The following is a 56,687-nucleotide window of genomic DNA, read 5'->3' on the forward strand; positions in this document are numbered from 1 at the left end:
CGCCCTTCTACTCCAAGCCGATGCTGTCCAACGCGCTGGCCGACGGCAAGACTGCCGCCTCGCTGGTGATGAAGAGCGCCGACCGGATGGCCGAAGAACTCGGAGCCCGCATCCTCGCCCACACGCCGGTCGCCGGCTTCGACGCGGCGAGCCGCCGGGTCACCTTCGCCGGTGGTGAACAACTGGTCTACCGGGACCTCGTGCTGGCCCTCGGCGCCGACCCGATCCGCCTGCCCCTCGCCGGTGAAGGCGCCGCCGACGTGCTGTCGGTCAACGACCTCGACGACTTCGCCCGCTTCAGCGCCCGCCTCGACGGCGTGCAGCGCATCGCCATCCTCGGCGGCGGCCTGATCGGCTGCGAGTTCGCCAACGACCTGCTGGCCCGCGGCATCGTGCCGACGGTGCTCGACCCCGCCCCGTGGCCCCTCGGCCGCCTGCTGCCGGAGGCCGCGGGGCACTGGTTCCAGCAACGCCTCGAGGCCGCCGGTGTCCGCTTCCGCATGGGCACCGCGGCACGCAGCGTCACCCGCCAGGCGGACGGCTATCGCCTCGAGCTCGATGACGGCAGCCAGCTCGACGTGGACCTCGTGCTGTCGGCGGTCGGCCTGCGTCCGCGCACCGGCATCGCCACCGCGGCGGGGCTCGCCACCCAGCGCGGCATCGTCGTCGACCGCCGCCTGGCCGCCAGCGCACCGAACGTTTACGCGATCGGCGACTGTGCCGAGGTGGACGGCCTCAGCCTGCCCTTCGTGATGCCGATCATGCAGCAGGTCCGCGCGCTGGCCCAGACCCTCACCGGCACCCCGACCGACGTGCGCTACCCGGCCATGCCGGTGCTGGTGAAGACCCCGGCGGTACCGACGGTGGTCGCCCCGCCCCCCACCGGCAGCGACGGCACGTGGCAGGTAGATGGCGACGCGGATGGCCTGACGGCCCGCTTCGTCGCGCCGGACGGCAGCCTGCGCGGCTTCGCGGTACTCGGCAGCGCAACCACCGGCAAGCAGGCACTCACCGCCCAGCTGCCTCCCACACTGGGCTGACTGGCGCCGCCCTGCAGCCTCCAGGGAGTTGACCACGTCATGTCGATCGACTAAATTCAGTCGATTGATTAACTTAGCGCGTCGGAAGCACCCACATGGCTTCCGGCGCGTGTGCACCATGACCGCCACCTCCGCCCACCAGCCGACCCGCGCCGACGGCATCCTGGCCCGCCGCCGCCTGCTGGAAGCCGCGCTGCCGCTGTTCGCCGCCAAGGGCTACCAGCAGACCTCGACCCGCGAGATCGCCGACGCCGCCGGCGCCAACCTGGCCGCCATCAACTACTACTTCGGCGACAAGGCCGGCCTCTACCGGGCCGTGTTCAGCGAATCCCTGTGCGCCGATCAATCTGCATCGCCCCTCGACAACGCTGCTGGCCAGCCGTTGGAAGCCATCCTCACCGGCTTCTTTCACGACTTCCTGGCTCCACTGAAGAACGGCGCACCGGTGGACCTGGTGATGCGCCTGCATTTCCGCGAACTCCTCGACCCCAGCGGCGTCCTCGGGCAGGAGCACGACGCGGAGCTCGCCGCCGTGTACACCGCTCTCGTCGAGCTACTGACCCGGCACCTCGGTCTCGCCGGCATCGACGCCGACATCCAGCGCCTGGCCCACTCCATCATCGGCCTGGCCCTGCCCTACTACGTCGCGCGTGACCTGATCGACCGGGTCAGTGCCGAACTGCTGGCCGATGCCGCCACTGTCGACGTCCTCGCCGACCGGCTCGCCAACTACGCCCTGACGATGATCGATAGCGAACAGCAGCGCCGCCAGACCGGGAGCACCACATGAACCTCCCCCAACGCAGCGTCGCAGCCCTGCTGACCGTGCTCGGCCTGTCCGCCTGCGGCGTGCTGCCGCGTGTCGGTCCCGATTACCATGCACCTGCCATCCCGACCCCCGCCGGCTGGCAGGCCCCGCAGCCCCACAACGGCCAGATCGCCGAACTCACCGACTGGTGGCGGCGCCTCGACGACCCGCTGCTGCCCGAGCTGATCGACGCCGCCGAACGGGAAAGCGCCAGCCTCGCCCAGGCCCGCGCGCGCATCGCCCAGGCCCGCGCCTCGGCGGTGGCGGCCGATGTCGCCGGTCTGCCCACCGTCGATGGCAGCCTCGCCGCCAAACGCGCCGCCTTCACCTTCGGCGCCCCGACCACTTTTCAGACAACACGCCAAGCTTCCGTGATGGCCAACTGGGAGATCGACCTGTTCGGCGGCCTGGCCCGCGACCAGCAAGGCGCCAAAGCACGCCTCGCCGCCAGCGCCGCCCGCTGGCACGCCGCCCGCGTGTCAGTGGCCGCAGAAACCGCCGACGCCTACCTGCAGCTGCGCTATCAAGAACGCCGCCTGGCCCAGGCCGAGGCTGACGCCACCTCCCGCACCGCCACCTTTGAGCTCACCCGCAAGCTTGGCAACGCCGGTTTCAACGCGCCCGCCGACGTGGCTCTCACCAACGCCAGCGCCGCCGACGGCGCCGCCACAGTGGCCGACCTGCGTGCCACCCGTGACCGCCAGATAAAGGCCCTGGTGGCCCTCACCGGGCTCGATGAGGCCGATTTGCGCCGCCGCCTCGCCAGCGCCAGCGGACGCTTCCCGACGCCGGCCGCCTTCGCGATCGACGCGCTGCCGGCCCGCCTGCTCACCCAGCGCCCAGACGTGGCCGCCGCCGAACGGGATCTCGCCGCCGCCAGCGCGGCCATCGGCAGCGCTGCCGCCGAGCGCTATCCGCGCCTGACCCTGGCCGGCGTCTTCACACCGCTGCGCCTCAACACCAACGGCCAGCACATGTCTGCCACCACCTGGTCGATCAGCCCCACGCTGGCCATGCCGCTGTTCGACGGCGGCCGCGTTGCCGCCAACGTGGAGGCCGCCCGCGCCGATTATGCTGCCGCCGAAGCGGCCTACCGCCAGACCGCGCGCACAGCGGTCAGCGAAGTCGAACAAGCCCTCGTGCGCCTCGATGCTGCCGCCACCCGCGAGGCCGACGTGCGCCGCGCCGCCGCCAGCTACCGCCAGGCCTACGGCGCCACCGAGGCCCGCCAGCGGGCGGGTTTCGCCAGCCTGCTGGAACTCGAAGACGCCCGCCGCACCCTCCTCGCCGCCGACGCCACGGTGGCCGGTTGGGAGCAGGAGCGCGCCTCGGCGTGGATCGCCCTGTACCGGGCCATCGGCGGCGGCTGGACCGCCACCGACACGGCCGCCCCCCAAGCCCCTCAAGCTCCCTCCCCGGACGACGCCCGATGATGTCCCTCCGCGCTCCCCTGATCGCCACCCTGCTGGCCGGCCTGCTGACCGCCTGCTCCTCGGACGCCCCACCGCCCGAAACCGCCAAGCCCACCGCCGGACCGGCCAAACCGGCTCTCGCGGTGACCACCGTCACTCCCGAAGGCCGCGAGCTGCCCCGCGGCCTGGTCGCCAACGGCAGCGTTGCCGCCTGGCAGGAAGCCTCCATCGGCGCCGAATCCGGCGGCCTGCGCCTCGCCGACGTGAAGGTCAATGTGGGCAGCCCGGTCAAGCGCGGCGAACTGCTCGCCGAGTTCGCCGCCGACGTGCCTCTTGCCGAACAGGCCCAGGCCCGCGCCAGCCTCGCCGAAGCCGAGGCCGCGCTGCAAGAGGCCCGTGCCAACGCGGCCCGGGCCCGTTCGGTGGAAGCCAGCGGCGGCCTCAGCCCCCAGCAGATCCAGCAATACCTGACCGCTGAGGCAACCGCCGACGCGCGCCGTCAGGCCGCCCGCGCCAGCCTTGCCAGCGCCGACCTGCGCGTGCGCCACACCCGCGTGGTGGCCAGCGACGACGGCGTGATCTCCTTCCGTGCCGCCGGCGCCACCGTCGGCGCGGTGGTGCCCCAGGGCCAGGAACTGTTCCGCCTGATCCGCCAGCAGCGCCTCGAATGGCGGGCCGAAGTGCCGGCCGCTGAACTGGCCCGCGTCCGTGTCGGCCAGCCGGTACAACTCACCGCCCCCGGCGGCGAGCGGGTCACCGGCACGGTGCGCACGCCGGCCCCCACGGTCGATGTGCAGAGCCGCAACGCGCTGGTCTATGTGGATCTGCCGGCCGCCGCCGGCAAGGGCGCCACGGCTCCCTTCAAGGCCGGCATGTTCGCCCGCGGCGAGTTCGCGCTGGCAGCCAGCCGCGGCCTGACCCTGCCGCGCCAGGCGATAGCCTTGCGCGACGGCTTCAACTACGTGTTCCGCATCGGCGACGGCAACCGCGTCGTGCAGACCAAGGTCGAGGTCGGCCGCCGCGACGGCGAGCGCGTCGAGATCCTCTCCGGCCTGCCCTCCGACGCACGGGTGGTGGCCAGCGGCGCCGGCTTCCTCGACGACGGCGACCTGGTCCAGGTAACGGCACCGACGCCCCAGGCCCCGAGCAAGTGAGCGGCACGCCATGAACTTTTCCGCCCTGTCGATCCGCAACCCGGTCCCGGCGATCCTGCTCTTCATCCTGCTCAGCCTGGCCGGCCTGCTGGCCTTCAAGAGCACCGGCGTGCAGGACTTTCCGGACATCGAGCTGCCGGTGGTCACCGTCAAGGCCAGCCTGCCCGGCGCCGCCCCCGGCACGCTGGAGACCGAGGTCGCCCGCAAGCTCGAGAACAGCATCGCGACCCTCGCCCAGATCAAGCGCATGCACACCACCATCCTCGACGGCGAGGTCACGGTGGCCATCGAATTCGAACTGGAGAAGAACGCCAACGAGGCAGAGACCGAGGTGCGCGCCGCAGTCAGCCGCGTGCGCGCCGACCTACCCGCCGACGTGCGCGACCCGGTGGTGGCCAAGATCGTCACCGCCGGCCGGCCCCTCGGCGCATGGACCATCCGTGCCGACACTCACGACGAGGAATCCCTCAGCTGGCTAGTGGACGACACGGTCACCCGCCGCCTGCTGGCGGTCAAGGGCGTAGGCGCAGTGAAGCGCCTCGGCGGCGTCACCCGGGAGGTACGCATCGAACTCGACGCCGAACGGATGGCCGCCCTCGGCGTCAGCGCCGCCGACGTGTCCCGCCAACTACGCCGCGCCCAGCAGGAAGCCCCCGGCGGCCGCGGCGACGTGGGCGGCGGCGAGCAGGCCGTGCGCACCATCGCCACCGTCGCCAGCGCCCGCGACCTGGGCGCCATCGACATCCCGCTGTCCGAAGGGCGCAGCGTGCGCCTCGAGCGCATCGCCAAGATCACCGACACCATCGCCGAGCGCCGTTCCGTAGCCCTCTTCGACGGCCAGCCGGTGGTCGGCTTCGAGGTCTCGCGCACCAAGGGTGCCAGCGAGATCACCGTCGCCGCCGGCGTCGCCAAGGCCATCGCCGAACTGGAAGCCGCCCATCCCGGCGTGCATTTCGCCCACGCCTACAACAACGTCGCCCCGGTGCAGGAGAACTTCGACGGCTCCATGCAGCTCCTCTACGAAGGTGCGCTGCTGGCGGTGCTGGTGGTGTGGTGGTTCCTGCGCGACTGGCGCGCAACCCTGGTTGCCGCGCTGGCCCTGCCCCTGTCGGTGATCCCGACCTTCCTCGGCATGGCCTGGTTCGGCTTCACCCTCAACACCGTCACGCTGCTGTCGCTGGCGCTGGTGGTCGGCATCCTGGTGGACGACGCGATCGTCGAGATCGAGAACATCGCCCGCCACCTGCGCATGGGCAAGACGCCGCTGCAGGCCGCCATGGAGGCCGCCGACGAGATCGGCATGGCGGTCATCGCCACCACCTTCGCACTGGTCGCTGTGTTCCTGCCCACCGCCTTCATGGCCGGCATCGCCGGCAAGTTCTTCAAGCAGTTCGGATGGACCGCGGTGCTGGCGATCCTCGCCTCCCTGGTCGTGGCGCGCCTGCTGACGCCGATGATGGCGGCCTACTTCCTGAAGCCCGTCGCCCACGGCGAGGTACCCGAGCGCCGCCTGATGCGCAGCTACATGACGGCCATGCAGTGGTGCCTGCACCACCGCTTCCTGACCCTGCTCGGCGCGATCGCCTTCCTGGTCGGCTCGGTGATGCTGATCCCCTTACTGCCGACCGGCTTCGTGCCGCCCGCCGACCGCGCCCAGACGCTAGTCAACGTGGAGCTCCCACCCGGCAGCACGCTGAAGGAAACCTGGAGCGCCGCCGAACAGGCCCGCGCAGCCATCGCCGTGATGCCCGACGTGAAGGCCGTGCTCAGCTCGGTGGGCGGCGGGGCGGCCGGCGACGGCTTCAACCCCGGCGCCGCCGCCGAGGTACGCCGCGCGGTGCTCACCGTGACCCTCAGCCACCGCACCCAGCGCCACCGCAACCAGCAGGCTGTCGAAGTGGAGATGCGCCAGCGCCTCGCCGTGCTGCCCGGCATGCGAATCACCGTCGGGCCTGCCGACTCGGGCGTCAAGATGCTGCTGGTGCTGAAGAGCGACGATCCGGCCACGCTGGCCGTCGCCGCCCAGGCCGCCACCCGCGACCTGCGTACCCTGCAGGGCATCGGCAACATCACCTCCAGCGCCAGCCTGGTACGCCCGGAAGTGGTGATCCGCCCCGACTTCGCCCGCGCCGCCGACCTGGGCGTCACCGCCGAGGCCATCGCCGACACGATCCGCATTGCCACCGCCGGCGACTACGACGTCGGCCTCGCCAAGCTCAACCTGGAACGCCGTCAGGTGCCGATCCGGGTGCGCCTGCCGGACGCCGAGCGGGCCGACCTGGCCGCCATCGGCCGCCTTCAGGTGCCCGGCAACAGCGGACCGGTGTTCCTCGCCAACGTGGCGGACATCGCGATGGACAGCGGCCCGGCCCAGGTAAACCGCCTCGACCGCAGCCGCAATGTGACCCTCGAAGTGGAACTCGGCCAACGCGAACTCGGCTCGGTGTACAAAGAAGCCCTGGCCCTGCCCGGCCTGGCCAAGCTGCCGCCCGGCGTGACGCTGGCCGACTCCGGCGACACCGAGGTCATGCAGGAACTGTTCGGCAGCTTCGGGCTGGCGATGGGCATTGGCGTGCTGTGCATCTACATGGTGCTGGTGCTGCTGTTCGGCGGCTTCACGCAGCCGGTGACCATCCTGGCGGCCTTGCCGCTGGCCATCGGAGGCGCCTTCGTGGCACTGCTGGTCACCCACAACAGCTTCTCGATGCCGTCCCTGATCGGCCTCCTGATGTTGATGGGCATCGTCACCAAGAACTCCATCCTGCTCGTCGAATACGCCATCGAGGCCCGCCACGGCCGCGGCGGTACGCCACTCAGCCGCCACGACGCGCTGGTGGATGCCTGCCGCAAGCGCGCCCGCCCGATCGTCATGACCTCGCTGGCGATGGGCGCCGGCATGCTGCCGATCGCCCTCGGCCTCGGCGCCGACCCGAGCTTCCGCGCGCCGATGGCCACCGCGGTGATCGGTGGCCTGATCAGCTCGACGCTGCTGAGCCTGCTGGTAGTGCCCGCTGTGTATACCTACGTGGACGACCTGGAAGCCTGGCTGGCCCGCGTCCTGCGCCGCTCCGCGCCAAGCGCGCAGCCAGAATGAATTGCCACGGACTTCGATTGGGATTAGCCTAGACTCGGAAAGACAAGTGGCGACAGCAAGACCTCCAAGCCGCATACCAATCCTCGATAACGCCATTCATTGGGAGAAAACCATGAGCGACGCACAAGTGACCAAAGACAAACTCGTCACCGATTTCAAGGCCGTGGTGGCCGACACCGAAGAACTGCTCAAGCTGACCGCCGGCCAGGCCGGCGACAAGGTCGCTGACGTGCGTGCCCGCCTTGGCGACCGCCTCACCAGCGCCAAGTACAAGCTGCAGGACCTGGAAGCCGCCGTCGTGCAGAAGACCAAGGCCGCTGCCCGCGCCACCGACGACTACGTGCATGACAATCCCTGGAAGGCCGTCGGTGTCGCGGCCGGTGTCGGCTTCCTGCTGGGCCTGCTGGTCAATCGCCGCTAAACCCGGCTGCGCATGAGCGATTCCGCGCCCTCGCGCCTCGGCGAGTCCCTCAAAGGGCTCGCAGACTCGGGTCTGGCCACAGTCCAGACCCGTCTCGAACTCTTCGCTGTCGAGCTGAAGGAAGAGAAGCTGCGCGCCGGCAGCTTCCTTTTCGACACCGTGCTCGCCGCGCTCTTCATCGGCTTCGGTTTCGTCTTCCTGCTGGCCTTCCTCACCGTGCTGCTGTGGGACAGCCATCGCCTGCTGGCCCTCGGCCTCGCCACCACCGGACTGTTCGCCGCCGGCGTGCTGGACCGCCACCCGGGCCGCCGCGCGGCTGCGGGCAGGCTCGCGCCTGTTTGCATCCAGCCTGGCCGAACTGGCCCAGGACCGGGAAGCCCTGCGGCCGAAAGAATGAATCCCGAACTCGTCGAACTCGCGCTGCGCAAGCAGCGCCTGCAGATCCGCTGCAGCGAACAGCGCGACACACTGATCCACCACGCCCGGGCCTTCACCCCGGTGCTGCACGGCGTCGACCGCATCGGCGACGGCCTGCGCTGGGCCCGCCACAACGCCCCGCTGCTGAGCGGCATCGCGGTGTTCACGCTGGTCGTCCGGCCCCGTGCAGCAATCCGCTGGGCCCGCCGCGGCTGGCTCGGCTGGCAGCTGCTGCGTCGCGTCCGCAACCTGATTCCCTGACCTCCATCGCGATTGCCATGACCACCACCGTCGACCTCGAGGAAATCCGCCGGGCCCGCGAAGAAGCCGACTGCCTGTGCACGCCGGCCGAAGTGGACGCCGCCCTCAACCAGCTCGCCGCCGACATCACCGTCCGCCTGCAGGACAAGAATCCGCTGGTGTACGTGGTGATGAACGGCGGCCTGATCCTGGCAGGCCGCCTCCTGCCGCGCCTGCCCTTCCCGCTGGAACTGGCCTACCTGCACGCCACCCGCTACGGCCACGCGTTGCAGGGCACGCTGCTCGACTGGCGCGTCCGCCCCACCCAGGACCTGCGCGACCGCACAGTGCTGGTGCTCGACGACATCCTCGACGAAGGCCACACGCTGGCCGCCATCATCGACTACCTGAAGCAGGAAGGTGCCCGTGAGGTGCATTCGGCGGTACTGGTGCACAAGGTCCACGACCGCAAGGCCTATCCCGGCATGCGCGCCGACTTCACCGGCCTCGACGTGGCCGACCGCTTCCTGTTCGGCGGCGGCATGGACTACAAGGGCTACTGGCGCAACGCGCCGGGCATCTACGCACTGAAGGGGCACTGAGCGCCCGCAGGGCCGGGCTACGCCCAGCCCGCCCCCTGCAGCGGAGGACGAGGAAACCTTGGGCGGCCCGACGTTTCCCCTAAAGCCCTAACCTCAGCCGCCCTTCACCAGCACCGCCATCGCGCGGCGCCAGCCGTCGGCAGCCTCCGGGCCGGCTTCGGCGAAGACCTTCTCCAGCATCTCCATCTGCGTTCCCGACAATTGCGCCTCCAGCGCCGCCCCTTCGGCAGTCAGCTGCAGGCGCTTCACGCGCCGGTCGTTGTCGGCCGCCGCAGTCCCCACCAGGCCATCGTCCACCAGCTGGCGCAGCGGCGCATGCAGCGCCTGCTTGCTGACGCCCAGCGTGGTCAGCAGCGCATTCACAGCGATCCCCGGATTACGGCCCACGAAATACAGGATGCGGTGATGCACGCGGCCTAGGCCACGCTGGGCCAGGATGTCGTCCGGCGGCGCGGTGAAGGCCCGGTAGGCGAAGTAGAACAGTTCGATGGCCTCGCGGAGTTCGGCCTGGCGATTTAGGTCAATCATGTTGACATTATTCCGGAAGAGGCTCAGGATTTATAGGTCAATATTGTTGACTTAATTTTTTCTGGAGACTTTCATGCCGACCACCCTCCCCCCGCGCCTGCCAACATCCCTTTCCGCCCGTGTGCACGATCTGCACCCGTCGCCGATCCGGGAGATCCTGGCCGTCGTAGGACGCCCCGGCATGATCTCCTTCGCCGGCGGGCTGCCGGCCGCCGAAACCTTTCCCGAACTCTCCCTCGCCGCCCCTACCGACGCGCTGCAATACGGCCCGACCGAAGGCGATCCCCAACTGCGCACACGCATCGCCGAAGAACTCAGCCGCCGCGGCCTCGACTGCGGACCGGAACGCATCCTCGTGCTGTCCGGCTCCCAGCAGGGCATCGATCTGGTCGGCAAGCTGTTCGTCGATGCGGGCACACCGGTGGCCGTCGAATCGCCAACCTATCTCGCCGCGCTGCAGGTGTTCCGCTTTTTCGGGGCACGCTTCGTCCCCTTCGCGGCGGCCGAGGTCAGCGCCGCCGCCCTCCGTGACAGCAAGCCGGCGCTGGCCTACGCCATCCCGACCTTCCAGAACCCTACCGGGCATTGCTACAGCGCAGCCGAACGGCAGGCGCTGGCGACGGCCTGCGGCGAAGCCGGCGTGCCGCTGTTCGAGGACGATCCCTACCGCGACCTGGTCTACGACACCTGCGAACGGCGCCCGGTGTGTGCTGCGCTGACCGACAGCCCATGGATCTACCAGGGCTCCTTCTCGAAGAGCCTGGCACCGGGCCTGCGCCTGGGCTTCCTCGCGGCCTCCGCGGATCTGTTCCCCTACCTGGTGCGCCTCAAGCAGGCCGCCGACCTGCACAGCAACCGCCTCAGCCAGTGGCTGGTGCTGCAGCAGCTGGAATCCCCGGCGCGGGCCGAACGCCTTGCCGGGCTGGCCGACTTCTACCGCCACAAGCGCGACCTGTTCGCGGCGGCGCTGGAACGCCATTTCAGCGCCCTGGCGAGTTGGAGCGTGCCCAAGGGCGGACTGTTCTTCTGGCTGCAACTGAAACGCCGCATCGACACCCGCAGGCTGTTGCCGCTGGCCATCGAAGAAGGCGTCGCCTTCATGCCTGGCGAAGCCTTCTACCCGGACACTCCGGAGGCCACCGGCACGCTGCGTCTCAACTTCAGCCACGCCAGTGAGGATGAGATCGACCGCGGACTGGCCCGGCTGGCGGCGCTGATCGCCCACCAGCTGGCCTGACGAAGCACTCAGGCGCCGAATAGCGCGGCGACGGCTGCGGGATTGGACGGGAAGTAGAAATGCACGTAGGAGGCGGTTACTCGGCCCAGCCGGTAGATCGCCTCGCCGTCCTTGCCACCACGCAGGCTGCTCGCGCGGGTCAGGGGCTGCAGCGATGTCTCGCTCTTCGAGTAATGGAAGGTATGGCCGGTGAGCCGCCCTTCCGGCAGTTCTGCCACCTGCGTGCCAAGGGCCGCCAGCCGTGCCTGCATGCGCGTGTGGCCAGGCAGCACGGCGGAACCGGGGAAGCTCGCGCCGGCCTTGTCGGTGATGGTCTCGAACAGGCTCATCATGCCGCCGCATTCGGCCAGCAGCGGCTTGCCGGCCGCCACGTGGGCGTGCAGGTCGGCCTGCCAGCGCGCGTTGGCGGCCAGCGCCCCGGCGTGCAGTTCGGGGTAGCCGCCGGGCAGCCACAGCGCGTCACAGGCCGGCAGCGCATCGCCGGCCAGCGGCGAGAAGAAGCTGACCTCGGCGCCGAGCTCGGCCAAGGTATCCAGATTCGCCGGGTAGATGAAACCGAAGGCCGCGTCGCGGGCCACGGCGATGCGCCGGCCATGCAGGCGAGCATCCACCGACGGACGCGCGACGGCCGGAAAGCTCACCGGCGGCGGCAGGTCCGCCGCGCCGGTACGCGCCAGGTGGTCGGCGAGACGATCGAGGCGAGCGTCCAGGTCGGCGATCTCGGCCGCCTGCAGCAGGCCCAGGTGGCGTTCCGGCAGCGCTGCGTCGGCATCCCGCGGCAGCGCGCCGTACCAGGCAATGCCAGGCCCCAGGCTATCCTGCAGCAGCTTGGCGTGGCCTTCGCTGCCCACATGGTTGGCCAGCACGCCGGAGAACGGCAGGTCCGGCTGCCAGGTGGCGAGGCCATGCACCAGTGCGCCGAAGGTCTGCGCCATGGCCTTGGCGTCGATCACCGCCATCACCGGAATACCGAAGCGGCGCGCGATGTCGGCACCGGACGGCGCGCCGTCGAAGAGGCCCATGACCCCCTCGACGAGGATCAGGTCGGCCTCCTGCGCAGCCGCGTGCAGGCGCCAGGCAGCGTCTTCGGCGCCGCACATGCCCAGGTCCAGGTTGTACACCGGCGCCTCGCTGGCCACGGCGTGGATCTGCGGATCGAGGAAGTCCGGGCCGCACTTGAAGACCCGCACCTTGCGCCCCTGGCGGGTATGCAGGCGGGCCAACGCGGCAGTAACGGTGGTCTTGCCCTGCCCGGAGGCCTGGGCCGCGACGAACAGGGCCGGACAGGCGGCTACGCTCATTCCTTCGCCTCCGGATGGAACCAGGCCAGGCGCGACTGCAGGCTGACCACGTCGCCGACGATGGTCAGCGCCGGCGGCGTGATGCCGGCCGCCTTCACGGCCTCGGCCAGATTGGCCAGGTCGGAGGTCACCACCCGCTGGGCCTTGGTCGTGCCGCGCCGTACCACCGCCGCCGGCGTCGTCGCCGGCAAGCCGTGGGCGACCAGTTGGGCGCAGATCGTCGCCAGCTGGGTGATGCCCATGTAGAACACCAGGGTCTGCTTGCGCCGCGCCAGCATGTCCCAGTCCAGGTCCACCGAGCCGTCCTTCAGGTGGCCGGTGACGAAGATGCAGGACTGAGCAAAATCCCGGTGGGTCAGCGGAATCCCTGCATAGGCGCCGATACCGGCCGCCGCGGTGATGCCGGGAATCACCTCGAAGGGCACGCCGGCCTTCACCAACTCTTCCACTTCCTCTCCGCCGCGCCCGAAGATGAACGGATCACCGCCTTTCAGACGCACGACGCGCTTGCCTTCCTGGGCCAGGCGCACTAGCAACGCATTGATGCCTTCCTGCGGCAGCGAATGGTTCGAGGCTTTCTTGCCGACGTAGATGCGTTCGATGGCCGCCGGCACGCAGTCGAGCACCTCCTTGCTGACGAGGTTGTCATAGACCAGCACGTCCGCCTCGAGCAGCAGGCGGAAGGCACGCAGCGTCAGCAGCTCCGGATCGCCAGGGCCGGCGCCGACCAGATAGACCCAGCCCGGCTTGGCCGGAGAACGTTCGCGGGGAAGAGAGTCGGCAGGCACGTCAGCGCTCCACGGTGGAAAGTCTCAGGATACGGCCGGCTTTCGCCACAAGGCCAGGCGCACCGGTGCGCTGGGCGTGAAACGCAGGCGTCCGGCCACCGTCTCGCCGCTGGACAGGCTCAGCTCCTGCCAAGCCTCAGCAGGCACCTGGGTGGCGAAAGCCAACAGCTCGCCACGGGCCTGATCGTCCTCGGCGCTGGCCACCAGACGTCCGCCCGGCGCCAGACGGGCCCACGCGGCCGCCAGCCAATCGCTGAGTCCCGCACCACCCCGAATGAACACTGCCTCCGGCGCCGGCCATTCGCGGCACCGCAGTGGCGACGCGCTGCCAATCGCCGACAGGTTGTCACCCACCCCTGCCAACGGAATGCTCATCCCCAGCAGGCTCGGCTCCATCCCGACCGCGCGTACCCGCGCCGTCGGCACCGCCCGCGCCCATTCGAGAGCCAGGCTGGCCTCGCCGTCGGCGATTGCCCAGCCGGTCTCCCATGCCGCCGGCTGCAGCCAGGCCAGTGCCAGCGCGCGCACGGCCAGCGGCAGCGCAGCAGGCGCCCCTTCACCGAGGGCCGCATCGGACAGCCCCGGCAGCTCGGCAAACAACCCGCTCGACGGACCCGTGGCGACGATCAACACTGCCCGCGGATCGAAGGCCTCACGCAGCTCGACCAATTCGGATGCCAGCCAGGCCCGCGCCTGAAGCGCGCCCGCGAAGAATTCGCAGACCCATACCCGCGCGCCGGCAAAGCCGCTGTCGAGCAGCAGACGAGCCACCGCCACCGGCGCCGCGGCATCAGCCAGCGGCAGGGCCAGCAGACGATGGGCGCGCAGTTGACCGCGCAACGTCGCCAGCGGCGCCCGGCGCAGGTCTACCACCGACACGATCTCGGCCGACAGCCCCAGCGCGGCACAGGCCGCCTGCACGCGCCCGACACCGGGCAGCACGCGCACATGGGCCGGGCCAAGTTCGGCCAGCAGTTCGGCGGCCGGGCCGTCGCCGGCACCGTCGCCGGTCACCACCAGCACGCTGCCGGCATGGCCGACGGACCGCACATCGATGTGGGCCGATTCAGCGGCACAAAGTTGCTGCGGCACATTCAGTTCAAGGCCGGCCAAACGGTCCAGCGCATCGGCGGTCCCCAGCACAACCCGCGCATTGCGCAACGTAGTCAGCGCTTCGGTCGACAGCACCGGCGGCACATCCAGGCCCAGGCTGACGACGGTCAGCGGAGCCGGTTCAACAGCAACGGGTTCGGGTTCGACTGCGGCCTCACTGTCGACGGACGACAGCGCCTCGAGCGCTTCAACGTCCACGGGCATGGCGGCAGGCGCTTCACCCGCCACCTCGACGAGTACATCCGCCACCTCGGCAGCCGGTTCATCGGACTCGCCTTCCAGCAGCGTTTCGCCAGCCTGCTCCCGACGTTCGCCCTGGCCATTCCGCTCTCCACGACCACGCCGACGCTTGCGCTTGCGCCGCGGACCGGCAGGTGCATCGGCCGCTTCACCGTCGGCAACCGGCTGCAGGTCGTCGGATTCGTCGACAGCACCTTCGACCGCATCAGCCGTTTCGGCGGCGGCGTCCTGTACCGGCTCCTGTACCGGCACGGGCGCGGCCTCGGCCAGCTGCGGCTGTTCCTGCGGCGTCACGGCTTCGACGGGAGCGGGGATGGCAGGCACCTCCACGACGGGCACCTCAACAACCGGCTCCGGCTCAACGACTGACACAGGCACGTCGGCAACGGCTTCCACCGCCGCGAAGAGATCCGCCGTCGCCTCCACGACGACGACGGCCTCGGCCTTCGGCTTGCGTGGCGCACGCTTGGCGCGGGGCTTGGCCGCCTTCTTGGCGACGGGCGCGTCGGCTTCAGCCTCCGCCACGACGGGGGCCGCCTCAGCGGCGGGAACGGCTTCGGCCACGACTTCAGCTTTCTTGCGCGAGGTCCGGGCGGGAGCCTTGCGGCGGGCCGGCTTGGCAGGCGCCTCCGCGTCCGCCGGCACGGCCGGCGGCTCGAAATTCTGTTCTTCGCTCATGTTCTGGCGGCCGCGTTCACGCACGACCGGAAAAACGGGGGACGCAGGATAGCACGAAGCCATTTACGCCCGCGGACGGGGACTGCAAGCGTTGCAGATTGAACTAAAGTTCAGCCGCAGCAATGCCGTTTCAGCGCCGGACATCGCGGCATTCCGATGTCTGAACAACACACTAGCGGAGACATAATGAAAACCAAACTCGTCCTTGCCCTGGCCCTCGCGGCCTTGATCAGCAACACCCCGGCGCTGGCCGACGACCACGGCGGCCCGGTCGCACCAAAGCCCTACACCACCGGCGCGACCCTCACCAAGGCCGTCCAGGCCAGCATCACGCCGGACAAGGCACTGGAGATACTGAAGGCCGGCAACGCCCGCTTCGCAGCCGACAAGCCCCTCAAGCGCAATCTCAAGGCGCGGGTCCAGGCCACGGCGCTCGGCCAGTTCCCGTTCGCCAGCGTGGTCGGCTGTATCGACTCCCGCGCCGCGCCGGAGGTGGTCTTCGACCAGAGCGTCGGCGACATCTTCGCCGCCCGCGTGGCCGGCAACACGGTCAATGAAGACATCCTGGGCAGCCTCGAATACGCCTCCAAGGTGGCGGGCTCCCGCCTGGTGGTCGTCCTTGGCCATACCGGCTGCGGCGCCATCAAGGGCGCCTGTGACGACGTGCAGATGGGCAACCTGACCAGCCTGCTCGCCAAGTTCAAGCCGGCCGTCGCCATCGCCTCCACCCCCGGCGAACACAACTCCCACAACCACGCCTTCGTGGACGAAGTGACCGAGCTCAACGTGAAGCAGGTCGTCCAGCGCATCCGCGAACAGAGCCCGATCCTCAAGGGCCTGGAAGACGAGGGCAAGATCAAGATCGTCGGTGCCCTGTACGACACCAGCAACGGCAAGGTGACCTGGTACTGAGCCAGTAGCGGCCCAGCCACGGGAATCCATCGCGGATCTCCGGCACCATGTGACGAGGCCCGCTTGCGCGGGCCTCGTCGTTTCAGCGGAGCGAAAGGCGCTTACAGCAGCACGCGCTCGATGCCGCCGCTGTTGGCCTTCGCCACATAGTCGGCCATCCAGTTCTCGCCGAGGATGTGCTTGGCCATCTCGACAACGATGTAGTCGGCATCCACACCACCAGCATCGTTGGCGTAGCGCGACAGGCCCTGCAGGCAGCTCGGGCAGGAGGTGAGGATCTTCACCTGGGCGGTGGCATCGGCGCCGCGCAGCTTCTCGGCGCCCTTCTCGATCTCCTCCTGCTTGCGGAAGCGCACCTGCGTCGAGATGTCCGGGCGGGACACCGCCAGCGTGCCGGATTCACCGCAGCAGCGGTCGGACAGGTTGACCCGCGTACCCATCAGCTCGTTGGCCACCTTGATGCCGGAATGAACCTTCATCGGGGTATGGCAGGGCTCGTGGTACATGTAGCGGGTACCGGTGATGCCATCGAGCTTGAGGCCCTTCTCCATCAGGTACTCGTGGATGTCGAGCAGCCGGCAGCCCGGGAAGATCTTCTCGAACTGGTACTTCTGCAGCTGGTCCATGCAGGTGCCGCAGGACACGATCACCGTCTTGATGTCGAGGTAGTTGAGCGTGTTGGCGACCCGGTGGAACAGCACCCGGTTGTCGGTGGTGATCTGCTGGCCCTTGTCGTCCTCACCGGCGGAGGTCTGCGGATAGCCGCAGCACAAGTAGCCCGGCGGCAGCACGGTAGTGGCGCCGACCTGGTAGAGCATGGCCTGGGTGGCCAGGCCGACCTGACTGAACAGGCGCTCGGAACCGCAGCCCGGGAAGTAGAACACCGCGTCCGACTCGTCACGCTTGACCTGCGGGTTGCGGATCACCGGGACGATGGCATCGTCCTCGATGTCCAGCAGCGCGCGGGACGTGCGCTTGGGCAGGCCGCCCGGCATCGGCTTGTTGATGAAGTGGATCACCTGGGCCTTGATGCTCGGCTTGCCGAGGGTAGCCGGCGGATGCTGGACCTGGTCCTGGATCAGGCCGAGGGACTTGCCGACCGCATGGCCGAGGCGCTGGGCCTTGTAGCCGAGGCCGATCATGCCGGCGCGGATGGTCTTGATCGTCGCCGGATCGGTGGCGGTCAGGAAGGCCATCGCCGCGGCCTTGCCGGGGTTGAAGGACTTCTTGCCCTGCTCGCGCAGCAGGTTGCGCATCTTGATCGACACGTCGCCGAAGTCGATGTCCACCGGACAGGGCTTCTCGCACTTGTGACACACCGTGCAGTGATCAGCCACGTCCTCGAACTCGGCCCAGTGGGCCAGGGACACACCGCGGCGGGTCTGTTCCTCGTACAGGAAGGCCTCGATCAGCAGCGAGGTGCTGAGGATCTTGTTGCGCGGGCTGTACAGCAGGTTGGCGCGCGGCACGTGGGTCGAGCACACCGGCTTGCACTTGCCGCAGCGCAGGCAGTCCTTGATGTCATGGGAGATCTCGCCGATGGCGGTCTGCTCCATGATCAGGGACTCGTGGCCCATCAGGTTGAAGCTGGGCGTGTAGGCGTTGTCGAGGTTGCCGCCGCGCATCAGCTTGCCGCGGTTGAAGCGGCCTTCCGGGTCCACCTTCTGCTTGTAATCCCAGAAGTTGGCCATCTCGGCGTCGGTCAGGTAGTCGAGCTTGGTGATGCCGATGCCGTGCTCGCCGGAGATCACGCCATCCAGCGAACGGGCCAGCTCCATGATGCGGTCGACGGCCTTGTTGGCGGTCTGCAGCATCTCGTAGTTGTCGGAGTTCACCGGGATGTTGGTGTGCACGTTGCCGTCGCCGGCGTGCATGTGCAGGGCCACGAAGACGCGGCCGCGCAGCACCTGTTTGTGCAGCTTCTTGATGCCCTCGCGCACCGGGCCGAACAGCTGGCCGTCGAAGATCTTGTCGAGGCGCGGCTTGAGCTCGTTCTTCCAGCTGGTGCGGACGGAATAGTCCTGCAGGCGGTGGAACAACTTCGGGTTGGCGGCACGGTTGCTCAGCTCGCCGGCGACAATGCCGTAGGACACGAAACTCGGCTCGGCCAGTTCCAGCGGGGTGTCGAGGTTATCGAGCAGCCACTCCCAGCGCAGGCGCACCGCCTCCACGTAGTTGATGGCGGCCTCGCGACGGTCGCCGATCAGCTCGTCGCGGGAAATCGTCGCATCGCCGGTGTCCAGCGGCAGCTCGCCCTGCAGGTATTCCTTCAGCGCGTCGCACAGGGCCAGCTTGTTCTGCGTGGACAGCTCGATGTTGATGCGCTCGATGCCATCGCAGTAATCGCCCATCCGCGGCAGCGGGATCACCACGTCCTCGTTCACCTTGAAGGCGTTGGTGTGGCGGGAGATCGCCGCGGTGCGCGAACGGTCGAGCCAGAACTTCTTGCGCTGCTCGGGGCTGACCGCGATGAAGCCTTCGGCGCCGCGGGTGTTGGTCATGCGGATCACTTCGGAGGCGGCGGTCATCACCGCCGCTTCATCGTGGCCGACGATGTCGCCGATCAGCACCATCTTGGGCCGCCCGTGGCGCTTGGCCTTGGTGGTGTAGCCCACCGCCTTCACATAGCGCTCGTCCAGGTGCTCCAGGCCGGCCAGCAGCACGCCGGCGGCGTTGCCGGCGCCGCCCGGCTTGAAGTAGTCGGTGATCTCGACGATCGCCGGCACCGCCTCGCGGACCTGGCCGAAAAACTCCAGGCACACCGTGCGGGTCACCGGCGGCATCTTGTGCAACACCCAGCGGGACGCCACAATCAGGCCGTCGGTGCCTTCCTTCTGCACGCCTGGCACGCCACCGAGGAACTTGTCGGTGACGTCCTTGCCGAGGCCGTCCTTGCGGCAGGCCGCGCCCGGCATCGTCAGGATCTCTTCAGAGATCGGCTTGTAGCTCTTGGCGTCGAAGCGCTTCAGGCGGAACTGGACGGTTTCCTGTTCGTGGATCTTGCCGAAGTTGTGGTTGAGGCGTTCCACCTCCAGCCAGTTGCCGTCCGGCGTGACCATCTTCCACCAGGCCAGGTTGTCCAACGCAGTGCCCCACAGCACGGCCTTCTTGCCGCCGGCGTTCATCGCGATGTTACCGCCGATGCACGACGCGCTGGCCGAGGTCGGGTCCACCGCAAAGACGCGGCCGGCCAGGGATGCAGCTTCCGACACCCGGTCGGTAACGACGCCAGCGCCGGTGCGGATGGTGGCGTAAGGCTCGGTGTGGCCGGGCAGCACCACCTCCTCGACCGGCCCCAGGGAAATCAGCTTTTCGGTGTTGATGACCACCGACCTGGCGTCCAGCGGCACGGCGCCGCCGGTGTAGCCGGTGCCGCCCCCGCGCGGGATGATGGTCAGGCCGAGCTCGATGCAGCTCTTCACCAGCGGCGCCATTTCCTCTTCGGTGTCCGGGTAGAGGACCACGAAGGGGTACTCGACGCGCCAGTCGGTGGCGTCGGTCACGTGGGACACGCGGGCGTGGCCGTCGAAGCAGATATTGTCCTTGCGGGTGTGGCGGACGAGCTCGTGGCGCACCTTCCTGCGCAGCTCGGCGGTGTCGTCGAACAGCTTGGCAAAACGATCCACCGCGGCGTTGGCGGCCTGCACCAGGCTCGCCACCTTGGCGCTGCGCTCCGGATCCTCGTCGCTGGACTCCTCGCGACGCTTCTCCACCTCGTGCAGGCGGTGGCGCAACGCGCCGATCAGCGCACCGAGGCGGTCCCGGTTGTCGAGCAGATCGTCCTGCAGATAGGGATTGCGCTGGACGACCCACACATCTCCGAGCACCTCGTACAGCATCCGCGCAGAGCGGCCGGTGACACGCTCGGTGCGCAGGTCATCCAGCGTCCGCCAGGCCTCGGGGCCAAGCAGGCGAATGACAATCTCGCGATCCGAGAACGACGTGTAGTTGTAGGGAATTTCGCGCAGGCGTTGGGTCATGGAACACACCGGAACCGACAGGGGAACTGCCAATTGTATCCAATGGGAAGCGACGCCGGGGCGTCAAATCAATACCTTAACGCCTGTGGGGCCATTACTTGGCGGCCTGCCGGCCACAACCGCCCCCCTGAAAAACAACGAGGCCGGCACCCAACTACCGGCCTCGATCGTCACTTTCGCAGCTGCGGATGTCAGGTTGCGCACCGGCCGCGGTACCGAGTCCTCACCAGCAGCACCAGGCCAACTCCCAGCAGCGCCACCGTACCCGGCTCCGGGATACCCAGCGCCGACAGCGCCAGCACGCCGGCACGAACCTGGACGATCTGCGTCGGGTGGATCCCGTCGGCGAACACCGAGTCGCTGCACGCAGGCGCGTTCTGTGCAAAACACGGATAGAGCGCATTGCTGAGGCCGAAACGCTGGCCACCGGAATTGGTATCGGCGACGACATCCTCGAGCATGCTGAACAGGTTGACCTCGGCGACATTAACCGCGAAGATCTTGCGCAGATTGTCGAGCGCCGTATCGAGCAGCGCATCGTAGTACTTACTCACCTCCGTCGCTGCACTGCCCTTACCGCCGAGGTTCATCTCGGGCGTCAGACCGAGATCCGTGACGTTGGCGATCAGGAAATTGCGCGCGCCGGTGCTGATGAAATATCCCAGCGACTTGGTCAGGTTGCTGAGCACCGTGTCGGCCACCGACTGGCGGAAGGCCACGTCGGCCACCGTACTGCCACTGTTGGTACGCACCGCGTCGAGCAGGTCATTGGAGCCGATCCCGATCACATAGAGGGCGTTCGGATCCGCCGCCCCGCCCGTCGTCGGCGCCCACTGCCCGAAAACCTGCGACAACAGACCAGTACCGGGCCCCGCATGGCCGTCGGCGCCGGACAGGGCGCCACCCCATGCATAGTTGTTGCCGCCTTGCCGCCAGGCCGTGGAATCGGCAGGCAGTCCCAGCCCCGCCGCAACCCTCTCGGTCCATACCGGTCCGTCGGAGAAGCGGCCCTGATAGTAGGGCGGCGGCGGGTAGGCTCCATTGGTCGCCGAATAGACGTTACCCGTATCGGACAGGCTGTCGCCGAAGAAATAGACGCTGGAATAGCTCGCTTCGGCGGCGAAAGCCGCCGTCGTCAGGCACAGGGCGGCAAGGCCGCGGGACAGTCGCTTGGACCAGGACATGGGGTTCCCCTCATTGGTTCGAGTTCTTGGTGGAAAACCGGTGTCGCTGGAGCTTGGCGGGGACATCGACCGAAGAACCACCACCAGCCTTTCCACGCCGCGAAACCGGGCGACGCGATGCCAAGCAAATAAAATACCAAGCGTGAGAAAATCCCTTTACATCAAACGTTCACATCCCCTTCAACAATCATTCTCAATTAATTCCTTAGGCATATGTAAGATTTCCCGACACCATTCAACCGGCGGCGCTTGGCTCAGCAGGCCGCCTGCACCGCCACCTCAATCCGCCAACCCGGCTTGGCCAGGCGCACCACCTGCACGCAGGCGCGGACCGGTGCGGTACCTGCCGGCAGCCAGGCGTCCCACACTGCGTTCACCGCGTCGTAATCCGCCATGTCCACCAGGTACAGGGTCGCCATCAGCAGACGGTCCTTGCCGCTACCCGCCTGGGCGAGCAGATTTTCGAGGCTGGCCAGCATCGCCGCGGTCTGCGCCGTGATGTCGGCGTGTTCGTCCGGCGGTACCTCGACGCAATGGACGGCGCCGTTGTGGATCGTGTAGTCGGAATAGCGCGGCGTGGTGCCGGCACGTTGGATCGGGGTCATGGAAAGCTCCGCAGGGCCAAAGGATGCAATGTTGCAGCGCGGCGCCTCCGGCTGCTACCCTTTGTTGCTTCCCCAGCCGAAGCAAAGGTCTTGTGTCATGAGCGCGCAGCATCCGGACTACCTCCAGAAGATCCTTACCGCCCAGGTCTACGACGTCGCGATCGAGACGCCCCTCGACCCGGCGCCCAACCTGTCGGCGCGAATTCACAACAGGATCTTCCTGAAGCGCGAGGACATGCAGCCGGTGTTCAGCTTCAAGCTGCGCGGTGCCTACAACAAGATGGCCAGCCTCAGCCCGGCGGCCCTCAAGCGCGGCGTGATCTGCGCCTCCGCCGGCAACCACGCCCAGGGTGTCGCCCTGTCGGCCAAGAAGCTCGGCGCGCGGGCGGTCATCGTGATGCCGACCACCACGCCGGCGATCAAGATCGACGCGGTCAAGCGCCACGGCGGCGAAGTGGTGCTGGCCGGCGAGAGCTATTCCGACGCCTACGGCCACGCCAAGGAACTCGAAAAAGCCGAGAAGCTGACCTTCGTCCACCCCTACGACGACGTGGAAGTGATCGCCGGTCAGGGCACCATCGGCATGGAGATCCTGCGCCAGCACCCCAAGCCCATCCAGGCGATCTTCTGCGCGGTCGGCGGCGGCGGCCTGCTCGCCGGCGTCGCCGCCTACGTCAAGCGGGTACGCCCCGAAATCAAGGTGATCGGCGTCGAAACGGTGGACTCCGACGCCATGGCGCGCTCCCTCGCCGGCACCGAGCGCGTTGTGCTCGACAGCGTCGGCCTCTTCGCTGACGGTACCGCCGTCAAGCAGGTCGGCGTAGAAACGTTACGCGTGTGCCGGGAGTATGTGGACGAGATCGTTCTGGTGGATAACGACGCCATCTGCGCCGCCATCAAGGACGTCTTCGAAGACACCCGTTCGATTCTGGAACCCTCCGGCGCATTGGCCCTGGCCGGCGCCAAGGAATACGCCAAGCGCCACGCCCTGAAGGACAAGACCCTGGTCGCGGTGGCCTCCGGCGCCAACATGAACTTCGACCGCCTGCGCTTCGTCGCCGAAAGGGCCGAAGTCGGCGAGCAGCGGGAAGCCGTGCTGGCCGTCACCATCCCCGAGAAGCCCGGCTCCTTCAAGAAGTTCTGCAACCTGCTCGGCAACCGCAACATCACCGAGTTCAACTACCGCTACGCAGATGCGCAGAAAGCCCACATCTTCGTCGGGGTCGGCGTACACAACCGTGCCGAGGGCGGGCGTATCACCGAGCTGCTGCAGCGCCACGAGCTGCCCTGCCTGGACCTCACCGACGACGAGATGGCCAAGAGCCACATCCGCTACATGGTCGGTGGTCACGCCCCGCAGGCGGACAACGAGGTGCTGTACCGCTTCGTGTTCCCGGAACGCCCGGGTGCGCTGCTCAACTTCCTCGAGACCCTGCGCTCCGACTGGAACATCAGCCTGTTCCACTACCGCAACCACGGCGCCGACTTCGGCCGCGTGCTGGTCGGCATGCAGGTACCGCCGTCCGACCGGGAGGCCTTCCAGGGCTTCCTGGCGCGGCTCGGCTACGAGTATGTGGATGAAACCGCCAACCCGGTCTACCGGATGTTCCTCGGCTGAAGATCTCCGGACCAGTCTGGCCCCGGCACATCGGCGCCAGCCCCCGAAACGGGGCTGGCCCGCAATGTCCGGCTAATTGCGACCGACGGCCAGATGCTCGCAATGCCAATCCAGCGCCTGACGGATACCCGTTTCGAAGGGCGTGGCGGGCGTCCATTGCAGGCACGCCGCCGCCTTTTCCGTCGAATAGATGAAGCAGTGGCCGAATGACTTGACCACCGCCGTGGTGATCAGCGGCTCGCCGCCGATGCCGATCTTCGCCACTCCCTCAAGCAGCGCCGCAAGCCCGTACATCAGCCAGTACGGCAGCTTGACCACCCGATACCTGAGCCCGAAGCGCTCGGCGATTCGCTCGCACAGGTCGAGCATGCCGATCCGGGTTTCGGCGTCGAGGATGAGGAAGTCCTCGTTGTCGGCGGCGGGATTCCCCAGCGCCTGCAGCATGGCGTCGACCAGATCCTCGACATAGATGAAGCCCAGCGGATAGCTGTTGGGACTCCACAACGGCAGAAAGCCACTCTCGAGCTGCTCCAGCACCGAAGGCAGCAGAGCCCGGTCGCCCGGCCCATAGACCCAGCCCGGATAGATGATCGTCGATACCAGCCCGCGGGCCTGGTAGTCCTTCACGACCCGCGTCCCGGCGATCTTGGTGTCTGCGTATTTCTCGTTCCAGGCCGCATGCGGCGTGGCCTCGGTGACAACCTCCCCTGCTTTCGGCAGACCAAACACATCGGCAGTGCTGACGTAAACGAACTTGGCGATGCCATGCTGCAAGGCCAGTTCGCACATGTTCTCGGTGCCGCTCGCATTGGCCGCACGGTAGGCATCCCAGGACGCCTCGGTGCTGACCATCGCCGCCACGTGGAACACATAGCGCACCCCGTCGAAGGCCGCTGCGAGGGATTCCTTGACGGCGATGTCGCCTTCGACGATCTCCAGCCGGCCGTTCGCCGACGCATCCAGCCCGACTTCCTTCAACACCGGGTTGTTCGCGTTCCGGACCAGGATCCGCACCCGGTAGCCCTCCCGCAGCAGACGCCGGGCCAGCGCCCCGCCGACGAAGCCGGTGGCACCGGTCACCAGCGCAAGAGTGTTTTCGACAGGCTCCAAGGCTTACTCCCGGATTGTGGTTTGCATTCGATCAAGCCTGCGCCGACTGCGCCCGGCCCTTTTCAGCCGCCGACTCGGTCAGCCGGACACCCAGGAACAGGGACTTCATCGTGTAGTCCTCCATCAGGCCCAGCGGCCCCTTGTCGGGCACATCGTCCGAATCGATATACGTGCCGAAGAGGTGATCCCAGATCGAGAAATAGAAGCCGTAATTGGAATTCCCGTAGGCCATGTCCCGATGGTGATGGATGAAGTGCATCCGCGGCGTGACCAGGAACCACTCCAGCTGCCGCACGAAGGGCAGGCGCAGGTTCGAGTGGGTCAGGTGTTCGCTGGCCATCTGGATGAACAGCAGGATGAAGAAGGCCGTGTGGCTCTCCGTCAGCAGGAAGAGCGGCGCCATCAGTGCGCCGGGCGCCAGGATGAAGACCATGTCCATCGGCGTCCCGCGCATCCCCGAGAACCAGTTCAGGCTGCGGGCGGAGTGATGCATCGCGTGGATGCGCCACACCACGCTGGAGTGCATCAGCCGATGGGCCCAGTAACCGAGGAAATCGGTGGTGATCAGATAGACCAGGACCTGCGTCGTCACGCTCCAGCCGGCAACGGCCTGCCGCGCCGGAGCAGCCCACGCGTAGAGGCCATTGGCCACGGCGTTCAGGGCCGGCCCGAAGATCACATCCACCGCCCCTCCCAGGGCCAGCGCAACAGCCAGGAACCAGCGGTCGAAGGGCTCCACCGGCTGCGGCCCGTATTCATCCATCGGGAAACGCCGGGCAAGCGCCCAGACGATGATCCCCAGCACGATGAAGGCGAGCAGTCTCAGCAACTCTTCAGGCATCTTCAGCTCATGCTTCCTTCACGAAGACCAACCCGGCGGCGCCCGTTTCAGTGCATCACCGACTTGGAAAACAGGTTGAGGACCAGTGCCCCCGCAGTGATCAGGCCGATCCCGATCACCGCGGCCAGATCAAGCTTCTGGTCGTACAGCAGCCAACCGGCCACCGAAATCAGCACCACGCCCACGCCGGACCAGATCGCATAGGCCACGCCGAGATTGATGACCTGGATGGTCAGCGACAGGAAGTAGAAGGCCGACGCATAACCCAGCACAACGATCACTGACGGAAGCAGGTGCGTGAAACCCTCCGACGCCTTCAGCGCCGAGGTCGCCAGAACCTCCGAAACGATCGCAATCCCAAGAAAAACCCAGTTCATCCAAGCCCTTTACATCAATCGGGATGCTTCTCCGCAACCAAGCGGTCGAGCAGATCCATCGCCTCCCGGCTGCCGGCCTCCATGCTTTCCAGCCCATCGACAATCGCCGCCTGCAGCGCGGCGGCGTTCTGCCAATCCTGGTCGATCTGCGCCATCACCTGATGGGCACCGTCATGAACCCGGGCATGGGGCTGCTCCAGGCGGCGGTAGGAAGGAAGCGTACCGAAGCTTTCTTGCCCCTCCCTGTCATACCAGGTGCCAAGGCGGCACTGGTGGTGATCCATGGCCACCGCCCGCGCCGCATCCGCGTCGCAGGTACCGTTGAGGGCCAGGTAGGTACGCTGCTTGTAGACCATATGGTCGAGCTTGAAGAGGGTCACCAAGCTTTTGTCGTGGACCCGCACCGACTCCTTCTCGGTTTCCCGCGCCGCTGCAGCGAAGCGGCCGAAGGTCTGGGTCAGCTCGCCGACCACCACCGACGAGCGGGCCGTGATCTCGCGCATCTCCCGCGCATCCTCCTGCATCGCCTCGCCGTCGGTGATCAGGCCGCGCATCACCTCGCCGATGGCCTGGGACGCGCTGCGGGTCTTCTCCGCCAGCTTGCGCACCTCGTCGGCCACCACCGCGAAGCCGCGGCCCGACTCGCCGGCCCGCGCCGCCTCGATGGCCGCATTGAGCGCCAGCAGGTTGGTCTGGTCGGAAATCTCGGTGATCAGCACCACCGCCTGGCTGACCTCCTTGCTGCGCGCATTGAGGCCGCCGATAGCGTCCGCCACGTGCACGATGCGCTCGCTGATGCCCGACAGCTGGCTGACCACCTCGGCCACCGCGCGCTGGTTCTCCGCCGCTTCGCTCGCCGTCTCGGTGGCGGCGGTGGCGGCTTTGCGCATCTGCGTGGTGACTTCCAGCAGATCGGCCTGGTTGCCGGTCAGGTTGGCGATCAGGTTGCCGGCATTGAGCAGGCCGGCATTGCTGAGCACCCGGTTGCGGGCCTGGTCGCGCAGGTGCGAGGACATGTTGGTGAGCAGCGTGTTGTGCGTTTCCATCGCCTCGAACAGGCTGCCGTGCAGGCCCGCCGACTGGGCGAGGCGGCAATAGCGGCCTTCCATCTGGGCGCGGAAGGAAGAGTCGGCCTCGCGGAAATAGGCTTCCAGCTGGTCGAGCATGTCGTTGAGGGCCCAGATCAGGCGGCCGATCTCATCCTTGTCCGATACCCCGGTGACGCGATCGACGAAATGCCCGCGGCCGATCTTCCCGGCCAGTTCCACCGCCGATTGCAGTGGCGCCAGCGAGCGGCGGAACTGCCACTGCCCCCACACTGTCAGGCCCACCCCAAGCACCAGGAAGACCAGCAACACCGGGTGGAAGCCGGTGATGAAGAACACCGTCAGCAGGGTCACCAGCAGCAGCGCCGACTGCCCCCAACCCACCAGGGACAGTTTAGAGTGCAAGGACGAACTGCTCATAGCTCTTTCCATTCAAGACTTCAGTCAGGACCGCCGTCCCGGCAGCGATCGCATCCCGCGCGCCGGCACGGTTCTCGGCGGCCAGCATTTCCTTGTACAGACCGGCTGCCGCACGTATCGCCTCGGCCCGCGGCTTGCGGCGCACCGAGGTATAGCTGACGATCCGCCGCGCGGCGTCGTAGTCCGGCGTCACCGTCGCCAACACCCAGTAGAAGCTGCCGTCCTTGGCCATGTTCTTCACGTAGGCGATGAACTCCTGCCCCGCCGCGATGCTGTCCCACAGCAGCTTGAAGGCGCTGCGCGGCATATCCGGATGGCGGATGATGTTGTGCTGGCGGCCGATGAGTTCCGCCTCGCTGTAGCCCGACAGCGCAATGAAGATCCGGTTGGCGTAGAGGATGCGCCCCTTCGGATCGGTCTTCGAAACGATGAAATCCTGCTCGCCCAGCGAACGTTCGCTGCTGGTCGGCGTCACACGCGGCTTCATGGCCTGGCACTGCCCTTCATAAGTACGGGTTCCGATACACACAGGCCCCGCCGACGGGTGCGCAAAACGCACATGCAGGCGAGGCCAGTGACTATGTCGGCAATTTTTGCCCACACTGAAGGTCGGTATTACCAAAAAGTGCATCGAAACGGGACAGCCCCACCCTGACACCTCCGCCGGCCGCCTGGTTAAATCGGGCGATGATCCTGCCTCCACCCCCTTTGACCAGCCCCGCTTCCCCTCCCTCCTCCAGCCACGAATCCACCTGGTCGGACTACGCCATGCTGATCAACCTGATCGAAAAGCGCTGCGTGGCGTCGCAGCGGTACGTTGCGACATCATCGAGGCAGGCCACGACATGCTGGATTCATCCATCCATAGCGTGAAGGCGTTTTGACGCCTGGCATGCCATTCATCATCGAATGGTGCAGCCAGTTTGCGGCGAACAAAAACCTGGCTGCACACCCCGACGTCCTCACCGGAACTTCCGCTAGACCGACGCCCGCCGCAGCCAGGCGCTGACGCCATCCACCATGATCGCCATCGCCAGCATCGCGAGGATCACCGTGCTGGCCTCCGCTTCGTGGAACAGGGACAGGCTGAAGTACAGCAGCGCACCGAGCCCGCCGGCGCCGACGAAACCGAGGATCGCCGCCATGCGGATATTCATCTCCCAGCGGTACAGCGCATAGGCCAGCCACTGGGCGGCAACCAGCGGAAAGGTGCCGTACAGGAAAGCCGCCAGGGACGGCGCCCCTGTGCCAGCCAGCGCTTCCGCCGGTGCCGGCGGCGTGTTCTCCAGCGCCTCGGCGAACAGGCGGCCGAGCACGCCGGTGGTATGCAGCGCCAACGCCAGCGTGCCGGCGAAGGGCCCGAGGCCGGCGGCCAGCACCATCAACGTGGCCCACACCAGCTCCGGCACCGAACGCAGCAGGTTGAGGACGAAACGCGCCGCAGCCCGCCCGGCCACGCCATGACGCCCGGCCGCCGGCAATGCCAGCACGGCGCCCGCCACGGCCGCCAGCACGGTGCTGACCAGCGAGATCGCCAGCGTCTCCAGCGCTGCCCAACCCACCTTGGCGAGAAAATCCGGCCCCAGCTCGGGCGGGAAGAAGCGCCCGACGAAATCGGCGATCTCCCTCGCCGCCGCGCCGGTGAACAGCGCCCCCAGCGGCATATCGAGGTAGGCGAAGCTGCCGGCCACTGCCGCGATGACCAGTACCACGGCCAGCAGGCCGTCGAAGGACATCCCGGCCCTCATGCCAGCCTCCGCCGCAGCAGTTCGGACAGGCCGTCGGCCGCCACCACCAGCACCAGGAAGGTCACCAGGATGCTGGCAGCCTCGCCGCCGTTAAGCATCTTCATCGACTGGTCCATCAACTGACCGAGCCCGCCGGCGCCGACGAACCCCATCACCACCGACGCGCGCACCGCGCACTCCCAGCGATAGACGGTGTAGGACACCAGCTCGCTCGCCGCATTCGGCAGCAGGCCGTAGCACAGGGCCGCCAGGCGGCCGCTACCGGCCTCCAGCAACGCGCGGGCCGGGCGGGCGTCGGTGGATTCGAGAATTTCGCCGTACACCTTACCGAGCATACCGCCGTAGGTGATGCCCAGCGCCAGCACGCCGGCCGCCGCACCGAGGCCGAAGACCCGCACGAACAGCAGCGCCCAAACCAGCTCCGGCACACCGCGCAGCACCGCCAGCAGCGCCCGTGCCACGCCCCGCAGCGACTGGCCGATCCAGCCGCGCCGGCCCGGCCCCAGGCGGGCGATGGACAGGCTGCGGGTCAGCACCAGGCCGAGCGGCACCGCCAGCAGAATGGACAGCGCGATGCCGGCGGTGGCCATCGCCAGCGTCTCGATGGTGGCCTTGCCGAGCAGGGACAAAAAGTCCGGCGCAGTCTCGGGCGGCAGGAAACCGGCGAGGAAATTACCCATCGCCGTCAGGTTGCCAGCCTCGAACAGGGCTGCCGGATGAAAATCGGTGAGGCGGAGCAGCGGCCACAGCAGCACCAGCGCCACGAGGGTCCAGCCCAGCCGCGGCAAGGCGGCCGGATCGCGTACGGCGGTGCTCATGCGCAACGCAGCGGCGGCAATTCGTCGGCGGTTTCGGCCGGCTCCGGGGCGCGCAGGCCTCCCGTCAGCGGTAGCCCGCCCTCGGCGGCGTACAGCTCGCGCAGCATGGCATCGCTGACCTGCGCCGCCGGCAGGTCGAACAGGATCGCCCCGTCCTTTACGCCGACCACCCGTGGGAAATGGCGCAGCGCCAGGTCCACCGCGTGCAGGCTGGCCACCAGCGTGACGCCGCGGCGGGTCGCCTCGTCGTTGAGCAGGGAAATAGTGAGTTCGGACAGAGCCGGATCCATCGCCGACACCGGCTCGTCGGCCAGCAGCAAGTCCGGCTGCTGGTACAGCACGCGGGCCAGCGCGACCCGCTGCAGCTGCCCGCCGGACAGACGGTCGCAACGTTCATAGAGGCGATCGGCGAGATCCAGGCGGGCCAGCGCGGCGCGGGCGCCCTCCGGATCGACCGGCAGCACCAGCGAGGCGAGGGATTTCCACAGCGGCCACTGGCCGAGGCGGCCGGCCAGCACGGCGGTAACCACCCGCTGGCGCGGCGGGATCGGCGGCGACTGGTGCACCAGGCCGATGCGCGCGCGCAGGCGGCGCAGCGTGGCCGGCGTACAGGCCCACGGCTCGCCGTCGAGCAGTGTCACCCGCCCCTCGCCGGGGCGCAGGGACGCCGCCAGCACCCGCAGCAGTGTCGTCTTGCCGGCGCCGGACGCGCCGATCAGCGCCACACGTTCGCCCGGCGCGATGCGCAGGTCGATGCCGCGCAGCGCGCGGAAACCGTTGGCGTGGGTCAGCCCAACGCCTTCGAGGGAAAAACCCATGGTGATCCTTGTAGTCGCCGGTCGGAGCAAGTACGCGGGGCGCGAACCGCGTTGGGACGAGTGAATTCGCCCCATGGACTCAGCCGACAAATCGAGCCCCGGACTCGCCCCGCAAACCGCCCCGGCCGGCTTACGGCCTTACTTCAGCAAGCCAGCCGCGTGGGCGGCCGCTTCGATGCCCTTGTAGTTTTCCACCTTGGTGGGGATGAACTTGCTGGCGCGCTGCAGGGCCATGATTTCCTTGTGGGCCGGGTTGGCCGGGTCGAGCTTCAGGAAGGCCTGGGCGATCTTGGCCTGGATCTTCGGATCCAGGTCGCCGCGCACCGTCCAGTTGTAGTCGAAGTAGGTCGGCGTGGTGGCGAAGACGTGCACCTTGGTGGTGTCCACCTTCTTCTGCTCGACCAGCTTGTCCCACACCGAGGCGTTCAGCACGCCGGCGTCCACCTTGCCGGCCTGCACGAAGGCGACGGTGGCGTCGTGGGCGCCGGAGAAAGCCACGTTCTTGAAGTCCTTGTCCGGGTTGATGCCGTCCTGGCTCAGGAAGTAGCGCGGCATCAGGTGGCCGGAGGTGGACGACGGCGCGCCGAAGGCGAAGGTCTTGCCCTTCAGGTCGGCGAAGACCTTGATGCTGTCGTTGGCGGTGATGAATTTCGACGTGAACTTCGAATCCTCGACCCGCTGCACCAGCGGCACCGCCGTGCCGTTGGTGCGGATCTTGGCCTGCACGAAGGTGAAGCCGCCCAGCCAGGCCAAGTCTATTTTGCGGGTAGCCAGGCCTTCGACGACGGCCGCGTAGTCGGTCACCGGGATGAAGCTGACCTTCATCCCGGTCTCGTGCTCCAGGTAGGCGCCGAGGGGCGCGAATTTGCGCTGCAGTTCGGTGGGCGCCTCGTCGGGAATCGCCGACACGCGCAGAACTTCTTCAGCGTGGGCCGCAGCCGGCAGAGCGGCGACAGCAGACAGGGCGGAAACGGCACAGGCGCGCAGCAGCGCGCGCCGGGAAAACGGCACGGAAGGCATGAATGGCTCCTCAATACGGCGTCCAGCGGACACCAGCCGCCGGGACGAGGGGAGGACGGCCCCGGCTTGATGGGCGGAATGGCTGCATGCGATCCCGCGAAAAACCCAAAGCGGTGCGAAGACCGCGAGGCGGACTATAACCAGCGGAAAAGGATCAGTGAAGGGTCAATTTCCAGCAGCCACCCGACGGCTAGCCAGCCAGCCGAACAACGACAAGAGCGTCAATCCGCCGCCGATCAGCAGGATGCCGGCGATCTCGGTACTGCGGAATTCCTCGCCGAGGGTCAGCCGCGACGACAAAATCGCTACCACCGGCGTACCCAGCACCGACAAGCTGGCCTCCCAGGCCGGCACCCGGTCGAGGATCCAGATCCACAACCACCAGCACAAGGCCACGCTGGCCACCGACAGGAAGGCCAGGATCGCCACATAGTGCGGCGACCAGTCCGTCGCCGGCCCGGGCACCACTGCGGCCAGCAGCACCAGCGGCAGCGCACCGACGATCATCTGCCAGGTGGTCAGCACCAGCAGATCCACCGGCTGGCGGCTACGCAGACGCTTGATGAGGATGGTGCCGATGGCCCAGCACAGCGCCGCGCTGAGGCCCAGCAGCTTGCTGAACAGGCTGGCGTGCATGTTCCACGGCTCGATGATCAGCAACAGGCCGGCCAGCGTACAGGCCGCCGCCAACCACTGCTTGCCGCGCACCCGCTCACCGAGGATCGGCCAGGCCATCAGCAGCGTCCAGATCGGCATCGTGAAGATCAGCACCGCGGTCTTGCCGGGCCCGCCCTCCACCAGCGCCCAGGTCTGGAACACCACGAAGCCGCTGACCTGCACCAGCCCGATGGCGCTGGTCGCCAGCGGCGCCACCAGGCGCAGGGAGCGCCCGCTCAGACGCACCGCCAGCATCAGGGCCAGCGCACCGCCGACGGTGCGTTGCGCCGCCAGCGCGAAGGGCGAGGCGAAAACCAGCCCCTGCTTGAGCAGGACCCAGGTATATCCCCAGGTGGACGACAGGACTATGAGCGCCAGCGCGGGCAACCAGCGGGAAACGGACGATGCGGACATGCGTGAAACCGTCGCGGTGGACGGCAGGAAACGGAAGACAGGCAGACCTGCCGGTGGCTGCGAAGTTCGCCACCGCCACCGGCCGCTACGATGGACTTACTCGACGGACTCCGCCTTCTTGCGCGGCCGCCGGGCCCGGGGCGCCGGCTTGCGAACCTCTTCGGCCGGCGCAGGAACGACGGCCGGCTCCGCTACAACTGTACCGGCAACGGCCTTCTCCGGCCGGGCGGTCTTGCGCTTGGCCCGCGCGGGGCGGGCGGACTCGGGCGGAGCAAGCGATTCAGCGGGTGGAAGCGCTACCTCGACCACTTCCGGGACCGCCGCGGCCGGCTTGGCTTCGGCGGCCCCCGCCCCGGCTTCGGCCTTGCTCCCCCGGCGCCCTTTGCCACGCTTGGCCGGCGCCTTCTGTGCTTCCTCCAGCGGGGCGGCAGGTGGCACATTTTCCATCGGCACGACCGGCGCCGATTCGGCAACCGGCTTGCTGCGCCGGCCTTTCGGCGCCCGGCGCGGCTTCTCTGCCGGAACTTCGGCAGCAACCGGCGCAGCTACGACCAGCGACGTTTCAACCGTCGCCACAGGAGCCGCTTCATGCGCGACAGGCAGCGCCACCGCTGCGCGGCGATAGACGTAGGTGCCGGATTTCTCGTCGCGCCCGATCTCCAGCAATCCCCGCGACTGGGCTTCGTCCAGCAGATTGCCGAAGGCCTTGAAACCAAAACGGGTCTCGCTGAAATCTGGTTTGCGTCGCTTGATCGCGTCCTTCAGCACCGAGGCCCAGATCTTGCCGGTGTCACCGCGCTCGGCAAGCAGCGCGTCGAAGGTCTCGACCGCCATGTCGACGGCCCGGCTGCGCCGGGCCTCGATCTCCTCACGACGGCGCCCTTCTTCCTCGGGACTGCGGCGCACCTGCGGCTGAGCTTCCTTCGGTTCGCGCTTGGCCACCGCCTGGCGGGTTTCGCGCACCAGGTCGTCGTAGAAGATGAATTCATCGCAGTTGGCGATCAGCAGGTCCGACGTGGACTGTTTGACGCCAACGCCGATCACCTGCTTGGCGTTCTCGCGCAGCTTGGAAACCAGCGGCGAGAAATCCGAATCACCGCTGATGATGACGAAAGTATTGACGTGGCTCTTGGTGTAACAGAGGTCGAGGGCGTCCACCACCAGCCGGATGTCGGCGGAATTCTTGCCCGACTGACGCACGTGCGGGATCTCGATCAGTTCGAAATTGGCCTCGTGCATGCCGGCCTTGAAGCCCTTGTAGCGCTCCCAGTCGCAATAGGCCTTCTTGACGACGATGCTGCCCTTCAGCAGCAGGCGCTCGAGGACCAGCTTGATGTCGAATTTCTCGTACTTCGCATCGCGCACGCCGAGGGCGACGTTCTCGAAGTCGCAGAACAGGGCCATGCTGACGTTGTCGGGAGAGGCGGCCATGGGGAAATTCCTGAGATGGGCGAATGTGCCAGCAGAGTACGCGCAAATCACTGCGCTGAGACAGGCAAGTCCCTCGCGGGGACGAAATCATTCATCCCCAGCCAACAAAACCCATCCAAAGGCGGAAGCACTCCCCTCCGCGATGGGTTGCTGGCTCAGTGCCCCTGGTCGGTCTCTGCCGGCGGCGCGACTTTGACGACTTCTTCCAGCGTGGTGATGCCGGCCGCCACCTTGAGAGCGCCGGACAGGCGCAACGGCCGCATACCCTCGCGGATCGCCAGGTCACGGATCTTCGCCAGATCCACCTCCTTGCCAATCACCTTGCGGATCTCCGGCGACATCAGCAGGATCTCGTAGAGGCCGATACGGCCCATGTAGCCTGTCATGCGGCATTCGATGCAGCCCACCGCCCGGTGGATGCGGGCCGGCCGCGTGGCCTTCCATGGCGTGACGAGGTGATCCCAGATGGCCTCCTCCTCGGGCGTCATCGGCTGGGCCTCCTTGCAGTGGGGGCACAGCACGCGCACCAGGCGCTGGGCCATGATGCCGAGCAGGGTCGCGTTGAGCAGATAAGCCGGCGCCCCCAGATCGAGCAGGCGGGTCACTGCTGACGGCGCATCGTTGGTGTGTAGTGTGGAGAGCACCAGATGCCCGGTCAGCGCAGCCTGGATCGCCATTTCGGTCGTTTCCAGGTCACGGATCTCGCCGACCATGATGATGTCCGGATCCTGCCGCATCAGCGCCCGGACGCCTTCCGCAAAACCCAGGTCGATGGCCTGATGGACCTGCATCTGGTTGAAGCTCGACTCGACCATCTCGATCGGATCCTCGATCGTGCAGACATTCACCTCCGGCGTGGCGAGTTGCTTGAGCGTCGAGTAAAGGGTCGTGGTCTTGCCCGAACCGGTCGGACCAGTCACCAGAATGATGCCGTGGGGCTGGCTCGAAATGGACTGCCAGCGGGCCTGGTCGGCATCCGAGAAACCCAGCTCCGCCATGTTGCGCACCAGCACGTCGGGATCGAAGATCCGCATCACCAGCTTTTCGCCGAAGGCGGTGGGCAGCGTGGACAGGCGCAGCTCGACCTCCTTGCCGCTGGTCACCCGGGTTTTCACCCGGCCGTCCTGGGGCCGGCGCTTCTCCACCACGTCCATGCGGCCGAGGATCTTGATGCGGCTGGTCACGGCCGCCAGCACGCTCATCGGCATCTGATAGACCTGGTGCAGCACCCCGTCGATGCGGAAGCGCACCAGCCCCATCTCGCGCCGGGGTTCGATGTGGATGTCGCTGGCCCGCTGTTCGAAGGCGTACTGCCACAGCCAGTCCACGATATTCACGATGTGGCGGTCGTTGGCATCGTACTGGCGATTGACCTGCCCCAGCTCCACCAGCTGCTCGAAGGACGAACCGCTTCCGTGGCCGCTGCTCTGGGCCGCCTTCTTGACCGAGCGGGCCAGGTTGTAGAACTCGACGAGATAGCGCGCCACGTCAGCCGGGTTGGCGATGACGCGGCGGATCTCCTTCTTCAGAATGCCGGCAACTTCCCTCTCCCATTCCCGCAGGAAAGGCTGGGTCGTCGCCACCACCACTTCACGCAGCCCCACCTCCAGCGGCAGCACGCCGAAGCGGGTCGCGTAGGCCGAGGACATCACCGCGGTGACCGCCGCGAAATCGATCTTCAACGGGTCGATGCGCATGTAATCGAGCCCGACCCGGCTGGCCAGCCATTCGCTCAGCACCTCCAGGCTCAAAACCTGATGAGGAGCCGCTCTTGCGGCCCATTTCTGGCCAGCCACGACCACCAGGGGATGCACCTCGGCGGCCTTCTTCGCCTGGGCAATGCGTAGCGTATCGGCATCGGCAGAATCGACGAGTTGATCGCCGACCAGCATGTCGAGCACTTCGGCAAGGGTCAGTCTGTGTTCGGAAACGGCGGCCGCAGCAGCTGAATATCGGGACATGGGCTACGTAACATGGGCAGGACGACCGCGGAAAGCAGCCCCTGACCACCGGAAATCGGATGCGACCCAAGCATAAAGGCATATCCCCGCCACAGCCAGAGATTTGCACGCTTTTACGCCCCGGCCCGGCAGCGTTTACCAGCCCCGGTAACCGCGATCGTAACCCTGCTCATAACCTCTTTGATAACCCGGACCGTAGCCACGGTAGGGTCCTGGCCCGTCGTAGTGATGGTAGCGGCCGTAGCCCGGACCAGCCGGAACGACGACACAGCCCCCCAGCAGGGCAGCAAGAAGAATGCTGCAGACAAGACTTTTTTTCATGGCAGAGCTCCAGGAATCGGTTGATGTCCTCCCTTAACGCATGAGGTGCTCGTTTGGTTGGTAGCAAACAGTCTCCAAATGTTGCCGCCCCATTGATGACAATGGTATTGTTCTGCAAAATAACAATGTCATCAACAAGGAGACCCACATGAAGCACATCCTGTCCTTCCTCGGCCTGTCCCTCGCCGGAATCCACCTTGCGCTGGCCGCCGTCAATATCAACACCGCCAACCAGAGCGAACTCGACGGCGTCAAGGGCATCGGCCCCTCCAAGGCCCAGGCGATCATCGATTACCGGACCAAGAACGGCCCCTTCAAGAGCCTCGACGACCTGAAGAACGTGAAGGGTTTCGGCGACAAGAGCATCGCCAAGCTGAAGGGCGAATTGAGCGTCAACGGTGGAGATAGCGCCAAAAAGTGAGTTTTTGACGGCGGAAGGCATGACGAACACGACAAATGGCGGTAGTGTTGATCACCATCTCCATTTTTCCGGATCCCCTGGAGCCCGCCATGCCTTCCGCATTCATCTCCCGCCTCGTCATCGTGCCGATGGCACTTCTGCTGGCCGCCTGCGGCGTCTCCGACACAGGTACAGCCGCTGTCACCGCCGCCCAACTCAAAGCCCGCGAAGCCGAACAAGCCCAGGCGGCGAAAGCTCAGATCGAACAACAACTGGAAGCTGCCAACCGGCAAGCCGAGGAACAACGCAAGCAGATCGACGCCGCAACCCGCTAGCAAGCCAATGAAATAAAAAGAACTTGCCGGAAATAAGCTTCATTCTTCTGGGCGCAGCCATACTGGCCGTATGGTGGCCTGTCCGTACGTCCATCGCCCCCTGGGCCGTTCTTTCCACTCTTGCACTGAGTTTCGCCCTGGCCGGCGGAACCGTGGCTCCGGTCGCATTGCCCGGCCTGGCACTCCTGCTATTGGCCAGCCATGCCTCCGTCCACTACCTGCCGAAGGCCGGCCCTTGGGCGGCCGGTGTCCTTGCATTGATCCTGGCGCTGCACGTCTGGCCGGGATTTCACCCGATGACCATCGTCGCCAACGTCGTACTGAGCCCCGGCACACGCGCCTTCACCCTCAGTGCCGGTTTCGACAAAGCGGCCGCCGGGCTCATACTATTGGCATTCTTCGGTCAACGCATCAAATCAGGACTTGAACTCCGTCGAATTAGCGTCTTAGTGCTGACATTTTCGGCATTTGCTTCAATTTCGACGCTGGGACTCGCATGGCTGACGGAATTCGTCCGCCCGGATCCAAAATGGCCAGCCTTCGCCGAAAGTTTCCTGGCGATCAACTTGTTGTTTACCTGCATCGCTGAAGAATGCTTCTTTCGTGGGTTGATCCAGGAAAAACTGCACCAATACTTCAGCCTGCAGGGAAAACTCATCCCAGTAATGCTGTCGGCGCTATTGTTCGGCGCCGCCCATCTGCCTGGTGGAGTGCAATACGCGACGCTCGCCGTTATCGCCGGCCTCTCCTACGCCTGGGCGTATGCACACACAAGGCGCATAGAAGCGGCAATTTTCGCGCATTTTGTCGTCAATTCGACGCATTTTCTGGGTTTCAGCTACCCAGGCCTGGGTAGCTGAAACCGCGTCACCGCCGGAGCACCGCCTCCAGCGCCTCCAGGCATAGCGCGATATTGGCAGGACGGCTGGAATGCCCCATCAGACCAATACGCCATACCTTGCCGGCCAGAACCCCCAGCCCGGCTCCGATCTCCAGCCCGAATTCGGTGAGCAGGCGATGGCGCGCAGCCGCTTCATCAATGCCTTCCGGAACCCACACCGTGTTGAGCTGCGGCAAACGTGCTTCCTCGCGGACAACGAAGCGCAAACCGAGCGCCTCCAGCCCGGCGCGCAGGCGCAGATGGTTGTCCCGATGGCGTTGCCAGACGTTTTCCAACCCCTCTTCGGCCACCAGCACCAGCGATTCGTGCAGGCCGTAGAGCGGATTGACCGGTGCCGTGTGGTGATAAGTCCGTTTCGCGCCGCTCCAATAGCCCAGCACGAGGCTCAAATCCTGGAACCAGCTCTGGCAGGAGGTCTTGCGGTTGCGAATCCTCTCTACCGCCGCGACGGAAAAACTGACCGGAGAGAGGCCTGGAGCGCTCGACAGGCATTTCTGGCTGCCCGAATAGGCCGCATCGATGCCCCATTCGTCGAGCAGTACCGGCACGCCAGCGAGGGACGTGACGCAGTCCATGATCGTCAGCGCACCGAAACGGCGAGCAATCGCCGCTAGCGCCGCCGCATCGGACAACGCACCGGTCGAGGTTTCTGCGTGGACAAAGGCCAGCAGTGCCGCATCGGGATTGGCTCGGAAGGCATCCTCGACCTTGTCCGGATCCACTGCTTCGCCCCACGGATCCTCAACGATCACCGGGACACCGCCGATCCGGCGGACGTTTTCAGCCATGCGCTGGCCAAAAACACCATTGATGCAGACGATGACCTTGTCGCCAGGAGCGACCAGATTGACGAAACAGCTTTCCATACCCACCGAACCCGGTGCCGACAGGGGAAAAGTCAGCTCATTTTCGGTCTGAAAAACGTAACGCAGCAGGCTTTTCAGCTCGTCCATCATGCCGACAAACGCTGGATCGAGATGGCCTATGGTCGGCCGCGCCAGCGCGGCGAGCACCCGCGACGGCACATCCGACGGCCCGGGCCCCATCAACGTGCGGACCGGTGCTTGGAAAGAACGGATTTCGGGACTTGCGACCTTCATGGTTTCTCCTGAAGACAGTCTGAAATACCGCAGGCAGGCCTGCTACTGAGGCCGCCCGTTGGCAGCAATCATGCGGATGATGCGCACCGTATCCACGTCCGATTCCCGGTACGCCGACTTGACGAATTCGGACACCTGCACCACTTCGCCCTCGGCAGCGTTCTCAGAGAGAGTCGTCTCGTACGTGAAACGGAGAAAAATTCTCGTTGAATCAGGGGTTTCGAGCCTGATCGTAAGCGTGCCACCGGCATGTTCGGCGGTCGCCCGCGATTCGAAGCACATCCACTCCTGCGCACGATAGGTGACCGTGTCGCGGATGCTGGCCTGCCCGAAGTGGAGAACCCGTTCCACCTGGCTCTCGCTGCGCGACAGGATCTCGCAACGGTCCAGCCCCGGCAGGAAGATCCCTGGCTCTTCGACCCGATACATCAGGCCGGTCCACACCTGCTCGACGCTCAGCGACTCGATGAGCGGGTTGAGGGGATTGTTGATCTCGATGAGATGTTCGAAATGCAAGAAATGGCTCCCTAAGTTCGTCGCGCAGTTTAGCGTCGATTGAAACCAGTCGTCAGCCAGATGCCAGCAAGAATCATCGCTATTCCGAGCAGATGGTACAGCTGCGGCACTTCGCTGAGAAAAATGGCGGCCAGGATCGTGCTGAAAACTGGCATCAGGTGGATGAACAGGCCGCCTTTCGCAGCCCCGACCTCGGCAACAGCGCGGTTGTAGAACACGTAACCGAGAAAAGCCGGAAAGACTCCCGTGTAGACGATGCCGGCGAACGCCATCGGCACTGGATGCAGAACCGCTCCCGTAGCCAGTTCACGCCACGCAAACGGCAGCAGGATCACCAGGCCGATCGCCGTCAGCGCCGCCAGCAGGGCCATCGGATGCACACCGGGGGGACGCCAGCGCAGGCCCAGGGTGTACAAAGCCCAGGACAGTACCGCCGCCAACATCCATACATCCCCGACATTCAGGCTCAATCCGGCCAGGATTGCCGGATCACCGTGGCTGACGATGGTCAGCACGCCACAGAAAGAGACACCGACACCAAAAAGCTCGAGTCCCTTTGCCCGATGACCGAAAAACCAGGAAATCGCGATGATCGCGATCGGGATGAAGGAATTCAGCAGCGCCGCATTGGTAGCCGTGGTATGGGCAAGGGCGATGTAGGCCAGCGTGTTGTAGGCACCAACCCCCAGTGTGCCCAGGACCACAAGCACCATCCATTGCCGCAGATCCAGCCCCGTCAACGTCTGCCGGTGCGGCCAGGCAAAGGGCAGAGTCAGCAGGAAGGCCAGGATCCAGCGCCCGACAGCCAGGGAAAACGGCGGGACCAAGTCCCGCATTCCCCGTCCAACCACCATGTTGCCCGACCAGAACAGGACAGTAAGCGTCAGCAGGAGGTAAGGATGGCCAAGAAAACGTGGGCTGCGATGATCGGACACGAAAACGGTTTCTGGATGCGTTGACGCGGATTATCAGCGAGAACCGTCCACTCGGACATGACGATTGCTGTGCTGCCAAACGGGGTTTGCTTGGGTGTGGCTCCTGCGGTTCAGCTTGGTGTTTTATTCTTAGTTTTTCTTTATATATATAAGACTATGTTAATGGTACACCGCCATTTTCTGTGGATAACCCAATAAAACCTTTAGGATTCAAAAATTTGAATCATGTAAAAGGTTCTGGAGAACCGCAGTAACAGTGCGGGGACAGATTGGGGAGGAAAATTCCGTTTCCCGTGGATCCGTGGCTTGTCCACATTTTTTGCGACTGTTTACCGTCCGCTTGTGCACAGGAAGCGGCTTTCAGAGAGTTTCCGTTAGCGGATACTTGCGGGAAAAGTAGCTGTAGGCCTTGTCCAGGTGGCGTCGGCGTAGAAAGTCGAACTGTTTCTCGGCGATGGACAGCTGGTCTAGGAACATCTGGTGCACCAGATAGAGCCCTTGTGGGGTCTTCAACAATTCCCTGGCAAGTCCATGAGCCTGATCGTCGGAGAGTCCGGTCGCGTCGCGTACGACTTGTACGGTTTCCCAGTCCACTTCGATGAAGTCCAGCAAGTCGGTGATCGAAAGCATGGAGATTCCTTTGCGCTCGCCGTGGCTCGTTTGGCACGGGCTCAGGTTGGTAGAGATTGTTGACTGTTTTTCTTTATATATAAGTACTGTTTACGTTTACGCTGCGCGCATTTCTGTGGATAACACAGAAAAATCATTTCTTATCAAAGTTTTGATGCGTTGATAAGGATGTCGGAAAGCGACTGCATAGTGTGTGGGAGGATTGTTGAGGAAATTTTGCCTCGCCGCAGAAAGCAGCTTTGTGCACAATCTGTCCGCCTGTCCACCCCCGATTTGTCCCCAGTTTTGTCGAAACGTTCGCCTTCTTCCGCTCCCGCTGCACCCACCAAGGGCATCTGGGATGTGTTTTGTCCGGTTGTAGATAATTTCGGCGATATCGGCGTGTGCTGGCGCTTATCCCGGCAACTGGCAACGGAGTACCGGGTTGCTGTGCGCCTGTGGGTAGATGACCTGAAGGTCGCCCGCCGACTGATTCCCCAACTCGATGTGCTTGCCGTCAGCCAACAGATTGATGGTGTGGAAATTCGTCACTGGAGTGCTCCGTTGCCGGACATCGAACCTGGTGAGGTGGTGATTTCGGCTTTTGCAGGCAATCTTCCCGACGCTTTCCTCCAGGCGATGGCCGGTCGCGCTCCGAAACCGGTGTGGATAAATCTCGAGTACCTCAGTGCCGAGGATTGGGTTGACGACTGCCATGGTCTGCCGTCACCGCATCCGCAACTTCCCCTCACTCAGTTTTTTTTCTTTCCCGGCTTGGGGGCGAATTCGGGGGGATTCATACGCGAGGCTGATTATTCGGCGCGCCGGACGGCTTTTGTGCCGGCTGCTTTCCTGGCCGCGCCTGATCTGCCGGAACGTCGCCAGAATGAGCTTCGTATTTCCTTGTTCTCCTATGAAAACAAGGGATTGGGAGAAATTATAAAGGCTTGGTCAGCTGGGGATGTGCCCGTTACGTGCCTGGTTCCGGAAGGGAGGATCTTGCCCGAACTGGCCGCCGAATTCGGCGTAAGTGGCTTGCGTGCCGGTGATCAGCTGCTGCGCGGCCAGCTTGTCGTGCGTGTCCTGCCCTTCGTCGAGCAGTGGAAATATGACGAATTGCTGTGGGCGTGCGATCTCAATTTCGTGCGTGGAGAGGATTCCTTCGTGCGCGCCCAGTGGGCCGAGATCCCTTTCGTATGGCAGATCTACGTGCAGGAGGAGGATGCGCACCTGGAAAAATTGCGGGCTTTCCTGGCACGCTACCAGAAAGGACTCGATCCGGAGCTTGCCAGTGCGTTGTCCGATTTCTGGCTGGCCTGGAATCGGGGGGAAGGCGTGGCGGCAGCCTGGCCCGCGTTTCGGGCGGCGTTACCAGCTCTCAAGACCCACGCAATCGCGTGGGCGGCACATCTGCAGGAGGGCGGGGATCTCGCCGCGCGGCTGGTGCAATTCTGTAAACTTAAGTTAGAATAATAAGTTACCGTTTATCCGTGGCACGTGCCGCGCAATTTGCAAGCAGGAAATAGCATGAAAACCGCAATGGAACTCCGCTCCGGCAACGTGATCATGGTGGGCAGCGACGCCCTCGTGGTGCAAAAGGCCGAGTACAACAAGTCCGGCCGTAACGCCGCTGTCGTCAAGATGAAGCTCAAGAACCTGCTCACCGGTGCGCCGTCCGAGTCGGTTTACAAGGCTGATGACAAGTTCGAAGTCGTCGTTCTCGATCGCAAGGAAGTCACCTACTCCTACTTCGCCGATCCGATGTACGTTTTCATGGACGCCGAGTACGAACAGTACGAAGTTGAAGCCGAAAACATGACCGACGCGCTGAAGTACCTGATCGACGGCATGCCCTGTGAAGTGGTGTTCTTCAACGGCAAGGCCATCTCCGTGGAACTGCCGACCAGCGTCGTGCGTGAAGTGGAATACACCGAGCCCGCCGTCAAGGGCGACACCTCCGGCAAGGTCCTGAAGCCTGCCCGTATCGCTCCGAGCGGTTTCGAACTGTCCGTGCCCGCTTTCGTGGAAATCGGCGACAAGATCGAAATCGACACCCGTACCGACGAATACCGCAACCGCGTCAAGTAAGTCGCGGCTGGCCCGGTCCGGCAAAAGGCCACCGTCAGGTGGCCTTTCGTTTTTTTCCGAACAAGCTCCATGGCCCTCAAATCCACCATTTTTCGTGCCACATTGAATGTTTCCGACCTGGATCGGGGCCATTTTGGCGAGCATGTACTGACCCTTGCTCGTCATCCATCCGAAACCGATGAGAGGATGATGGTGCGCGTGCTGGCTTTTGCGCTGAATGCGGACGAGCGGCTTGAATTCGGACGGGGGATTTCCTCCGACGACGAGCCGGCCCTGTGGCGCAAGGACGATACGGGGCGCGTCCTGGACTGGATCGAAGTTGGTCTGCCGGACGAACGCCTGTTGCGTCGCGCGGCCGGCCGGGCCGATCAGGTCACGGTGCTCGCCTATGGTGGCCGTACGGTGGATATCTGGTGGCAGAAGGACGCGGCAACGCTGTCCAAACTGGCGAATCTGAAGGTGCTGGCGCTGGCTCAGGAGGAATCGAAGGCGCTTGCCGCACTGGCAGCGCGAAGCATGGAATTGAGTTGCACGATCCAGGACGGGCAGCTGTGGTTCTCGGTCGGAGAGACCACTTTGACGTTCAACCCGCGCTGTATTTACCCAGCGGGATAGGCCCCCGGGTATTGCAACGAGGATGACAAAAGCGTGCCGGAATGCGAATAATGCGCACACCGGCCTTCAGCCTCGGGGGTCGGACAGATAAATCCCGACAGGAGAGTCCGCATGCATTCCCCACTGCTTTTCCCGTCCGAGCAGGCCACCAGTCGCCGCCAGTTCCTGGGTACTTCCCTTGGTTTGCTGGCTGCGGCTTCCTTGGGCAGTCTGACCCGCCCAGCTCAGGCCGCCAGCCCCATCGTCCTGCCTGCGCTGCCCTACGCGGAAAATGCCCTCAATCCGGTCATCAGCGTCAATACCATCGGCTTCCACTACGGCAAGCACCACAAGGCCTATGTGGATAACCTCAACAAGCTGATCGCCGGTTCCGATCTGGCCGATCTGCCCCTCGAGAAGATCATCGCTGCAGTGGTTGGCAAGGCTGACAAGACGGCGATCTTCAACAATGCCGCGCAAACCTGGAACCACACCTTCTACTGGCACAGCCTGCGTCCGAACGGCGGTGGTGAACCGCCCGCAGTGCTGAAGCAGCGGATCGAAGCGTCGTTCGGCAGCGTGGATGGGCTGAAGAAGGAGCTCGCCACGGCGGCTACCGGTCAGTTCGGCAGCGGCTGGGCCTGGCTGGTGGCCGACGGCGACAAACTGAAGGTGGTCAAAACCAGCAACGCCGATGTGCCGCTGACCGCCGGGTTGAAGCCGCTGCTGACCCTCGATGTGTGGGAGCACGCGTACTACCTGGATTACCAGAATCGCCGTGCCGACTACGTGAGCGCGGTGCTCGACAAGCTGATCAACTGGGAATTCGCGCTCAAGAACCTAGGCTGATTGCTTTGGAAAACGCCCTGTTGCGGTGCTTTGGACGCTGTAACAGGGGTTTTGCCACCGTGGTTCAGTCGGGTGTTGTGTCTGGTTCGGCGTGCTGACGCCGCTGTTGTGTATCAGCAGCAATTTCAGTACGGATCTGTGCCAGATGCTGGGCCCGATCACCCCGATAGAACAGGTTGTAGGCTTCGAAGGGAATCATGCGTCCATCCGGCTGCACCATGTGTACGCAGGATTTCTTCAGTGCCCGCAGGTCCAGGTTGGCGGCATCCATGAACTGCACGATCAGCACGCGGAAGACGTTTTCGTAGCCCAGCTGGGGCGCATCGATCTTTGGCAGGCAGCACAGCAGATCGGACAGGCAGCGGGCGCCTGATTCCGGCGAGTGATTGGTGGAAAAGAGCCGGAACAGCTGCGCCTTGATGGCCGGATCGCGCTCGAAAACGATGGTGTTGGCGGGGCCCGCCAGCAGCGCTTCCGGACCGAGGAAGCGGGTTAGCGGATGGATTTCGCTACCCCGCTTGAGGGCGTAGCCCATGGCCAGGGTGTCCGGGTTGCAGGGAACCGGCACGATGTCGTCCAGGCTGAATAGCCCGGATTGTTCAGCGATGCGGCGGCGGATCTCGCTGAGGGTCAGGCGGTGCGCGCCGGCACTGAAGCCGTCGTTGCGGCCGGCATTCTGGATCGGCTGTAGCGTGACGCCGCGTACGCAGCGTCGGGTCAATGCGTAGCGGATGATGTCGCCGATCTCGTCGTCGTTGACGCCCTTTTTCAGCGTCATCACCAGGGTTGTGGACACGTTGTTGTGATCGAGGGCGTCCAGAGCTTGCTCGCGGATGCGCCGCAGGTCGGCACCGCGCAAGTCCTGCAGTGCGTTGGCACGCAGCGAGTCGAACTGCAGGTAGATCTCGGTCCCCGGTTTGTATTCGGCCAGCCGGGCGGCAAATTCCGGCTCCTGAGCCAGACGGATGCCGTTGGTGTTCACCATCAGGTGGCGGATCGGCCGGGCTTTGGCGGCGTCGAGGATGGCGAAGAAATCCGGATGGAGTGTCGGTTCGCCGCCGGAAAGCTGCACGACGTCCGGTTCGCCCTCGTTGCGGACCACGGCGTCCAGCATGGCTTCGATGACGGCCAGCGGGCGGTGGCTCAGGCGCTCGGGGCCGGAGCCGGCGTAACACACTGGGCAGCGCAGGTTGCAGTGATCGGTCACTTCCAGCACCGTCAGGCAGGAGTGCTGCATGTGGTCGGGGCACAGGCCACAGTCGTAGGGGCAGCCGAACTCCATGCGTGTCGAGAAATTCTCGGGCATTTCCGGTGCCTTCACGTAAATCTCGCGACCAAGTCTGTAATAGTCGGCATCGTCGGCGATCAGTACGCGTTCGGTACCGTGGGCTGGGCACCATTTCTCCAGGAATACCTGCTCCTCCTTGATCAGAATCTTGGCTTCGACGCGACGCAGGCACTGGGAACACACCGACGCGGTGGTGTCATGGAACAGGTAGGGACGGTTCTTGCGCGACATGGAGGCGACGCCACTGGCGGAGAGTGAGGGGAAGATAGACGATGAGCGCTACCGCACAGATCCACTGGATGCCGGATAGTCCGCCCGGCCACGGGAAGGGGATGGGCTTGAGTGCATCGATTCCCAGCCGCCACGCCAGATAGGCGGACAGCATCAGCTTGAAGCGCAATCCGCTGGAGGCCGCCAAAGACGGAGTGGCCTGGTGCAGAAGCAGCGCGAGCACGCCGGCAAAGGCGATTTCGTAGAGCTGGGTAGGATGGCGTGGAATGTCGTCGCCGAAGTCGATCGCCCACGGCAGGGAGGTCGGCACGCCATAGGTGCCGTCATTGAGGCCGGCGAGGAAGCAGCCGATCCGGCCGATCGCCAGTCCGAGGAGGATTGGCATCACATAGGCGTCGCCGGTGGAGGTCCGGATTCCAGCCCATTTCTTGGCGATTTCGGTGCTGATCAGGCCACCGAGCAGCCCGCCGACCATCGATTGCCCGGCCAGCAGCAGGCGCCAGCCGTTGGTTTCATGGAGCAGATGGGGCATTTCGGCCCAGAAAACCAGCTTGTTGCCGATCGCAGCGCCGAGCAGGCAGGCGCACAAGACCAGAAAGCGGGGGCCGCGCAGGGCGCTGTCGGTGGTCCGTTGCCGCCGGGAGCGGAAGAACAACTGGCTTCCGGCGGCCAGGCCCAGGGCCTCGAAGACCGCATGGACGGCATGTGCGGTCGCCGGGTCGGTGATCACGAGGCGCGATCGGCTGGTGGGGGGGTCCGTCCTCGTCCTCAGTGTCGTTCCGATTGAGGAGGGATTTCCAGACAAGCCAGGCCGGCCAGCTGAAAAGGAGGATCGAAACCAGCCCGATGCCGGCCATTACCGGTTCGTTGGTGCCGAGGACGACACAAACGCCGCCGGCGAAGACGGCCAGCAGCAGGACGATCAGGACGGCGATCTTGATCAGCGCGATGACGATCTTCACTGGGCATTCATCCTTTCATCTCCCGTCGCCGCGGAGCTCCGCCACGGCGGCCTGCAGACTAGTGGTGCTTATTGCCGCGGCCGCGAGAGGCGCCCCGGCAATCAGTTCGATGCGGCTGAACAGGCCCCGCCGCAGCGGGCGCGGCAGCGCTGTTCCGTCCTTGCGGGAGAACATGCTACCCCACAGACCGCGCAGCGCCAGCGGGACCACCGGTACGGGATTGGCCTCAAGGATACGGGTGATGCCCGGGCGGAAGGGGGACAGTTCGCCGTCGGCAGTGATCCTTCCCTCAGGGAACAGACATACCAGCTCACCGGCGTCCAGCGCCCGTGAGACTTCCAAGTAGGCGGTGTCGAGCATGGCCGGGTCTTCCTTCGCCGGGGCGATGGGAATGGCGCGACCGTGGCGGAACACGAAGGACAGCAGCGGCCAGCGGAAGATGCGGTGATCCATCACGAAACGGATCGGGCGGCGGCAGGCGGCGGCGATGATCAATGCGTCCACGTAGCTGACGTGATTGCAGACGATCAACGCTGGACCTTCTTCGGGGATCCGCTCGATGCCGTCGGTGCGCAGGCGATAAACGGTGTGTACCAGCAGCCAGACGATGAAGCGCAGCAGGAATTCCGGCACCAGCTTGTAGATGTAGATTGCCACCGCAGCATTCATCAGCGCGGCCACACCGAACAGGGTCGGGATGGACAGGCCCGCGCTGAGCATGCTGCCGGCGCCCAGCGCTCCAGCCACCATGAACAGGGCATTGACGATGTTGTTGGCGGCGATCACCCGCGCCCGCTGAGTGGGGGCGGAGCGGGTCTGCATCATCGCGTAGAGGGGCACGATGAAGAAGCCGCCGAAAACTCCGAGCATCATCAGGGCCAGCAGCACGTGGACGGTTCCTGCTTGGCTCAGAACCGCGCTGACTGGCAGCGGCGCACCGGTGGGCAGCACAGAGGGAGAGGCCAGGGCCAGGTCGAGGCCGAAGAGCGTCAGGCCGATGGAGCCGAAAGGCACGAGGCCGATTTCCACGTGGCCGCCGGAGAGCTTCTCGCACAGCAGGGAGCCCAGGCCGATTCCTACCGTGAAGGTGGCGAGCAGCAGCGTGACGGTGCCCTCGCCACCGCCGAGAATCGATTTAGCATAGGTAGGGAACTGGGCGAGAAACAGCGCGCCGTAAAGCCAGAACCAGGAGATCCCCATGATTGCCAGGAAAACCGTGCGGTTCTGCCGCGCGAAGCCGATGTTGCGCCAGGTTTCGGTAAGTGGGTTGGGATTGACGTGCAGCTCCGGATCGGGGGCTGGCGCGGGAGGAACGCCGCGACTGGTCAGGTAGCCGGCGATGGCAACCACCAGTCCACCACCAGCGATCCACAATTCGCCGTGCTCGGCGGAGGCCAGCAGGCCGCCGACCAGGGTGCCGACCAGGATCGCCACGAAGGTTCCGGCTTCGACCAGCGCATTGCCGCCGACCAGTTCATCCTCGTGCAGGTGCTGGGGCAACAGCGCGTACTTGACCGGCCCGAACAGCGTCGAGTGGCAGCCGAGCAGGAACAGCGCGCCGAACAGCACCGGCAGGCTGTGCAGCAGGAAACCCGTCAGTGCGACCAGCATGATCGCGATTTCCAGCACCTTGACCAGCCGGGTCAGGTAGCCCTTGTCGTACTTGTCGGCCAGTTGGCCAGCGCTGGCCGAGAACAGGAAGAACGGCAGGATGAAGATGCCAGCGGCCAGGTTGGCCAGCAGCGCCGGCGCGATGCTTGTCCAGTTGGCGGCCTGGAAAGTCAGCAGCACGACGAGGGCATTCTTGAACAGGTTGTCGTTGAAGGCGCCGAGGAACTGGGTCAGGAAGAAAGGCAGAAAGCGCTTTTCCTTCAGCAGGCCGAACTGGGAGTGCGGCTGGCTGGTGCTTTGGGACGAAGGACGATCCGGCTGTGAGCTCATGCTTGGGTCCGATCGGGGAATGGAGGGATTTCGACGCATCCGGCCCCGCGATGGCGGGTACTGGTGGGTAATGATGGAGACTATTGGCGGGTCATGGCCTGGATGTTTCGGCCGCTTCCGTTGAGCCCGCGCCGACAATGATTCGTGCTGCTTTTTCCATCCGGATGCGGGTGCGGAAGTTCTCGAGCTGGGCATCGAGGCGGGGCAGTAGATCGTCTACGGCCAGCCGGAAGCCCTCCGCCCGGGCCTGTCGTGCATTTTCGGACAGGATGGCCTGCGGTGCCGTGCCCTTGACCTGGCTGGTACCGGGGGCCCGGAACAGCAGGCTGCGGCTGGAGACATCGATAACCGAGGCATCCACCAGCGTATTGACGTCGTACTGGTTGCCGTTGATCAGGTAGGAGCCGACGATGGTCCAGTACAGCAGCGAGAGACGGTTGGTGTCGGTGAATTGGATCTGGTCATAGGACAGCAGGGCGACCACATCCACGTTGAACATCCGGGCGGCTTGTTCCAGATTGCCGAAGCCGCCGCGGGAGCGCAGGTAGTTGGATGGAATGGTCTCGATCTTGGCGATGTAGGGGCGGTTGGCGAAGGCTGCCTTGACCCGGTCGATGAGTTGGTTGCGGTCGCTTTCGCCTAGGTTGGAGTAATTGTCGCCCGGTACAAAGGCGATGCCGACCCGCAGCGGGAGATGCAGTTCGGGCAGGCTGGGTTTGAGGGTCGGCTTGTCGCCCTGGGGATACAGGTACTCGACGATCGATCCGCGTTCCGTTGAACGGTGCTGGTTGTTGAACCAGGATGCACAGCCGGCAAGTGCGGTGGCCGAAAGCATGATCACAATCCATCGGACGGGTTTCATCGGCGGACTCCTTCAGGTGTTTCGATCAGGCCTGTTCGGCCCATTGTTTCAGGGTGACGTAATCGATCTTTCCGGTACCCAGCAGCGGCAGTGCTTCTACGGCAAGGATCTGGCGTGGCACGGCGATCTCCGGCCAGCCTCCATCCCGCGCTGCGGTCTGTAGGTGTTCGCGGGACAGGTTCCTGTCCGTTGTGTACAGCAGGATGGTCTCGCCGCGAGCTGCGTCAGGCCGGGTCGAGGCAGCATGCTGGGCCGTGGGGGAGCTGCTATTGGCCAGTTTCTCGACGACTTCCAGGGACACCATTTCACCGGCAACCTTGGCAAAACGCTTGATGCGCCCGACGATCTTCACGAAGCCGTCGGTGTCGATATCCACCACGTCACCCGTCTCGTACCAGCCGTCACCGGCTGCCGACGCCGGTGCCTGCAGTACGCCGGGCGCTTCGACACGCAGATAGCCGGACATCAGGTTCGGGCATTTCACGTGCAACATGCCGCCGCCCGGAATGCCGGGAACCGCCACCAGCTTGTGCTGAACGCCGGGCAGAAATTGGCCGACGGTGCCGCTGCGGAAGGCCATCGGCGTATTGACCGCCAGCACCGGGGCCGTCTCGGTGGCGCCGTAGCCTTCGAAGATGCGAATGCCAAATTTCTCGAACCACAGGTCGCGGACCGGAGTTGCCAGCTTTTCAGCGCCGGCGATGACGTAGCGCAGGCGATAGAAATCGTAGGGGTGGGCGAACTTGGCGTAGTTGCCGAGGAAGGTGCTGGTGCCGAGGAGCACGGTGCAGTTGCGGTCGTAGGCCAGTTCCGGAATCACCCGGTAGTGCAGCGGCGACGGATAGAGGAAGACCTTGGCGCCGCTCAACACCGGCAGAAGGGCGCCAGCGGTAAGGCCAAAGGAATGGAACAGCGGCAGCGCATTGAGAATCTTGTCGTCGATCGACAGATCGACGACTGCGCGGATCTGCGCGACATTGGCCAGCAGGGCCCGGTGGGACAGCACGACGCCCTTCGGCTTGCCCTCCGAACCGGACGTGAACAGCACCACCGCGGGATCTTCCGGTGATCCTGCCGGCAAGGCCGCGCGCGGGAAGTGCAGCGCCCACAGCACCAGCCAGAGCTTGTCGCCAAGGCCGATCTTCTCGCGCAGGTCTTCGAGGTAGATCACCCTTACGTCGCGCAGTGCAGCCAGCTTGTCGCCCAGCTTGGCCTGCTCGATGAAGGCACGGGAGGTCACGATGGTACGAATCTGCGCCGCCGTGCAGGCAGTCTGCATGCCCTCTGTGCCGGCCGTATAGTTGAGCATCGCAGCGACACGGCGGTGGGCGGTCAGGCCGAATATCAGTCCGAGGGTGGCGGTGAGATTGGGCAGCAGCAGGCCGACTGCTTCACTCTGCCGGCTTTCCCGTGCCACCAGGCGGCCGAGGGCGAGGGCCATCTTGATCAGGTCGCCGTAGCTGTATTCGATCTGCTTCAGGTCTTCGAGCAGACGGTGCTTGCGTCCCTGGATGTCGGCCGCATCGAGGAGCGTCTCGAAAAGGGTCTGGTCGGGGCGGGTTGCGAAGATCAGTTCCTGCATCAGCTGACGCATGGCTTCGCCAGCCTTGCGCCGGCGCACGCGGGCGGTGGCGCCGTCGGGCATCGGCAAGCGGGTCGTCGGCTGGATGCTCAGCATGATCCGCGGAAACAGCCGCCGCGGCACATGGGATGCGAGGCGCGAGAAGTAGGTGCGGGAGGCGCCGTCGATACGGACCGGCAGGATCGTCGCGCCGGTCTTGGCCGCCACGAAGGCCGGACCATCGTAGGTCTTCATCAGGCTGCCGGTCGTCGTGATGCGCCCTTCCGGGAAGATCACCACCGTTCGCCCGCTCTCGATGAGCCGGATGACCTTCTTCATCGCCATCGGGCTGGTTGGATCGACCGCGAGGTAGTCCACCAGTGACAGCGCAATACGGAAGAACGGATTCTGCGCAATGCCGGTATGGACCACGAAGACCGGATCGAAGGGCAGGAACAGGCCCAACAGCAGGCCGTCGAGGAAGGACTCATGGTTGGCGATGATCAGCAGACGTTCATGTCGCTCTGCCGGAGTGCCGATGAGACGGATGCGGAACAGCAATGCGGCAAGACTGCGAAGGATGGCCTTGATGAACGATCGCATGGTGGTGGGAATGGCTCAGAGGTTGGTGGAGAGGTAGTCCAGCACGGTGCCGAGGGTGTCCTGCAGATAGGCCTTGTTCACATGGAAGTAGATTTCCTTGCCTTCCCGCTCGGCGATAAGTACCCGGGATTCCCGCAAGACCTTCAGGTGGTGGGACACCGTCGAGCGCGCCAGTGTGGACACCTCGGCAATCTGGCCGACATTGAGGCGCTCGCCGGGCTCGAAGGTCAGCAAGATGCGTTGACGGTGTTCGTCGCCAAGTGCGGTGAATACGGCGGATATCTCATGCCATTCCTCGGGAATGGCGAGGGAGTAATTATTTTTCATGTCGACAATAATCGATATGTTTTTGGAATTTGTCAATGGACGAATTCATGAAAAAACATATTCTCCGATCACTCCGAGTGCATGCGGCGGCGGCGCAGCGATTGACTTGGCTGTGGTTAACCCCTATCATTTACATGTTTTTCGTACGGCGGACGGCGCAACACCCGACGTGCCACGCAGAGAACCATGTTAAAAGCGGTATTCCTGCAGATAGGCGCGACGATTCTGGCGGCATTGATCGCCGGAGCATTTTTAGGGGTGCGCGGTGCGTTGTCGGCGGCGTTGGGAGGCGCAGCCTGTGTTCTTCCCAATCTGTTTTTCGCCCTGCGTCTGCACGCTGTTTCCAAGCGTCAGGCAGCGTCGTACCCGCTTGCGTTTTTTGTTGGCGAGTTCTTTAAGATCGCGTCAACCGTAGGATTGTTGGCGACCGTTCGACTCGTGTATCCAGACGTCCATTGGTTGGCGTTGTTTCTCGGGTTGGTCGTGGCGCTGAAGGCGAATTTATTTGCATTTTTGGTGAAGACCTGACCATGAGCACTGGCCACGAAGCACACGCCCCTACCGCGGGTGAATACATTGTCCACCACTTGACCCACTTCAATTCGACTGGTCACGCCCAGAGCGCGATCATCGACTGGAGCGTGTGGAACGTCGATACGCTGTTTTTCTCCATCGGTCTCGGCATCGTCACGCTGCTGATCCTGATCAAGGCCGCCGGTGCCGCCACTTCCGGCGTGCCAGGCCGCTTCCAGGCTGCCATCGAAATCCTCGTCGAAATGGTTGCGGATCAGGCCAAGGGCATCGTGCATAGCGCCGAATCCCGTAAGTTCGTTGCTCCTGTCGCCCTGACCGTGTTCTTCTGGATCTTCCTGATGAACTCCATGGACTTCCTGCCGGTCGATCTGCTGCCCAAGATCTGGGCGCTGATTTCCGGTGACGAGCACGCCTTCCTGCGCGTGGTGCCGACCGCCGACCTGAACGGCACCCTCGGCATGTCCGTTGGCGTGCTGCTGATCTGCCTGTACTACAACATCAAGATCAAGGGTTTCGGCGGCTGGGTGCATGAACTCTTCACTGCCCCCTTCGGCTCCCATCCCCTGCTGTATCCGGTCAATTTCCTGATGCAGATGATCGAATTCCTGGCCAAGACCGTTTCCCACGGCATGCGACTGTTCGGCAACATGTACGCAGGCGAGCTGGTGTTCATGCTGATCGCGCTGATGGGCGGCACCGCCACCGTCTTCGGTTTCCTCGGTCACATCGTTGCCGGCTCCATCTGGGCCGTCTTCCATATCCTGATCGTCGCGCTGCAGGCTTTCATCTTCATGATGCTGACCCTGGTGTATATCGGTCAGGCCCACGAAAGCCACTAAGCAGTCCCGGTTTCAAGTTTCAGTTTGCAGTTTTAGTTTCAATTTAAATCATCTCAACTAAAGGAGTCGTCATGGAACACGTTCTTGGTTTTGTTGCTCTTGCCGCTGGTCTGATCATTGGTCTGGGTGCTATCGGTGCCTGTATCGGTATCGGCATCATGGGTAGCAAGTACCTCGAAGCATCCGCTCGTCAGCCCGAACTGATGAACGCCCTGCAGACCAAGATGTTCCTGCTGGCCGGTCTGATCGACGCTGCGTTCCTGATCGGCGTCGGTATCGCCATGATGTTTGCGTTTGCCAACCCGTTCAAGATCTAAGTTTCGCGGTTCAACCTGACTAAAGGAAGATTACCGTGAATTTGAACGCAACCCTGGTAGCCCAGCTCGTTGTGTTCTTCATTCTGGCGTGGGTCACGATGAAGTTCGTGTGGCCCCCCATTGTGAAGGCACTCGACGAGCGCGCGAAGAAGATCGCCGACGGGCTGGCGGCTGCGGACAAGGCGAAGAGCGAACTCGCTCATGCCGAGAAGAAAGTCGTTGAAGAGCTGCGCAAGGCTCGCGAGTCCGCCACGGACGTGCGTGCCTCTGCTGAAAAGCAGGCTGCTACCTTCCTCGATGAAGCTCGCGCCGAAGCCGCCCGTATTATTGCCCAGGCCCGTGAAGCCGCCGAAGCCGAAGCTGGTGTCGCCGCTCAACGCGCCAAGGAAGCCCTGCGTGATCAGGTCGCCCAACTCGCCGTCGCTGGCGCCGAGAAGATTCTCCGCAAGGAAATCAACGCTCAGGCCCATGCCGATCTGCTGGCCAACCTGAAACAGGAACTTCAATAAGCCATGGCCGAGAACGTCACCATCGCACGCCCCTATGCTGAAGCGGCATTTCAGCTCGCTTCCGCGGGCAACGCGCTGGGGCCTTGGTCGGAAGCACTTGATCGTCTGGCTGCCGTAGCCAGCGATACGCAAATGCGGGATTGCATCGCCGATCCCAAGCTCCTGCCGGAACAACTGGCAGGGCTTTTTCTCGATATCGCCGGTGCCGGACTGTCTGCCGATCAGCAGAACTATGTCCGCGTCCTGGTCGAGAACGAGCGTCTGCAAGTGCTTCCCGAGATCCGTGACCTGTTCGTTGAACTCAAGAACGAACACGAAGGTGTCAAGGAGGCGAACATCACCTCCGCCTTCCCGATGGACGATGCCACGCTGAACGCACTGGTTGCCGACCTTGAAGCCCGCTTCAAGGCCAAGCTCAATGTGACGGTCAGCGTCGACCCCGAATTGATTGGTGGGGTGAAGATCGCCGTTGGGGATGAAGTCATCGACGCCTCGGTCCGCGGCAAGCTCGCGAACATGGCCGCCGCGCTAAAGAACTAGGAGCATAAGCAATGCAACTCAACCCCTCTGAAATCAGTGACCTGATCAAGAGTCGGATTCAGAACCTGCAGCTGTCCGCGAATGCCCGCACCGAGGGTACCGTGGTTTCAGTGACCGACGGTATCTGCCGTATCCACGGCCTCTCCGATGCCATGCAGGGCGAAATGCTGGAATTCCCCGGCAACGTTTTCGGTCTCGCCATGAACCTCGAGCGTGACTCCGTCGGCGCCGTGGTGCTGGGTGAGTACGAAGGCATTTCCGAAGGCGACACCGTCAAGTGCACCGGTCGCATTCTGGAAGTCCCGGTCGGCCCTGAACTGATCGGTCGTGTAGTGAATTCCCTGGGCCAGCCGATCGACGGCAAGGGCCCGATCAACGCCAAGCTGTCCGAGCCGATCGAAAAGGTTGCTCCGGGCGTGATCTGGCGTAAGTCGGTGTCCCAGCCGGTGCAAACCGGCCTGAAGTCGGTTGATGCAATGGTTCCTGTTGGCCGTGGCCAGCGCGAGCTGATCATCGGCGACCGTCAGACCGGTAAGACTGCCGTTGCGGTTGATGCGATCATCAACCAAAAGGGCGAGAACATGGTTTGTATCTACGTTGCGATCGGTCAGAAGGCCTCGACCATTGCCAACGTGGTTCGCAAGCTCGAAGAGCACGGTGCGATGGAATACACCATCGTCGTTGCTGCTACCGCTTCCGAGTCCGCCGCGATGCAGTACATCGCTCCGTACTCCGGCTGCACCATGGGCGAATACTTCCGCGATCGCGGTCAAGATGCCCTGATCGTTTATGACGATCTGACCAAGCAAGCCTGGGCCTACCGTCAGGTGTCCCTGCTGCTGCGTCGTCCCCCCGGCCGTGAAGCCTACCCCGGCGACGTGTTCTACCTGCACTCCCGTCTGCTCGAGCGCGCTGCCCGCGTGTCCGAGGAGTACGTCGAGCAATACACGAAGGGTGAAGTCAAGGGTAAGACCGGTTCTCTGACCGCTCTCCCCGTGATCGAAACCCAGGCCGGCGACGTTTCTGCGTTCGTTCCGACCAACGTGATCTCGATTACCGACGGCCAGATCTTCCTGGAAACCGACCTCTTCAACGCTGGTATCCGTCCCGCCATCAACGCGGGTATCTCGGTGTCCCGCGTGGGTGGTGCCGCCCAGACCAAGATCATCAAGAAGCTCGGCGGCGGTGTGCGTCTGGCCCTTGCCCAGTATCGTGAACTGGCTGCCTTCGCGCAGTTCGCTTCCGACCTGGACGAAGCTACCCGCAAGCAGCTCGAGCGCGGTCGGCTGGTTACGGAACTGATGAAGCAGCAGCAGTACGCTCCGCTGTCGGTTTCCGAAATGGCGATCACCCTGTTCGCCGTGGAAAAGGGCGCTTTCGACGATGTCGAAGTCAAGCGTGCCCTGGCCTGCGAAGCGGCAATGCACCAGTTCGTGAAGACCAAGGCTGCCGATCTGGTTGCCAAGATCGAAGCGACCAAGGATCTCGACGC

At 64.9% G+C, this 56,687-nt stretch carries 54 protein-coding genes (2 of these 54 running past the window's edge); 25 read left to right on the forward strand and 29 right to left on the reverse strand.

From position 1 onward, the window contains the following. From AC1PPK_RS03795 to AC1PPK_RS03830, 8 genes are all read left to right on the forward strand, one after another. Positions 1-1,040: the 3' portion of an NAD(P)/FAD-dependent oxidoreductase gene (locus tag AC1PPK_RS03795; protein ID WP_481116523.1), read on the forward strand. Its footprint begins 121 nt before the window's first position; 1,040 of the gene's 1,161 nt are visible here — the last part of the coding sequence; the start codon falls outside the window, past its left edge; it ends in the stop codon at positions 1,038-1,040. A 118-nt stretch (positions 1,041-1,158) separates the two neighbouring features. Then, entirely contained in the window at positions 1,159-1,830 is a 672-nt protein-coding gene (locus AC1PPK_RS03800) for a CerR family C-terminal domain-containing protein (protein ID WP_481116524.1), read from the forward strand. Next, entirely contained in the window at positions 1,827-3,281 is a 1,455-nt protein-coding gene (locus tag AC1PPK_RS03805) for an efflux transporter outer membrane subunit (protein WP_481116525.1), read from the forward strand. The genes AC1PPK_RS03800 and AC1PPK_RS03805 overlap by 4 nt, the downstream gene beginning before the upstream one ends. Further along, positions 3,278-4,414 (forward strand): efflux RND transporter periplasmic adaptor subunit, encoded by a 1,137-nt coding sequence (locus tag AC1PPK_RS03810; RefSeq protein WP_481116526.1) that lies wholly within the window; start codon positions 3,278-3,280, stop codon positions 4,412-4,414. Before AC1PPK_RS03805 ends, AC1PPK_RS03810 begins: the two co-directional genes overlap by 4 nt. A gap of 10 nt (positions 4,415-4,424) precedes the next feature. Then, on the forward strand, positions 4,425-7,508 hold the full coding sequence (locus AC1PPK_RS03815) for an efflux RND transporter permease subunit (protein WP_481116527.1): 3,084 nt from the start codon (positions 4,425-4,427) through the stop codon (positions 7,506-7,508). Between the two features lie 112 nt (positions 7,509-7,620). After that, the gene (locus AC1PPK_RS03820) at positions 7,621-7,929 is read left to right on the forward strand and encodes an ElaB/YgaM/YqjD family protein (protein WP_079434566.1); all 309 of its coding nucleotides are present in this window, start codon (positions 7,621-7,623) and stop codon (positions 7,927-7,929) included. Positions 7,930-7,941: 12 nt separating this feature from the next. Beyond that, entirely contained in the window at positions 7,942-8,607 is a 666-nt protein-coding gene (locus AC1PPK_RS03825; protein ID WP_481116528.1) for a YqjK family protein, read from the forward strand. A 17-nt stretch (positions 8,608-8,624) separates the two neighbouring features. Beyond that, complete coding sequence (locus AC1PPK_RS03830; RefSeq protein ID WP_374480565.1) at positions 8,625-9,188, forward strand: hypoxanthine-guanine phosphoribosyltransferase; 564 nt, start codon at positions 8,625-8,627, stop codon at positions 9,186-9,188. 93 nt (positions 9,189-9,281) lie between these two features. On the opposite strand, the gene AC1PPK_RS03835 is transcribed toward AC1PPK_RS03830, so the two are convergent. Then, positions 9,282-9,716: a MarR family winged helix-turn-helix transcriptional regulator gene (locus AC1PPK_RS03835; RefSeq protein ID WP_481116529.1), complete on the reverse strand. Its 435-nt coding sequence runs from the start codon at positions 9,714-9,716 to the stop codon at positions 9,282-9,284. Between the two features lie 73 nt (positions 9,717-9,789). Between AC1PPK_RS03835 and AC1PPK_RS03840 the strand changes: the two genes are divergently transcribed. Further along, positions 9,790-10,953, forward strand: coding sequence for an aminotransferase-like domain-containing protein (locus AC1PPK_RS03840; protein WP_481116530.1), 1,164 nt, complete (start codon positions 9,790-9,792; stop codon positions 10,951-10,953). 8 nt (positions 10,954-10,961) lie between these two features. Here AC1PPK_RS03840 and AC1PPK_RS03845 read toward each other — a convergent pair whose 3' ends face one another. Genes AC1PPK_RS03845 through AC1PPK_RS03855 form a run of 3 tightly spaced genes read right to left on the reverse strand, consistent with a single transcriptional unit; the run spans position 10,962 to position 15,073 of the window. Next, positions 10,962-12,254: a cobyrinic acid a,c-diamide synthase CobB gene (locus tag AC1PPK_RS03845; RefSeq protein ID WP_481116531.1), complete on the reverse strand. Its 1,293-nt coding sequence runs from the start codon at positions 12,252-12,254 to the stop codon at positions 10,962-10,964. Beyond that, positions 12,251-13,042: a uroporphyrinogen-III C-methyltransferase gene (gene cobA, locus AC1PPK_RS03850; RefSeq protein WP_481116532.1), complete on the reverse strand. Its 792-nt coding sequence runs from the start codon at positions 13,040-13,042 to the stop codon at positions 12,251-12,253. The genes AC1PPK_RS03845 and cobA overlap by 4 nt, the downstream gene beginning before the upstream one ends. A gap of 24 nt (positions 13,043-13,066) precedes the next feature. Then, positions 13,067-15,073, reverse strand: coding sequence for a hypothetical protein (locus AC1PPK_RS03855; protein ID WP_481116533.1), 2,007 nt, complete (start codon positions 15,071-15,073; stop codon positions 13,067-13,069). Positions 15,074-15,259: 186 nt separating this feature from the next. Between AC1PPK_RS03855 and AC1PPK_RS03860 the strand changes: the two genes are divergently transcribed. Continuing rightward, positions 15,260-15,985 (forward strand): carbonic anhydrase family protein, encoded by a 726-nt coding sequence (locus AC1PPK_RS03860; protein WP_481116534.1) that lies wholly within the window; start codon positions 15,260-15,262, stop codon positions 15,983-15,985. Positions 15,986-16,086: 101 nt separating this feature from the next. Here AC1PPK_RS03860 and AC1PPK_RS03865 read toward each other — a convergent pair whose 3' ends face one another. The 3 genes from AC1PPK_RS03865 to AC1PPK_RS03875 form a co-directional block, all read right to left on the reverse strand. Then, positions 16,087-19,965, reverse strand: coding sequence for a DUF3683 domain-containing protein (locus AC1PPK_RS03865; protein WP_481116535.1), 3,879 nt, complete (start codon positions 19,963-19,965; stop codon positions 16,087-16,089). A gap of 191 nt (positions 19,966-20,156) precedes the next feature. Continuing rightward, positions 20,157-21,149: an SGNH/GDSL hydrolase family protein gene (locus AC1PPK_RS03870; RefSeq protein WP_481116536.1), complete on the reverse strand. Its 993-nt coding sequence runs from the start codon at positions 21,147-21,149 to the stop codon at positions 20,157-20,159. Positions 21,150-21,403: 254 nt separating this feature from the next. Further along, complete coding sequence (locus tag AC1PPK_RS03875; protein ID WP_481116537.1) at positions 21,404-21,754, reverse strand: RidA family protein; 351 nt, start codon at positions 21,752-21,754, stop codon at positions 21,404-21,406. A 97-nt stretch (positions 21,755-21,851) separates the two neighbouring features. On the opposite strand from AC1PPK_RS03875, the gene ilvA reads away from it, so the two are divergent. After that, positions 21,852-23,372 (forward strand): threonine ammonia-lyase, biosynthetic, encoded by a 1,521-nt coding sequence (gene ilvA / locus AC1PPK_RS03880; protein ID WP_481116538.1) that lies wholly within the window; start codon positions 21,852-21,854, stop codon positions 23,370-23,372. A 72-nt stretch (positions 23,373-23,444) separates the two neighbouring features. On the opposite strand, the gene AC1PPK_RS03885 is transcribed toward ilvA, so the two are convergent. The 5 genes from AC1PPK_RS03885 to AC1PPK_RS03905 are packed head-to-tail and all read right to left on the reverse strand — an operon-like array spanning position 23,445 to position 27,653. Next, the gene (locus AC1PPK_RS03885) at positions 23,445-24,482 is read right to left on the reverse strand and encodes an NAD-dependent epimerase/dehydratase family protein (protein ID WP_481116539.1); all 1,038 of its coding nucleotides are present in this window, start codon (positions 24,480-24,482) and stop codon (positions 23,445-23,447) included. Positions 24,483-24,513: 31 nt separating this feature from the next. Next, on the reverse strand, positions 24,514-25,323 hold the full coding sequence (locus tag AC1PPK_RS03890; RefSeq protein ID WP_481116540.1) for a sterol desaturase family protein: 810 nt from the start codon (positions 25,321-25,323) through the stop codon (positions 24,514-24,516). A gap of 47 nt (positions 25,324-25,370) precedes the next feature. After that, positions 25,371-25,700, reverse strand: a complete 330-nt coding sequence (locus AC1PPK_RS03895; RefSeq protein WP_481116541.1) for an SMR family transporter — start codon at positions 25,698-25,700, stop codon at positions 25,371-25,373. A gap of 14 nt (positions 25,701-25,714) precedes the next feature. Continuing rightward, on the reverse strand, positions 25,715-27,151 hold the full coding sequence (locus AC1PPK_RS03900; protein ID WP_481116542.1) for a methyl-accepting chemotaxis protein: 1,437 nt from the start codon (positions 27,149-27,151) through the stop codon (positions 25,715-25,717). Continuing rightward, positions 27,141-27,653, reverse strand: coding sequence for a PAS domain-containing protein (locus tag AC1PPK_RS03905; RefSeq protein ID WP_481116543.1), 513 nt, complete (start codon positions 27,651-27,653; stop codon positions 27,141-27,143). Before AC1PPK_RS03905 ends, AC1PPK_RS03900 begins: the two co-directional genes overlap by 11 nt. A gap of 106 nt (positions 27,654-27,759) precedes the next feature. Between AC1PPK_RS03905 and AC1PPK_RS03910 the strand changes: the two genes are divergently transcribed. Further along, positions 27,760-28,050: a hypothetical protein gene (locus tag AC1PPK_RS03910; RefSeq protein WP_481116544.1), complete on the forward strand. Its 291-nt coding sequence runs from the start codon at positions 27,760-27,762 to the stop codon at positions 28,048-28,050. A gap of 93 nt (positions 28,051-28,143) precedes the next feature. Here the strand turns inward: AC1PPK_RS03910 and phnE are convergent, their stop codons facing one another. The 7 genes from phnE to tfpB form a co-directional block, all read right to left on the reverse strand. After that, positions 28,144-28,914, reverse strand: a complete 771-nt coding sequence (gene phnE, locus AC1PPK_RS03915; protein ID WP_481116545.1) for a phosphonate ABC transporter, permease protein PhnE — start codon at positions 28,912-28,914, stop codon at positions 28,144-28,146. After that, a complete protein-coding gene (locus AC1PPK_RS03920; RefSeq protein WP_481116546.1) occupies positions 28,911-29,732 on the reverse strand; it encodes a PhnE/PtxC family ABC transporter permease in 822 nt (273 codons plus the stop codon). Before AC1PPK_RS03920 ends, phnE begins: the two co-directional genes overlap by 4 nt. Next, entirely contained in the window at positions 29,729-30,550 is an 822-nt protein-coding gene (locus AC1PPK_RS03925) for a phosphonate ABC transporter ATP-binding protein (RefSeq protein ID WP_481116547.1), read from the reverse strand. Before AC1PPK_RS03925 ends, AC1PPK_RS03920 begins: the two co-directional genes overlap by 4 nt. A 138-nt stretch (positions 30,551-30,688) precedes the next feature. Beyond that, entirely contained in the window at positions 30,689-31,570 is an 882-nt protein-coding gene (locus AC1PPK_RS03930; protein WP_481116548.1) for a putative selenate ABC transporter substrate-binding protein, read from the reverse strand. 165 nt (positions 31,571-31,735) lie between these two features. Beyond that, positions 31,736-32,641 carry a DMT family transporter gene (locus AC1PPK_RS03935; RefSeq protein WP_481116549.1) on the reverse strand — a complete coding sequence of 302 codons (906 nt, stop codon included), beginning with the start codon at positions 32,639-32,641 and terminating at the stop codon, positions 31,736-31,738. Positions 32,642-32,737: 96 nt separating this feature from the next. After that, on the reverse strand, positions 32,738-34,072 hold the full coding sequence (locus AC1PPK_RS03940) for an NYN domain-containing protein (protein WP_481116550.1): 1,335 nt from the start codon (positions 34,070-34,072) through the stop codon (positions 32,738-32,740). Positions 34,073-34,227: 155 nt separating this feature from the next. Beyond that, on the reverse strand, positions 34,228-36,033 hold the full coding sequence (gene tfpB / locus AC1PPK_RS03945; RefSeq protein WP_481116551.1) for a type IV pilus assembly ATPase TfpB: 1,806 nt from the start codon (positions 36,031-36,033) through the stop codon (positions 34,228-34,230). A 469-nt stretch (positions 36,034-36,502) separates the two neighbouring features. Here tfpB and AC1PPK_RS03950 point away from each other — a divergent pair, with 469 nt between their 5' ends. The 3 genes from AC1PPK_RS03950 to AC1PPK_RS03960 all read left to right on the forward strand — a co-directional run bounded on the left by AC1PPK_RS03950 (position 36,503) and on the right by AC1PPK_RS03960 (position 37,949). Further along, positions 36,503-36,775: a ComEA family DNA-binding protein gene (locus tag AC1PPK_RS03950; RefSeq protein WP_481116552.1), complete on the forward strand. Its 273-nt coding sequence runs from the start codon at positions 36,503-36,505 to the stop codon at positions 36,773-36,775. 89 nt (positions 36,776-36,864) lie between these two features. Then, entirely contained in the window at positions 36,865-37,089 is a 225-nt protein-coding gene (locus AC1PPK_RS03955) for a hypothetical protein (RefSeq protein WP_481116553.1), read from the forward strand. Positions 37,090-37,112: 23 nt separating this feature from the next. Next, the gene (locus tag AC1PPK_RS03960) at positions 37,113-37,949 is read left to right on the forward strand and encodes a CPBP family intramembrane glutamic endopeptidase (protein ID WP_481116554.1); all 837 of its coding nucleotides are present in this window, start codon (positions 37,113-37,115) and stop codon (positions 37,947-37,949) included. Between the two features lie 7 nt (positions 37,950-37,956). On the opposite strand, the gene AC1PPK_RS03965 is transcribed toward AC1PPK_RS03960, so the two are convergent. The 4 genes from AC1PPK_RS03965 to AC1PPK_RS03980 form a co-directional block, all read right to left on the reverse strand. Continuing rightward, entirely contained in the window at positions 37,957-39,090 is a 1,134-nt protein-coding gene (locus tag AC1PPK_RS03965) for a pyridoxal-phosphate-dependent aminotransferase family protein (RefSeq protein ID WP_481116555.1), read from the reverse strand. Between the two features lie 42 nt (positions 39,091-39,132). Then, a complete protein-coding gene (locus tag AC1PPK_RS03970) occupies positions 39,133-39,606 on the reverse strand; it encodes an SRPBCC family protein (RefSeq protein ID WP_481116556.1) in 474 nt (157 codons plus the stop codon). Between the two features lie 29 nt (positions 39,607-39,635). After that, a complete protein-coding gene (locus AC1PPK_RS03975) occupies positions 39,636-40,541 on the reverse strand; it encodes a DMT family transporter (protein ID WP_481116557.1) in 906 nt (301 codons plus the stop codon). A gap of 360 nt (positions 40,542-40,901) precedes the next feature. Continuing rightward, positions 40,902-41,171, reverse strand: coding sequence for a hypothetical protein (locus tag AC1PPK_RS03980; RefSeq protein WP_481116558.1), 270 nt, complete (start codon positions 41,169-41,171; stop codon positions 40,902-40,904). 168 nt (positions 41,172-41,339) lie between these two features. Here AC1PPK_RS03980 and earP point away from each other — a divergent pair, with 168 nt between their 5' ends. From earP to AC1PPK_RS04000, 4 genes are all read left to right on the forward strand, one after another. Beyond that, on the forward strand, positions 41,340-42,623 hold the full coding sequence (earP, locus tag AC1PPK_RS03985) for an elongation factor P maturation arginine rhamnosyltransferase EarP (protein ID WP_481116559.1): 1,284 nt from the start codon (positions 41,340-41,342) through the stop codon (positions 42,621-42,623). 54 nt (positions 42,624-42,677) lie between these two features. Next, positions 42,678-43,238 (forward strand): elongation factor P, encoded by a 561-nt coding sequence (efp, locus tag AC1PPK_RS03990; RefSeq protein WP_374480639.1) that lies wholly within the window; start codon positions 42,678-42,680, stop codon positions 43,236-43,238. 69 nt (positions 43,239-43,307) lie between these two features. Next, positions 43,308-43,853, forward strand: a complete 546-nt coding sequence (locus tag AC1PPK_RS03995; protein WP_481116560.1) for a YaeQ family protein — start codon at positions 43,308-43,310, stop codon at positions 43,851-43,853. Between the two features lie 111 nt (positions 43,854-43,964). Beyond that, positions 43,965-44,681 carry a superoxide dismutase gene (locus AC1PPK_RS04000; RefSeq protein WP_481116561.1) on the forward strand — a complete coding sequence of 239 codons (717 nt, stop codon included), beginning with the start codon at positions 43,965-43,967 and terminating at the stop codon, positions 44,679-44,681. 64 nt (positions 44,682-44,745) lie between these two features. Here AC1PPK_RS04000 and AC1PPK_RS04005 read toward each other — a convergent pair whose 3' ends face one another. From AC1PPK_RS04005 to AC1PPK_RS04030, 6 genes are all read right to left on the reverse strand, one after another. Then, positions 44,746-46,200: a radical SAM protein gene (locus AC1PPK_RS04005; protein ID WP_481116562.1), complete on the reverse strand. Its 1,455-nt coding sequence runs from the start codon at positions 46,198-46,200 to the stop codon at positions 44,746-44,748. Next, the gene (locus AC1PPK_RS04010; RefSeq protein WP_481116563.1) at positions 46,166-46,930 is read right to left on the reverse strand and encodes a prolipoprotein diacylglyceryl transferase; all 765 of its coding nucleotides are present in this window, start codon (positions 46,928-46,930) and stop codon (positions 46,166-46,168) included. The genes AC1PPK_RS04005 and AC1PPK_RS04010 overlap by 35 nt, the downstream gene beginning before the upstream one ends. A gap of 247 nt (positions 46,931-47,177) precedes the next feature. Next, positions 47,178-49,103, reverse strand: a complete 1,926-nt coding sequence (locus tag AC1PPK_RS04015; RefSeq protein ID WP_481116564.1) for an MFS transporter — start codon at positions 49,101-49,103, stop codon at positions 47,178-47,180. 91 nt (positions 49,104-49,194) lie between these two features. Next, positions 49,195-49,965 carry a rhombotarget lipoprotein gene (gene rhlP, locus AC1PPK_RS04020; RefSeq protein ID WP_481116565.1) on the reverse strand — a complete coding sequence of 257 codons (771 nt, stop codon included), beginning with the start codon at positions 49,963-49,965 and terminating at the stop codon, positions 49,195-49,197. A 25-nt stretch (positions 49,966-49,990) separates the two neighbouring features. Then, positions 49,991-52,129: a bifunctional acyl-ACP--phospholipid O-acyltransferase/long-chain-fatty-acid--ACP ligase gene (gene aas / locus AC1PPK_RS04025; RefSeq protein WP_481116566.1), complete on the reverse strand. Its 2,139-nt coding sequence runs from the start codon at positions 52,127-52,129 to the stop codon at positions 49,991-49,993. A 15-nt stretch (positions 52,130-52,144) separates the two neighbouring features. Continuing rightward, complete coding sequence (locus tag AC1PPK_RS04030) at positions 52,145-52,456, reverse strand: ArsR/SmtB family transcription factor (protein ID WP_481116567.1); 312 nt, start codon at positions 52,454-52,456, stop codon at positions 52,145-52,147. 186 nt (positions 52,457-52,642) lie between these two features. Between AC1PPK_RS04030 and AC1PPK_RS04035 the strand changes: the two genes are divergently transcribed. The 6 genes from AC1PPK_RS04035 to atpA form a co-directional block, all read left to right on the forward strand. Then, the gene (locus tag AC1PPK_RS04035; protein ID WP_481116568.1) at positions 52,643-52,984 is read left to right on the forward strand and encodes an ATP synthase subunit I; all 342 of its coding nucleotides are present in this window, start codon (positions 52,643-52,645) and stop codon (positions 52,982-52,984) included. A 2-nt stretch (positions 52,985-52,986) separates the two neighbouring features. After that, positions 52,987-53,829 carry a F0F1 ATP synthase subunit A gene (atpB, locus tag AC1PPK_RS04040; protein ID WP_481116569.1) on the forward strand — a complete coding sequence of 281 codons (843 nt, stop codon included), beginning with the start codon at positions 52,987-52,989 and terminating at the stop codon, positions 53,827-53,829. A 71-nt stretch (positions 53,830-53,900) separates the two neighbouring features. Continuing rightward, on the forward strand, positions 53,901-54,146 hold the full coding sequence (atpE, locus tag AC1PPK_RS04045; RefSeq protein WP_079434620.1) for a F0F1 ATP synthase subunit C: 246 nt from the start codon (positions 53,901-53,903) through the stop codon (positions 54,144-54,146). A gap of 35 nt (positions 54,147-54,181) precedes the next feature. After that, positions 54,182-54,655: a F0F1 ATP synthase subunit B gene (locus AC1PPK_RS04050; RefSeq protein ID WP_481116570.1), complete on the forward strand. Its 474-nt coding sequence runs from the start codon at positions 54,182-54,184 to the stop codon at positions 54,653-54,655. Positions 54,656-54,658: 3 nt separating this feature from the next. Next, complete coding sequence (locus AC1PPK_RS04055) at positions 54,659-55,195, forward strand: F0F1 ATP synthase subunit delta (protein WP_481116571.1); 537 nt, start codon at positions 54,659-54,661, stop codon at positions 55,193-55,195. 11 nt (positions 55,196-55,206) lie between these two features. After that, positions 55,207-56,687, forward strand: partial view of a F0F1 ATP synthase subunit alpha gene (atpA, locus tag AC1PPK_RS04060; RefSeq protein WP_481116572.1) — the 5' portion only. Its footprint extends 58 nt past the window's final position; 1,481 of the gene's 1,539 nt are visible here — the first part of the coding sequence; its start codon is at positions 55,207-55,209; the stop codon falls past the right edge of the window.

Source organism: Zoogloea sp. JDB1, assembly GCF_056724025.1.

Coding starts and splice junctions, on each gene's coding strand:
- AC1PPK_RS03800 (WP_481116524.1), top strand. CDS start 1,159: ATGACCGCCACCTCCGCCCACCAGCCGACCCGCGCCGACGGCATCCTG.
- AC1PPK_RS03805 (WP_481116525.1), top strand. CDS start 1,827: ATGAACCTCCCCCAACGCAGCGTCGCAGCCCTGCTGACCGTGCTCGGC.
- AC1PPK_RS03810 (WP_481116526.1), top strand. CDS start 3,278: ATGATGTCCCTCCGCGCTCCCCTGATCGCCACCCTGCTGGCCGGCCTG.
- AC1PPK_RS03815 (WP_481116527.1), top strand. CDS start 4,425: ATGAACTTTTCCGCCCTGTCGATCCGCAACCCGGTCCCGGCGATCCTG.
- AC1PPK_RS03820 (WP_079434566.1), top strand. CDS start 7,621: ATGAGCGACGCACAAGTGACCAAAGACAAACTCGTCACCGATTTCAAG.
- AC1PPK_RS03825 (WP_481116528.1), top strand. CDS start 7,942: ATGAGCGATTCCGCGCCCTCGCGCCTCGGCGAGTCCCTCAAAGGGCTC.
- AC1PPK_RS03830 (WP_374480565.1), top strand. CDS start 8,625: ATGACCACCACCGTCGACCTCGAGGAAATCCGCCGGGCCCGCGAAGAA.
- AC1PPK_RS03835 (WP_481116529.1), bottom strand. CDS start 9,716: ATGATTGACCTAAATCGCCAGGCCGAACTCCGCGAGGCCATCGAACTG.
- AC1PPK_RS03840 (WP_481116530.1), top strand. CDS start 9,790: ATGCCGACCACCCTCCCCCCGCGCCTGCCAACATCCCTTTCCGCCCGT.
- AC1PPK_RS03845 (WP_481116531.1), bottom strand. CDS start 12,254: ATGAGCGTAGCCGCCTGTCCGGCCCTGTTCGTCGCGGCCCAGGCCTCC.
- AC1PPK_RS03855 (WP_481116533.1), bottom strand. CDS start 15,073: ATGAGCGAAGAACAGAATTTCGAGCCGCCGGCCGTGCCGGCGGACGCG.
- AC1PPK_RS03860 (WP_481116534.1), top strand. CDS start 15,260: ATGAAAACCAAACTCGTCCTTGCCCTGGCCCTCGCGGCCTTGATCAGC.
- AC1PPK_RS03865 (WP_481116535.1), bottom strand. CDS start 19,965: ATGACCCAACGCCTGCGCGAAATTCCCTACAACTACACGTCGTTCTCG.
- AC1PPK_RS03870 (WP_481116536.1), bottom strand. CDS start 21,149: ATGTCCTGGTCCAAGCGACTGTCCCGCGGCCTTGCCGCCCTGTGCCTG.
- AC1PPK_RS03875 (WP_481116537.1), bottom strand. CDS start 21,754: ATGACCCCGATCCAACGTGCCGGCACCACGCCGCGCTATTCCGACTAC.
- ilvA (WP_481116538.1), top strand. CDS start 21,852: ATGAGCGCGCAGCATCCGGACTACCTCCAGAAGATCCTTACCGCCCAG.
- AC1PPK_RS03890 (WP_481116540.1), bottom strand. CDS start 25,323: ATGCCTGAAGAGTTGCTGAGACTGCTCGCCTTCATCGTGCTGGGGATC.
- AC1PPK_RS03895 (WP_481116541.1), bottom strand. CDS start 25,700: ATGAACTGGGTTTTTCTTGGGATTGCGATCGTTTCGGAGGTTCTGGCG.
- AC1PPK_RS03905 (WP_481116543.1), bottom strand. CDS start 27,653: ATGAAGCCGCGTGTGACGCCGACCAGCAGCGAACGTTCGCTGGGCGAG.
- phnE (WP_481116545.1), bottom strand. CDS start 28,914: ATGAGGGCCGGGATGTCCTTCGACGGCCTGCTGGCCGTGGTACTGGTC.
- AC1PPK_RS03920 (WP_481116546.1), bottom strand. CDS start 29,732: ATGAGCACCGCCGTACGCGATCCGGCCGCCTTGCCGCGGCTGGGCTGG.
- AC1PPK_RS03925 (WP_481116547.1), bottom strand. CDS start 30,550: ATGGGTTTTTCCCTCGAAGGCGTTGGGCTGACCCACGCCAACGGTTTC.
- AC1PPK_RS03930 (WP_481116548.1), bottom strand. CDS start 31,570: ATGCCTTCCGTGCCGTTTTCCCGGCGCGCGCTGCTGCGCGCCTGTGCC.
- AC1PPK_RS03935 (WP_481116549.1), bottom strand. CDS start 32,641: ATGTCCGCATCGTCCGTTTCCCGCTGGTTGCCCGCGCTGGCGCTCATA.
- AC1PPK_RS03940 (WP_481116550.1), bottom strand. CDS start 34,072: ATGGCCGCCTCTCCCGACAACGTCAGCATGGCCCTGTTCTGCGACTTC.
- tfpB (WP_481116551.1), bottom strand. CDS start 36,033: ATGTCCCGATATTCAGCTGCTGCGGCCGCCGTTTCCGAACACAGACTG.
- AC1PPK_RS03950 (WP_481116552.1), top strand. CDS start 36,503: ATGAAGCACATCCTGTCCTTCCTCGGCCTGTCCCTCGCCGGAATCCAC.
- AC1PPK_RS03955 (WP_481116553.1), top strand. CDS start 36,865: ATGCCTTCCGCATTCATCTCCCGCCTCGTCATCGTGCCGATGGCACTT.
- AC1PPK_RS03965 (WP_481116555.1), bottom strand. CDS start 39,090: ATGAAGGTCGCAAGTCCCGAAATCCGTTCTTTCCAAGCACCGGTCCGC.
- AC1PPK_RS03980 (WP_481116558.1), bottom strand. CDS start 41,171: ATGCTTTCGATCACCGACTTGCTGGACTTCATCGAAGTGGACTGGGAA.
- earP (WP_481116559.1), top strand. CDS start 41,340: ATGTCGGAAAGCGACTGCATAGTGTGTGGGAGGATTGTTGAGGAAATT.
- efp (WP_374480639.1), top strand. CDS start 42,678: ATGAAAACCGCAATGGAACTCCGCTCCGGCAACGTGATCATGGTGGGC.
- AC1PPK_RS03995 (WP_481116560.1), top strand. CDS start 43,308: ATGGCCCTCAAATCCACCATTTTTCGTGCCACATTGAATGTTTCCGAC.
- AC1PPK_RS04000 (WP_481116561.1), top strand. CDS start 43,965: ATGCATTCCCCACTGCTTTTCCCGTCCGAGCAGGCCACCAGTCGCCGC.
- AC1PPK_RS04005 (WP_481116562.1), bottom strand. CDS start 46,200: ATGTCGCGCAAGAACCGTCCCTACCTGTTCCATGACACCACCGCGTCG.
- AC1PPK_RS04015 (WP_481116564.1), bottom strand. CDS start 49,103: ATGAGCTCACAGCCGGATCGTCCTTCGTCCCAAAGCACCAGCCAGCCG.
- rhlP (WP_481116565.1), bottom strand. CDS start 49,965: ATGAAACCCGTCCGATGGATTGTGATCATGCTTTCGGCCACCGCACTT.
- aas (WP_481116566.1), bottom strand. CDS start 52,129: ATGCGATCGTTCATCAAGGCCATCCTTCGCAGTCTTGCCGCATTGCTG.
- AC1PPK_RS04030 (WP_481116567.1), bottom strand. CDS start 52,456: ATGAAAAATAATTACTCCCTCGCCATTCCCGAGGAATGGCATGAGATA.
- AC1PPK_RS04035 (WP_481116568.1), top strand. CDS start 52,643: ATGTTAAAAGCGGTATTCCTGCAGATAGGCGCGACGATTCTGGCGGCA.
- atpB (WP_481116569.1), top strand. CDS start 52,987: ATGAGCACTGGCCACGAAGCACACGCCCCTACCGCGGGTGAATACATT.
- atpE (WP_079434620.1), top strand. CDS start 53,901: ATGGAACACGTTCTTGGTTTTGTTGCTCTTGCCGCTGGTCTGATCATT.
- AC1PPK_RS04055 (WP_481116571.1), top strand. CDS start 54,659: ATGGCCGAGAACGTCACCATCGCACGCCCCTATGCTGAAGCGGCATTT.